Below are 54,170 nucleotides of genomic sequence, written 5' to 3'. Positions count from 1 at the left end.
GGATCTTCAACTTCCAGCCAATCTTTAACATTGGCTAATGGAGATTCGCCTGTTCCAGAAGGTTTAATGCGGTCTGTCTTAGGTAAAAGTAAAGGTAGTTCTTCTTCAGCAATCGCTGTGCTTGTACCATCTTCCCAATGTATAACTGGAATAGGCTCTCCCCAATATCTTTGTCTAGAGAAGACCCAGTCTCTTAAGCGGAAGTTAACTTTTCTTTGTCCTTTAGCATTAGCTTCTAACCACTCAATCATTTTTTGATTGGCTGCTTCTATGTTCAAACCATCTAAAAATTCAGAATTAATATGCATTCCATCTTCTACATATGCCTCATTTTGAATTCCTTCTTCGGATTTAATCACTTCATATCTTGGTAAATCATATTTTTGTGAGAACTCATAGTCTCTTTGATCATGAGCTGGGACCGCCATGACCGCACCTGTTCCATAAGAAGCCAATACATAGTCTGCAATCCAAATAGGTATCTCTTTAGCTGTTACAGGATGGATGGCGTATGAGCCAGTGAATACACCCGTTTTATCTTTAGCAAGTTCAGTACGGTCTAAATCCGTTTTAATCGAAGCAGCAGCAATATAGCTTTCTATTTCTGTCTTTTGTTCTGGACTCGTTAAGTCTTTAACGAGCTCGTGCTCTGGTGCTAAAACGATATAAGACAAACCAAACAAAGTGTCTGGACGGGTAGTATAAGTTGTAATGATTGAAGGACTATCTTTTACTTCAAAATCAATTAAAGCTCCCTCAGAGCGGCCTATCCAATTGCGTTGCATCTCTTTAACTGAATCCGGCCAATCCAAATCTTCTAAATCATCAAGTAAACGCTGGGCATAGGCTGTAATTTTTAATACCCATTGCTTCATTGGACGACGGACTACAGGGTAACCGCCACGTTCTGACACACCATCTACAATTTCTTCGTTAGCTAATACTGTTCCTAAAGCTTCACACCAATTAACGGTAACATCCGCTTGATAAGCCAATCCTTTTTCATAAAGTTTGGTAAAAATCCATTGAGTCCATTTGTAATAGGATGGATCGGTAGTAGCAAATTCTCGCTCCCAGTCATAAGAGAAGCCTAGAGATTTGATTTGACGTTTAAAGTTGGCGATGTTTTTTGCTGTAAAATCTGCTGGATCGTTACCAGTATCTAAGGCATATTGTTCAGCTGGTAAACCAAAAGCATCCCACCCCATTGGATGAAGAACATCATAACCTTGTGCTCTTTTCATTCTGGCCATAATATCAGTAGCAGTGTAACCTTCTGGATGACCTACGTGTAGTCCTTGACCTGAAGGGTATGGAAACATGTCTAATACATAATATTTTTCTCGGTCTGCTCTATCCTTAGTTTTAAAAGTTTCATTTTTATCCCAATAATCTTGCCACTTTTTCTCAATTACTCGATGCTGATATGTCATATTCTTTTCCTCCAATTATCTAATCTTTTATACAAAAAAGCCCTATGAAATCATCTCAAAGACAACTTCATAGGGCGCAATCGCGCGGTACCACCTATTATTTCATTAGCTGAGAGCTAATGCTCTATGCTTTAACGCAGCAAACGTCTCAAGTTAACACTTTACGCTTAGCTCGAGCATTAAAAGGAAGAGTTCAAAAGCTTTTCAACACTTACTTTCACCAAATGTAAGTTCTCTTTAGATGATCCACAATTTACTAGGTCCTACATTTTTAAATTTTTAAAAATTAATAATTTGTCCGATATAAATGGTTGTTCCACCATTTTTTTCAATCAGATCATTAACATCTAAGCCATTACGACGTGCAATCGCATATAAAGTATCATTAGCCTTTACAACATAAGAACCCGTTGAAACTACTTCATTAGTGCTTTCGTTTGATTCTTCATTAATTGTTTGACTTAAGTTAACCGTTTCAGACTTTAATGGAGTAGAAACAGTTGCTGAAGATTCAATTGAAACGTCATCTTGCTTAATAACTTCTACTTTAGTTTCTAACTTCGTTGCTTGACGAGCTAGGGCTTGACTTGATGAAGTTTTAGTGGAAATATTTAATTTTTGGCCTGGAATAATTAGACTGTTAACTTGTAGATTGTTTGCTTCTAATAAGTTAGCTAATGTTATTCCATGGCGATTTGCAATGGCCCATAAAGAGTCACCTGCTTTTACTATATAATCCCCACTTGTATTTTGTTTAATTTCTTGAGTTTTATCTGTAACTACTAGATTTTCTTTTGGCGTAGATACTGGCTTTTTATTAACAAGATGAGAAGACGCTTCACCCATATTGCTTCCAGGAATTATCAATTTTTGATTGGGATGGATAACAGTATTTAAGTGAATGCCGTTAGCTAATAATAAGTCGTTAATACGCACACCATGCTTTTTCGCAATAGCATATAAAGAATCGCCCGCTTTAATAGTGTAAAGCCCTTTAGTTGTTGAGCTTACAGTGTTCTTATCAACAGGTTCATTCGTATTTTCAACCGGCTTGCTTGCAGAAGGCTTGCTGATAGATAATTTATTTACTTGACTAGTAACTTGAGTTTGACCAGGTATCCTTAAAACTTGATTGGGATGGATAACTGATTGAATCGTCATTCCATTAACTTTTATTAAGTCATCAACATTTACGCCTAATTTCTTGGCTATTTTATAAAATCCGTCACCCGGCTGGACTTTATAGCTTCCATTGGTTGAAACGATTTCACTTGAAACAGTTTCGTCTACAATGCTTGTTTCTGGTGATGTAGTAGGTTTAATTGTAGTGGACTGATTGGGGCCATCAAATTGATCCAATTGATATTGGCTAATTATTTGGTTTAATTTTCCGCCATAGCGTGTATCTGTTGCATAACGTCCAGTTAAATGTTCTGTTGCCTCTTGATACGAAGTTGTATTGGATTTTAAAGCTCCTTGATAATAGCTTTTTCTCCAAGCAGATCCTTCACCAGTTAATACTCTAGCATAATCCAATAATGAATCAGCATAAGAATCATACTTTCTAAAGTTATCTTTAATTTGATAATAAGATCCTGTCCCATCATCTTCTAGAGTATCCATTTCCACTTTTTTATCCTTTTTTCCTGCCTTGACTCCAAACAGATTATAGTTAGGTGCTTGAGCAAGTGTTGAACTTCCCCAGCCGGACTCTAACGCTGCTTGGGCTATCATAACAGAAGCATATAAATCATTTTTAGCAGCAATTTCTTTCGCAGATTGCCCGATACTATTGATAAATTCTTGTGGAGAGAATTTCTTTTGAGATTTCTGAGCATGAACAATGGCATTTTCAGATTGAACTTGTGTTAACACACTTGTTGACAGTAACATTACACCAACATTAATATTGGTGAAAATTTTCTTAAATAGTTTGCGTCTTTGGATTTTTTCTTGCTGACGCATTCTCCGATTTCGCTGTTGAATCATCCTTCAGCCTCCAAATTAAATAAATTTCCATACGGATACATACTGTATTATATGCCATCTCTAATAAAAAATGTTCCTTTATCGTTACTTTTATTGGATTTTTAACATAAGTAACATAAATGAAATATATCAATATTGGTTTGACTACTTTTAATTGAATACATTAGCGAGTATAGTATGAATAAATGGCCACAATATAGAGGAGCGATTTTTTTGAAGTCCTATTTAAAACATATACTCATCCTTTCATTTGTTCTTCTGTCAGGATGTTCTTTCTTAAATGAAAAAAAACTTGAAAATCACTGTTGGCAAGTTACTTTAAATGATTCACTTATTTATCAAGTGGATTTTCAAGATGAGCTTGTTCACTTTCAACTGAATGAAGATAATTTCCTAGAACAAGCCGAACAAGAGTTGGATTTATCTCTACAAGAAACAAGGGATTTGCTGATTGATAAAAAAGAGGAGTTAAATTTTACAGCGCGTTATTATTTAGAAGGAAACTATTTAAATCTTATTCAATCAGCGCACCAAGCAAAGCAATATGAAATAAAGTTTAAGGGTACGACTACCATACTCACTTCCTCAGATGGCAGTCAACTTATATTAGAAAGAGTGGAATAATGAAGAATGCCTTACAGTCTAGTCATGATGCTTTAGGAAAATTAATTGAAAGATTCCCTGCTGGAAATTATATTGACGCTACTCTCGGAAAAGGAAATGACAGTTTTTTTATATTAAGCCACCCGGCTTTTTCTGGAAAACTTTTTGCTTTCGATATTCAAGTTCAAGCACTGGAAATAGCTCAACAAAAGCTAAAAATCTTTTCATCCGATTCTTTCCAACTTTTTAACAATGGACACCAGCATTTTGATCAAGTTCTCAGTTTTTCAACCTTAGCTAAAGTTCATGGAGCTATTTTTAATTTAGGCTATTTACCTGGAGCCAGCCATCAAATCACTACTAAAGCTTCCACAACCTTAAAAGCACTCAATCAAATTGCTCAGCGCTTAGTTTCAAAAGGGAAAATATTTATTGTTGTTTATTCAGGACATAAAGAGGGAGCGATTGAAAAAGAAGAATTAATAAAACAATTAACGCTATGGTCGCAAGATCAGTTTACAATCTCTATTCTTGATTTTTTAAATCAAAGGAATCACCCTCCTCTTTTAATTACTATCGAAAAGAAATAAAGAAGCAATCATGAATGACTGCTTCTTTGTTTTATCTTTATTAGTTTAATTTCAATTTAAGCTTATAATCTATCTGCTCTTAATGGCTTCAATAAACCGTTCGATACTCTCTTTGACTATTTCCTTAGGTAGGGCTAAATGAATACGAATAAAACCTTCACCACAAGAGCCAAACATCACACCATTATTGATATAAACATGATGTGCTTCTAACAGCTTAATAATTTCCTCACATTCCATATTTAATGGAGTCAAATCCAACCATAATAAATAGGAAGCCTCCATTGGTGTTACTACAATTTCAGGCAGCTGATCTTCAATCATCGCTTTTGCCATTTGATAATTTTCTTCGATTAATTCTACTAATGCTTCTTTCCAATCTAAACAATCATTATAGGCATGTTTACAGGCATAAAGACCTAAGACTGGAACAGAAAGCAAATTCATTTTTTCAGCTGTTTCGATATATCGTTGACGCCATTCAGGATTCACGATAAAGATATTTGATGTCTGTAAACCCGCTAAGTTAAACGTTTTAGAAGGTGCAGTAGCCACGACTACACGCTGTGCAATATCGTCAGATAAATTAGCAAAGACGTTATGTTTGAAATTTTTGTGGGCTAGATCAAAATGAATTTCGTCTGAAAATAGATATAGGTCATTTTCCTTACAAATTTTAGCAACTTTTTCCAGTTCTTCTTTCTTCCATACACGCCCGACTGGATTGTGAGGGCTACAGAAAATCATTGCTTTAGCCTCTTTTGCTGCTGCTTCTAATGCTTCAAAATCTATGGTATAGTATCCTTCATTATTAATTAACTCAACATTAATCTTCTTACGCTCATTATTTTCAATAGCTGCCGTAAAAGGTCCATAAACAGGCTCTAAAATAATGATACCATCGCCTTTTTGTGTAAAAGCATTAACGAAAACATTAATTGCTGGAACAACTCCAGGTGCGGTAACCATCCACTCTTCTTTAACATCCCATTGGTGCTGGTCTTTCATCCATTTCTTAACGGCTTCATAATAGGCTTGATTCGGTACGGTGTAGCCTAAGACAAGTTCGTCCAAATCTTTTTTTAAGCCTTCAATGATACCGGGTGCCATTGGGAAGTCTAAATCTGCTACTGAAAGCGGAGCGATCCCCTCAGGAATATTCTTATTAGACTCTCTCATTAATAACCATTTTTTAGAACCTTGCTGTGTGCGATCGACACACGTTTTAAAATCATAAGCCATGTGATTGCCTCCTAGATATACTAAATTTCAATCTCTGTACTCCTATCTTACACAAATTAAACGCTTTCTTCAACGGCTTCTTAAATTATAAGAGAAATATTAAAGAAATTTAATTTAAAATAAAAACTAGCCCATTTTAGCATGGACTAGTTTTTTTAATGATTATTAGAACAGTAATTTATCTGCTCCCCCAACAGTATTACCTAAGGCTTCAATCGCTAAGACATTTAAATAATGCCATGGACGGTCATAGTTAGGTTGGAAGAAGAAGTCTAACAACGCTAGTTGCTCAAGCGTATATTTGGCATTAATGACTGTTGAAAGCACATTAATTGAATCGGCTACATCAAATTTAGAAACTAGCTGTCCACCTAAAATGATATGGCTATCTTCATCATAGAAAATCATCATATGAACAGTGCCTGGTTTACGCATGAAATCAGGATAAACTTTTTCTTCTACATATTTCCAAGCTACTTTACCTTCATATAAATCTTTATTGACCATTGATAAGCCAGTTGAAGCAATCGTATAGTCAAAATATCTCAAGGCAGAAGTTCCAGATACACTAGGCATCTTGAATTGAGTTCCTGAGGCGTTAAGAGCGGCTACGATTCCTTGTCTTCTCGCTAAGGTAGCAAGACCAATATTTGTCTTATCAGCCGTTGGTGCAAAAGGAATATAAGTTGCATCTCCACCAGCGTATACGTCTTTTGCGGATGTTTCTAGGTATTCGTTTGTTTGAATAAAGCCATGATCATCTATTTCCAGAGTGCCTTTCAACCAGTCAGTTGCTGGCTTAACACCTACAGCTACTACAACTGTATCAGCAGGATATTCACCCTTATCGGTCACAACAGCTTTGACTTTATTGCCTTCTCCTAATAGTTTTTTAACAGCTTCTCCACCCTTAAAGTGTAAGCCTTTATCAGCACCGTGCGCTTCTAGTAATTTTGAAATGTTCTCATCTAAATAAGCAGGCAAAATACGATCTTCCATATCAATAACTGTAACATCTATACCCGCTTCTGCATATGCCGTTGCCACTTCCACTCCGATATAACCAGAACCAATCACTACTAAGTGGTTAGTTTCTTTCATACGATCGTATACTACTTGCGTATCTTCTGGTCCTCTAAAAGTGTGAACATTTTCTAAATCATATCCTTCAAACTGAGGAAGTGGTGCAAACCCACCTGGACTCAATAGTAACTTATCATAAGACTCTTGATGCTCTCCTTCTTCTGTCTTAACCGTTACTGTTTTTTCTTCTGGGTTGACTCCTATTACTTGGCTGGCAGGATGCATGATAATACCTTGTTCACTATAGGAGGCGTTATTGGCAAAATGTAACTCTGACAACTCTTTAGATATACCTTCCAGGTATGATTGAGAACCTCACCCCATGAAGGATGACTCTTCTCCCGCCTCAAATAAATGAATTTCAGCGTCTGGGTCACGCTTTAATAAAGTCTGAACCGACTCATAACCAAAGTGTGATGTTCCAACTACAACATACTTCATTCTAATCCCTCCGAATTGTTATTTATAATTATTCTAACTAAGCATATATTACTAAAAATAATAGATAAGTACAACCTAATAGCTTACATTAGTAAAGACTTTAGTTCTTCAACCTTATCTGTACGTTCCCAAGTGAATCCAACTTCTTCTCTGCCAAAATGGCCATAGGCTGCTGTTTTGGCGAAAACTGGCTTCCTCAAATCCAACATATCAATAATTCCCTTAGGTGTAAGTTTAAAAACCTGACGAATGGCCCGAACAATTTCAGCATCTGAATGATCGGAGCTTTCAAAGGTATTCACACTAACAGATACTGGTTGAGCCACTCCAATCGCATAAGCAATTTGAATTTCTATTTTTTTTGCAATTCCTGCAGCCACTATATTCTTAGCAATATAGCGTGCAGCATAGGAGGCTGATCGGTCCACTTTGGTTGCGTCCTTTCCTGAAAATGCGCCTCCTCCATGACGAGCATACCCTCCATATGTATCCACTATAATTTTGCGTCCGGTGAGGCCTGCATCTCCTTTTGGACCGCCTATAATGAAACGTCCTGTGGGGTTAATATAAATCTTAGTTTCTTCATCCAATAATTCGTTTGGAATAGTTGGTTTAATAACAAGGTCTAAAATAGCTCCTCTAAGCTCTTCTAATGACACTTCCTCGCTATGCTGAGTTGAAACGACTATTGCCTCTAATCTAACGGGTTGATCTTGTTCGTCGTATTCTACAGTTACCTGAGCCTTACCGTCCGGTCTTAAATAGTCCAACTGGCCAGATTTTCTTACTTCAGTCAGTCTACGTGTTAATTTGTGCGCCAAAGAAATCGGTAAAGGCATCAATTCTGGCGTCTCATCACAAGCATAACCAAACATCAATCCCTGGTCACCCGCTCCTATTTCTTGTACATTTTCTTGGTTTTCTCTTGTTTCAATAGCTGAATCAACCCCCATAGCTATATCAGCTGATTGTTCATCTAAAGAAACAATAATGGCTAAGTTTTCGGCGTCGAAACCAAATTTGCCACGATTATAACCAATTTCATCAACCTTCTGTCTAACAATTTTTTGAATATCCACATAGGCACTCGTAGTAACTTCTCCTAACACCATAACTAAGCCAGTGTTAACAGCTGTTTCACAGGCTACTCTGGCCATCGGATCCTGTTTCAAGATGGCATCCAAAATTGAATCAGAAATTTGATCTGCAATCTTGTCTGGATGTCCCTCTGTAACTGACTCTGATGTAAATAATCTTTTCTCTAAAGCTTTCATTTATCTTCCCCCATTTTTTATATTGGTTACAAGGCAAATTCACAATCGATGAATCGTGAACCCTATCGGGAACTTTTGGTTGTAACGTTGTAAATTATATCATTCAAAACATACACAAGTAAACATGCGTTTATATCAAGCTTTATTTAAGTTCTCTTTCGCTTAAAAACATACAAAAATATACACTACTATATACTTTTGACCCCTTTTTTGCCCCTTTTTTTAAAGGGGTTTTATTCTTCATAATCAACCCTAATCAAATCGTCCATTTCAATGAAGAAATATGCCTCTTCGGCCTTTACACCTATCTTATCAAAATCTAAAACATCAATGATTCCCTCAATAAAAGTAGTTTTCTTTTTGGAATCTATGTAGGTAAATCTAACTTCTAGTTTTTGAATGTAAGCTTGGTTTAATAACATCAACTTTTCTTGCGGGTTTTGTCTTTTATAAACACGTTCGTGAACATCGTAATTATTTTTTAAGGCTGCGGTATGTTCTGAAAGGAAAAATCCCATCCATTTAGCCATCTTGCGGTCTTGATATTCTCGCGCTGATTTCGATTTTAAATAAGAACGGTCTACACTCATATCATCACTTCTTTTTTGTTTAGATTATACGAACAAGCGTTCTTATTGTAAAGAATTTTAAATTAAAAAAGGATAACTATAAATAGTTACCCTATAATTTATTTAATGTATTAAATGTTTTTTCACATGTTTTAATTATTCTATCAACGGGATCTCTGCTGAATAAATTACTATTACCATCTTCATAATCAGCTTTTTTTCTATATTCTTTTAATTTTCTCATGGTTCTCATTATTTCGTTTTTATCGGGTAAATCTTCATATTTATTTAAGCAATCAATAATTTCAGTGTGACTACCTAATCCACCTTTTACCGTTTCAAAACCCTTCAAATTATTTAACTGCCTTATTTTATTAAGACAAGCATAATATCCAGAATGTACAGCGATACGGTTTAGCCCTTCAATTTTACTTGGGGTTAATTGTTCTCCTTCAATGTCTTTATCTAGTTGATTAACTATTTTGCAGATTTCTAAGTTTGTTTCCCATATATACATTTACTCACCTACAGTAAATATAAGTTTTGAGTTCGTTCTATTCGCATGATCATTTAGTTCTTCTTCGATATCAAAAAGTTGATCAAATGAAAATTTATCAGAGTAAAAAGATACGTATGTGTAATTTGCATCATCCGCATATTTATTTAGTTTTATTGAAAAACCTTGCTTATCTACTACTTCTTTAATCAAATCATGAATTTTTGCTTTTTCGATTTCAACAAGATTAATGTCAGTATTGTTAAACGTTATATTTTCATTCACTTGCAATGTAACTTGTGGAGTGATTTGATTTATATAAGAAGGAGCAAACGGTAGAGTAGTTACAGCTACAGCACTTGCAGCTTGTTTCAATTTCATGTTAACCCTCCTAATCTAAATCAATATTTTTATTAAAAATCTCGAAACTATACGATGCAACCTTTTTCTCATTTATATATAGTTCGCATATGTGTGTACCATCATTTTTAATGATCACATCATCTGCATTAATGTTTAACTGCAAAACTCCTCGTTCGCCAATATTCGATGAGTTTAATGGACCGCTCGCTGATAAAATCTCTTTCTCTTTCTTATCAGTTATTGTGACTCTTGCCTCATAACTGCTCTCGATTTCAGATACAACTATTAATGAACAAACAGTAAAAGAAACAGTAGTAGGAAGAAAAGGTACTTGCATTTCAGCTATAGGGTTAATTAAATGTATACTTCCATCTTCTTCGTGAAATTGTTTTCTTGCAACTATAACTGTGCTGTTAACTATCATAATTAACCTCCTTCTCTAATTCATATTACCATAAATATTAGCCTTCTAGTTACGGAAATGCAACAGTTATTTTATGAAAACTATAAATAGCTTCTATACATAAAAATAACCCCACCTCCAATTAAGGAAGTGGGGAGTTTTTCTTTTGAGAATCTTTTGAATTTAATTTATTAGAGTCTTGAAAGCCACATAAAGTCCTATAACCGTTATGATGAAACCTATCAAACCTTTAAGCTTTTTTGATTTCATACAATACACCGTCTAGATAGAATTGACCGTCTTTTACTTCATAAAATTCTTTATCAACGTTCTTATCGATTTCAGCTTCAACACGGTCATCTTTATTGATTTCAGTATCTTCCACTTTGACCCAATCAGATTTAGCTTCTTTAATATGTTCTTCAAGAATCCAAGAATTAAAATCCTCAAGTAGATAAGCTACTTTTGAATGAGACACGTCTTTAATGTCCTTGACTTGCTTAATCTTGGCTTGCTTCCCAGTGACATCAATAGATGGTTTCATTTCCACCTCTTTTTGTGGATCGTACCATTTGCCGCCATTTTCAATGGTTACCATGTCACCTACTTTTAACTCTTTAAATGGCAATTTAGGGCTTGTATATCCCTTGACTTCAAAGGTTTCTAATCCTTTTGGATTATATCTAGAAGTTCCTCGTAAGGTATTAATGTGGTTAACAATCATCGACAAGTAAATTCCCCACGTAATACCTTCTTTACCTGCTCTAATTTGTGCTGGGCAGTTCTTTTTATTAGGGGCATAATCATAATGTTGTTTAATCATCAATAAGGGATCCCAATTCTTTAAATAGCAGTAGATAGCTGATAACTTAGCCATGTTGTCCATCGCTTTTTTATAATTTCCTCCACGGTTGATACACCCTTCAAAGGCAATAGTTCTCATATTTCCAGGACCCTTGCCGTCTGAGGCGTGCCAACATGAAACATCGTCTTCAAACGATTGGATAGCTTCTTTGTCGTCCACTTGCCAATGCCACGAAGCACCGTATACTCTTGATTGTAAGTTAGCGTGCATTTGAGCAGTAGCCCGAGGGTCAACATTGCCAGTGTTGTGAGTTGTTATACCATATTTATTATCATTCATTCGTCCAAAACAGTTTACTCTAGGTTTAACTGGGGCTAGTTGTTTCTTGATTTTAAGCCCTAGAATATCGGCACATTGTTGAAAAGTTAGCATCTTTTTATCCTCCTTATCATACTGCTTCAAATCATATTCATTGATTAAATTAATTAGTTTTGCTCCATAAGTTGAATCTGTCGCATACGTACCCGTTAAAGCTCTTGCCTGCTGTTCGGGTGTCTTGGCACTTAAAACATCTTTGTATGCGACGTTTTTGCGATAGTCTGTAGATGTAAAGAAACTTGCATGATCCTTTACTGACAACTCCCAAGAAGCATACTTCCTAAAATCCCCCGGAACTTTAATTAGTTTTCCAGTAACTTCTTCTTTGGTAATCTTTGTGTATAATTCTCCTGCCCAAGGATACGAAGCTTTAATTCCAAACAAGTTTTTACCATGAATGGCTAAATCAGATTGGCCAAAGTTAGACTCCAAGCAAGCTTGAGCTATTCGAACCGAATTAAAAACAGGACTGGAATATTTTCAACCAGTCCTGCGATTTGCTCGATAAAATCTTTTCTATTCATTTGAGATCCCCTTAAATAAACTATTGACAAACTTGTTAGACCATTCGTAAATACCAGTTGACATGATCGCTGCTGCTAACCCAATGAAGGTGTATAACGTCCAATCTTGCCCTAAAATCCATGCAAAGATTATTGCCATTGTTTGACCGATTAATAAAGTGATCACACGTATAAGATTAGAACTCAAACGAGAATTCACATCAAAAGCTTTAATCAATTCTGTTAACGTTGCGATAATTACCGAGCAAATTAAAAGGACAGCAATTGCTGCCCCGTCTAAATTTGATAATGATTGTGAGATTTGATCCATTGTTAGTTCCTCCTATTAGAAATAATTTTGATACGTTCATCATGTTTTATAATGTCATCTTCATTTTTTCCGATACGGACTTCATGTTCTTTCAACTTTGCATGAATATTTAGGCGGTCTTTTTCCGACTGATCCATTCGCGAGTTCCAAATTTTCAGTTCGTATTTAATGTCTTTTAGTGTGTCATTTATGAGATTAACACCCTTATACGCACCAACAAACATTCCTGTAAGAACTGAAATAAGAAACCACCATTCTTTTATGAAATAAGCCATTTCCTTAACCCACATATGTTACTCCTCTCGATTTATTCTATTCACTTAATCACAACCACTAATTTTATCTACTATTCTACTTCTTCCTCTGTTGTTTCAGCATTTTCAAGGTCTTCGATTGGGACTTTATCCTTTATATTCAAAACTTCTTTGTAAAGTGATGGAGTGTCTTCTGGAAACCAATCGGATTGGGAAATGTGATTTTGCAATACTTCATACAATTTACCGTCAAACTTAAAGACATCCCCCTGATCATACTTTTTGCCAATTTCAAAGCCATCATAAGAATTAAAAATAATCTCTTTTTGTTCTTCGTTTAAATCTTTTGCAAAGACCACTGTCTTCATTATTACCTCAGACACAGATTTTACCTTATCCAAATAAGTTTTAATATCTTCTATCTCTTTTGTCTGATTTTTAATTTTCGTGTTCAAGTTTTCTATATCGTTTTCAGCCTTTTTTTCTTTGAAATTTTCTTCAAAGAAAACATCTAAGACACGTTTGACAACTTCATTGTCTTCTGAGTTCATGAAGTTCCCTTCAAGTTCTTTAGTAATTGTATCTATTCCCTTTGAATGTTTACATGTAATAGTCGCTATTGTTTTCTCGATTTCTTGCATATTGTCACTCTTAAAAACGGGATATTTAACCGATACTTCAAACATTACTTAACCTCCTTTTTATTTTTTGTTGCTGCTTCATTCAACTCTTCAGCTTCTTTATTTTGATAATTTTCTAAATTAAGACGTAAGACTTCATTATTCACTTTTAATATAGCGATTTGCCTTGTAAGATCTTCGATTACGTTGCTCACTGCTACATCTTTTATTGTTATTGTTTGTTCACTCATATTAAAATCCCTTCCATATTATTAATTTACTACATAAGCGATATCGTCATTTACCCAAAACTCTGAATAACTTGTTTCTACGCTACCGTCATTGTACACTCTGTGGCACCTATAAGGTGCTGGGGTGTTCCAGGTAGCTTTATATAAGACTTTGTAGGTGAGGTTTCTATAGGCTGGATCAACCGTCAATCTATATCCGTCTTGATTATAAATCGTTGATGAATTTAACTTAATCTTGGCACCTACATAAATTTTGCTGCCAGATCCCGTTTCACCACCTGTGTCACTGCTGCCTGGATTGACCGTTCCACCTGTATTTGCACCACTATCAATATTTCTTATAGAGCTTTGTAATGTTTTAACAGTTCTTTCAAGATTGGCCAGTCTTGACGCTAGATTTTGTAGATTGGTATTTATACAAATCCATTTATTAGTGGCAGGCTCATAAATATAGAAATATCCTTTATCAGACCCATTGCTATATTTCCATCTGATAGCACCACCACTCATGACGTCCTCAATAACAGTGTCGTTATAATAATTGTCCAGACGAAATCCTTGCGGCCTGTCTCCGTGCAATATAGGCCGATACAATCTCACATCACCTAAAGAGCCGTGAACGGCTAAAGATTGTAAATAACTGTTATCAGCACCTGTTGAATAACCAAGAATAAGATTTGCTCCACTTTTTCCTGCTAATGCAAAATCTCCACCTGCTGAATAAGACAAAGCCCCTATCCATTTATTAACATTATTTCGATTGCCATAAACACGAATGCCGTCGGCAACAAATTCTGTTGAAATTTCATTTGACCCGATTGTTTTTAATACCTTCATGCCATTTGAATCAATTTTCGTCATGCTATGCTTACCATTGAACATAGCTTGTATAAGGTTGGCTTCTTGGCCTGTTATATTCTTAGCATTAATATTGATAATATTAGCCGTTAAAGCGTCTATAGTGCCTATTTTAGCCGTATTAATGGCCGCGTCAGCAATCATAGCTGACTTAATCGTGGCATTTTGAATATAAGTTGTATCAGGGGTGATTCGGAGAATATTCTTGCCAGACGAGTTCTTAGAACTAAAAATAGTTGAACCTGCCTGAACATTGATTTCATTTATAATATCTTCTTTGCTAACCGTAACATTATAAATATCTTCACTCATTTGCTGAACCGTTTTTGAAGTTTCGCCTTGAATTAAATTAATTATTTTTCCTGCCGTTGTTAAGGTGCTTGTTTTCAAAGAACCGTCAGCATTGAGAAATTCAGTTAGAATACCATTCGCATTAATTTGAAATTTTCCATAGCCATTTGCTGGGTCTTGCATAGCTAAAGATATGTTATTTAAATTATCAAAAATAGTTCTCAGCCTTGAAGCTTCTGAGGTGTTCTTTTCATAAGGTTTGTTAGGATCTCCAGTCCATAACATTGTTTGTTCTAAATAATAATCTCCTATGTGACCATAGGCAGCGCCATCTAAAACATCTTCATGTATAAGTTCTATCGACTGGTCTGCTGAAGTTGGGGAGAAATCAAAACTTAATAGCTTTTTTCCATCTTCTAAATCTTTAATTTTAGGAGAGATTACTTTATTTTTTGATTTTATTTGGAACATAATTCACCTCCTAAATTCTATACTTAACTTCAATGTCTGCGAAGTGGGAGTCTACTCCGTTAAACAAGCCATCATTTCTTGCTGCTGATAGTGAGTTATAATTGACTAATAAGTCTTGATTATTTATTGAATATATCTCTTTGTGCATTATCCATTTGCCATTATTTGGTATATATGTTTTGCCATCAAATCTTACAGATATTATATCTTTCCCTATTAAGAAATCACTCTCAACATTTATAGTTATTGGTGAGTACCCTTGCCACTGGTGTTGTTTAGTTTTATAAATGAATTTGTTGTTGAAAGTTATGGTTGCTTCTCTTGGTTTGGTTCCAACCAAAGTTATTTGGTCTCTTTTTGATTTTGTGATAGTCCCAGAGGTGTCAACATTTCTGTAGTTGGTTGTTTTGCTGCCGTTCAAATATTCAACTTCACGATAATAAGAGCGAACTCCAGTTATTCCTGATTGCGAAATTCTGGTTTCCCCGATATACATTGTATTTGTGTTTCGATTAATATTTGAATAAGGAATGGGCTCAGTCTTATATACTTCGCGTTTCCATTCAACGGTGGCCGTACCTTGAATATAGATTTCGTTGACTGGTTGTTTTGTTATAACTTCATAATCTTTAACTATTGTTCCTGTTGGCCGATTATCTTTAACATAAACTTCTTTGATCGAATAAATGATTTTGCTTCCTTTTTCGCCATTAGTCCTAACAAAAGATTCGCTAGCTCTTTTATTTCTATCATTGACGGTTTCTCGAACAAAAGGCAAAGATTTAATGGTCGAAGTTTCAACCCATTTTGTTTCTTCTCTACTAAGTGGAATTGACAATTCTACACTTTGATTATTAGGGTTCAATGAATATTTTTTAGAAGCATTTATCAATCTATTTCCTTTGGCTGTCATCACAATCTCATTATCTTGATAAGGTTGTTGAAATTCATAAGGTAAATAATGAACTTTGCCATCTGGTAAGGTCACATAAGATTTTGATCTTTCAACCAATGTTTCTATATCTTCCATAACTGGTTGCCATTTCCCAGTTGAGTCAGATATATATATATTTGATATTAAAACCTCTACATCATTTGTTAAACCTCTATTTGGCTGTATATAAAGCCGATTGGAAGTGCCTTTATTTCCAAATGTTATATACGCATCTACTTTGTGCCTGTTACCATCATTAAGTATCTCTTCAACACCTGGTTGGCTATATGAATATGATTTTAATTGGCCATCAATATATATCTTACTATTTGAAAAACATTTATCTAAATGTCCACCTATATTTTTAAGATTTCCAGAAAGCTTCTGCACATTAAACCTTAAATAATATCTAGTGTTTTCTTTCATATTTTCAAAATTTAATTTTAAGCCGTCATATGCCTTGTCACTAGATGCGACATAAGCTAAACTTTTGCCAAAACTAGAAACGCTTTTATTGAATATCGATTCGATTGGCACTATATCTAGAAGATTTCTATTACTTTCATCAACAATTTGTTCTGATGGGTGTTTAGAATACGGTGTGGCTTCTTTTCCTCTTTCTAGTTTGATCCACTCCAAAGTTGAATCTACAACTACTGTGTTCGGAATTGGATATACCCTAATATGAGTATTATCCGCGATATATTTAACACCGCCGTAGCTGGTTTCTTCTTTCCAAGGAAAGGTCTTAGTTACAATTCCTTCCTCGTTAAATTCTGATTTCTTAATAAAAGCCATACTAACAGATCCTCCAGAATTATATAAAGAGACCCCAGTTTTACCGTCTCCAAGTCTCATTTTTAAAGTGACAGTAACTAATTCTCCGGCCTTAGGTGGGTCTGTAATTGGGAAAAGTTTTGTTGGATAATTCGGGTTAGTAGTAGGTCTAAACGAGTTTAATAGCATGTTCTCACCATCATTCACTTTTACAGTCCCTTTTCTAGTTCTTAGTTGGACTTTTAAAAGGTCGCTTTTTTTAAACACTCCCCAATATTTCATATTGTTTTTCCAATCTTCATTGCTAATATTTCTAAAACGATATATTGAGACCCCTCTATAATCTTTTATTGTGTAATCGTTTTGGGTTCTAAACTCCCCGATCCAAAAATCACCACCAATAGGGTCTAAGGTTGAAGTTACCCATCTACTTTTGCCGCTATATCTCATCAATAAAGCCAAGAGGTTGTTAAAATTACCTTGAACAATAGATATGTATGTTTCACCTTCTACTATATCTTCTTTCAGCCTTCCTTCTCTGATAAGGTATTCTCCATTGATAATATTCAAGTCTGGTTCTTCTAAAAGATTAAAATCTTCTAGTTTCTTAGTAACGTTCTCATACCAATCAGAAGTTATGCTTAACTCATACTCTGGGAATAAACCGTGGTACAAGGTGTCAATTGTAAAATCATCAGTCACATTGTTTTTGATATGACTAGGATACCTTTCATTCTTGGGAACCAGACTAAAATTTACTGGTTTTATTGTCATTCTATCACCTCAAATTCTACTCTCACTTGACTGCTCACTCTTGGTACATATTTAGCAATTGTTCTGAAATGATAATCTTGAGTGACATCAAAACCAGAACCGTTGTGAGTTAGTTCCTTTGTTCTATCTTCAAGTAAGAAAGCCCAGTCATCACCGTTTATGTCTGTATCCAGTCGATTGTCTGAGAAAATCATCTCTTGGTCATTACCAGAAATGTCAACCAATATTTCGGCTTGTTCCGATAACCCTTTCAACTTCAATTCAATGTTTTCCAGAGCTTTTAAATCATACATAGCTGACCAAGCATAATCCCTAGGATTGCCAGATTTTGCAGAAGTTGTCTTATTATAAGCTATCCCTATGAATTTCTTTCCAGTAGGGTCATCACTCATACCCTTACCACTAGCTGTATCAGCATACTTGATCCAGGTGTATAACGTTTGACCGTCTGAACCTTTATACTTAGACCAAATATAATCACTTAGGTTTTCTGATTGTTCTTTTTTATTGTCAACATATCGCCCGATTAAATCGGTTTTAAAATTGCTAATAAACGAAAAACTTTCTGGTATTACATGAAGTAAATTAGCTGTATCAATTTGAATCTTTATGGTTTTATTAAGCTCAGAGCGAAATTGTATCTGAAAGAAATTATGTAAATCTCGAGCGACACCTATTGTGTTTAATTCGAATACTTCTTCTGGATTTAAAATCCTAGTCTTAAAATTCTTATTCAATTTACCACCAAGACCATTAAATAAAACTTGAAATTGTTCTTTCCCAACATTTTTAATTTTTAAATTAATTTTATAATGCTTACCTGCGGTTTCACGAAAAGACATATATGCTGATAGCTGATTTTTACCTGAATTTGTAACTGTGATTATATTGTCTTGAATTAACGGGTGAGTTTGATATCCTATTAAACTCGATATGAACCTTTCTCTACTCAACAATCCGTCGTCTCCAGTTTCCATATAGGCATAATGCGTATATGAACTTTGTCCATCTTCACCTTTAATCTTTGACCACTTATAGTCACTGTAGTTTGATGATTGAGTGGGTGTGTCTTTGTTTTCAGCAATCCCGATATATTGAGTGCTCGCTTTAGGATAGTCGGACATTCCTCTTGTCGGAGTATCAGCGTATTTTATCCAGGTGTATGTTGGTTGCCCATTTTTCCCAGGTGGTCCTTTTACACCATCGCGACCTTCAAGAGATTCTAACCATTCTTCCTCACTTCCTTGAAAGCCATGTTTGACAGCTATTTCATAAGCTGAATCACCTGGAGTCAGTTCGATATTAATCAAATCTTGCTTAGCTTTTTGTAATTGATCATTGAATTTTTTAGATTGTTGGTCGAGTTGTTGGAATTTGTTGTCAATTTCAGCTTTTAGATTGTTGCTGATAATTTCTTTCCATGCCTCACCATTCCATAGAAGCGCGATGAATTCACCCGGATAACGCGGATCTGGTTTAAACCAAAGGTCGTTTACTCTCGGATTTTCTGGTTCTTGATCGTCTAGATAAACTGATAGACCACTATCTTTCACAATCTGTTTGACGTCGTTAATAAATTGCGGAATAATTGAATCTTGAACATTAGAAATGATCTTAGCCGTTGATTGTCGAGTACTCTCGCCGATTCCGTCCCCTATTTGCATATCCACGGCAACGTTCGCTTTACGATCCCACTTAATCACGACTACTCGGGCTTCATAATCTAAGTTCTTGTCGTGTCTTACTACTCGAACGGTATCACCAATGTCTGTATTTGTTAAATACCTAGACGTCGTTTGAAAAAGAACTTTTGGTCTAGACTCATATTGTAAAGCCTCAAAAGTTCTTCTTAGTAGCTCTCCCGGGTCATCTGTTTTCGATTCAAATACCCCAAACTTAGGTATATTCCCTTCGGCGGTTTTAATACCGAACTTACTGGTCGCTTCGGGAAGTTGAACCCATTTTTGACCTAACGGCTTGTCTACTGGATCCCCTTTTGATACTGACCATTCAACATTTTCAAAAGTAATTCGTCTTCCGTAGCCTGCTGTCTCATTGACCGTTCCATCGACTCCTACATCACCTGCATCGGATACTTGAATTGAATTCCCACGCCCGTAAAGAGCAGTCACTATACCGATAGATTCTTCTTCTTTTAAAATGCGTAATGCGTTATGTCCATAAACCACACGCTTACCTATTGATTTACCGACTTTAGTCTTGAAATCAATATACTTTTTACCTAACTTATTACCATTAATTTCGACAAAGAATTGAGCTTCCAGTCCTGTTTGTGCCAAAACCTCTAACATACAATCAAACACCGTTTTATAATAAAAATTGGTGGTCACAGTAGCATTACCCATGTATGCCCCAACAGACCAATCGGTCTTCTCAAATATTCGGTTAAGTAGTTGTCTTCCGTCGGTCTTGTTGGGTCGAATATCTTCGATAATCGCTTTACTAAGATCTTCAATCCCCTTATTTATTCCAACAAGAGCGTGTAGTTGGTGCTCTAAAGACTTCTTAGCAACAAAATAAAAATGAAATTTATAGCGGTCCTCTCTACTAGGCACCGCTATATACTCCACTTCTTGCATTAATTGGTCGTCTTGAGCTTTTATTTCAACGTCTAAACGATCATAAACAAATGAGTCTTTTGTCAACTCAAAAGTTTGATAGCTTGTCTTTATGAGCTTGTCGGGAATGATTTTGATTAATTCCTCTTGATTATTAAATAGATAGATCATAAGGCCTCATTCCTCCAAGTCACTTTTGTTATTGTTACACCTTTACCTGTTATGATGTCCCCCTTCTTGATATAGAAAAACTCCAAATCCGAATGAAGCGCTAAATCAGAATTGATTGATCGTCCCTCGTAATTGATAGAAACCTCATCGCCGCTAAAGTCTATCGTTATATCTTTACCGGCATCATACGCTCCATCTAACACGATTCGTTGACCGCCATTAATAATTTCAACGTGGTTAGTCGTTTTTGTCACGTTAGCAATTATTGTTTTTGGTGTAGTCTGTTTATATACTTCTTCGGTGATAGTATTAGTGTTTTCTGAAATAGTAACCCTTCGTTTTCTAGGCTTAGGACATAGAAAGAAAATAGACCCTACTAGTGTAAGGTCTGTTTCTTCAGGAAGAGAGGCTTTAGTGTAAATAGCTTTGTAGTACCATTCTTTTTCGTCATCAAAAATTAAAGAGAGATCTTCTTGTCTGAGTAAATCATTCAATTTAGTGAGTGACTCTCTCAATTCTTCATTGCTATGTGCAGCTAATATAAAACCTATCTCGATGATTCTTTCTCGGTCTTGATAATAATTCACCCACACTCCGTCATACAACGGGATTGGTTGCGTATCGACTTCTCGGTCAACTAAGCCCCTACCTGCCGTATAGATTTGACGGTAACCCGGAATAATATCATCTATGTATTGGCCATTAATAGCTAGGTTATCTGAAGGGGATTCGAGTGATCCCACTTCAGATGGTCCAATAAATTGATACAACATAAAATCCCCTCCTAATAACTTAATCTTAATTCAGCTTGTTGTGTTTTAGTAATATCATTTACGTGCGTTGTCCATTCATGCCCACCCATAACTAAAGTAATACGAGTTGGGGCGGTGTTTGTAGTCAAGCCACTCGAATCGACGTCTGCGAAGCGACGATTTGAAATAGCTGTTTGTGCTACTTTGGCTACACGAGGTGCTTCCATAACGGCTGCGTTAGCTAACTTAGTAGCCATCTGTTTAACAGCTTTGAGCTTATTCTCCATACCAACGATTTGACCTTCGCCAGTAAATTCACCAATCTCTTCAGTTACCTTTGAAGGAGAATGAATTCTAAGAGCTGATCGCATCGCAGCGGCCGCTGAGTTTGCAATCGATCGGGCTAACCCTATGATCGATCCTGCCATAGAAGATAGCCCGCCATAGAAACCTGCCCCCATGTTATAACCCGCAGATCGTGCTTGACCTGCCGCCGCATTCATAGCTGATACTGCACTTGACATTGAGCTTCGGACCCTTGAAACGACATTAGACATTCCACTTGAAACCACCGATTGCATTGAACTCATCATAGAGCTAGCATTTGCTTTCATAGCGTTAAAGCCATTCTGCATAGCACTCTTCATTGAGTTCATCTTCGATTTTACATCAGAACTCATTGATTCAAAATTGCTAGTAACATCAGATTTCATTGTTCTTGAAGAGCTATTAGCATCTTGGGCAATTAATATATAGACAATTTTAATTTGGGCTTTCATAAGGTTCATAGCACTAATAGAAGCGTCACGCAAAGCTTCGTAATGAGCTTTAGCATTCTCTACTTCTTGCGACCTAGCGTTTACGTCAGTAGCTGTTTGCCCTGCTGCGTCACTTGCAGGGGTAAGACCTTGCATGGCAGAAGTAGCCCCATTTGCAAAGTTTTGATAAGGTGTTACAGCGTTTTCTACTTGCTGCGAGTTAGCAACCGCCGTTTGTGCCGTTTGCGCTGTTAACGAATCAACAGTCACACCGTATTCAGCTAATGAGGCCTGTGTCCAAGAAGGTAATTGGTTATACCAATCCACCATAGACATAACCTCGCCTGTATTAGCAAAGGCCTTGTTTGCTGTTTCTGCTGTCATTAAATTAACCACAGCATCATATTCACCTAAATAAGCTTGTGCCCCAGAACTTAATTGACTATAGAAGTCTGCAAACGTTCCTACTTGAGAGGTATTTGCTTGAACCGCCGACGTTGCTTGAGAAGCAAGGCTCGGTACCGTCGTAGCCATAAGGCTCATAGCATTGGTTGCACCATTCTTAAAGTCCTCAAACGGGTTAGCCGCTAAATTAAGTGCGTTAGCACTATCTATAACACCAGTTGATGCTTGCATAGCAAGGTTAGGAACTTGTAAAGCCATGTTTGACATAGCAGTAGTCGCATCATTGCCAAATTGATGAAAGTTTTGTCCAGCTAAAGCAACCTGTTGAGAACTTTGTACAACTCCATTTGCCGTTGTTAGAGCCATTCCCGGAACGGTAGTTGAAAGACCTTGCATTGATCCTTGGATATTAGCAACCATTTGGTTATAGGGTATTACACCCTGTGTTCCTATAGGTTGAAAGGCTGTTGTCACCCCTTGGGTGGTTGTATTAGCTGCTGCAACCGTTCCACCCTTAATGTTTTGCATCGATGAAATGATATTTGTATCTAAATTGTTAAAGATTTCCTCGACATTAAATTCCATTGCTTGAAATTCGCCTGGCACAGAGTTAGCCGCTTGAGCTGCATTAGATTGCATACCCGCGGTAATCTCTTGCATAGAAGATTCAAGCGAAGCGGACATCGAATCCATTATTGAAGTTGACTCATCTGCCATCCCTTTAAACTCAGTAGTGACCGCGTTAGAGGCTTCTTTTGCTCCTCCTCCGAGCCACTTCGGCATATTATTACCCCACCAGTCGCCTATTTTCCCTCCAAGATCCATGATTCCATCGAAAATCGCTTTTCCAATTGAGGCCATAAGGTCGATAACTGCGCTATTAATAGCTGGTATAGCTGATATCAACCCTTTAATTAGCTCAAACACAATCTTAGCCCCAGCAATCATAATTTCTGGCAAGTTTGAAATAATTCCTCTTACAAGAGAGCTTATAATCTCTCCCGCTGATGAAATGATATTAGGAATGGCGGCGGCTATTGCTTGAATTAAAGCAGATACAATCTGAACTCCCCCAGCAATTACTTGAGGTAGGTTTGACATTAAAGCCTGAACGAAACTAGTAATTAATTGAACCCCAAGAGTTAGTATGTTTGGCAGTGCAGAAGTTATCCCTTGAATAAGAGATAAGATAATTTGAATACCCGTTTGAATAACGACAGGTAAAGCTGTATTCAAGCCATTTTGAAAAGTGGACACCATCTGTTGTGCTGACGCTAACAGTTGAGGGCCTGCCTGAATCAACCCTTGTACTAAAGCCAAAACAAACTGCATACCTGCTACCATTAATTGAGGTACAGCAGATATTAAAGAGGTTACAAGAGAAGTAACAACGTTAATTGCTGCACTGATAATTTGAGGTAAGCCTGCTTGCACTCCTTGAACGAGCGCTACAATGATTTCTACACCTTTTTGAATAATAGTTGGTATATTGGCTGCTAAAGCGTTAGCTAAACCAGTAATAATATTTATACCAGTTGCCATTAGTTGAGGCAAAGCACTAATTATTCCGTTCGCTAGATTACTAATAATGGTTGGGCCTTGAGTTGTAGCAAGGTTTATCATTCCCATGATTTCGTCATAAAAGGCTGTTCCTAAAAGACCGACGGCTGCGGCAAAAACACCGATCGCAGCAACAGGTCCTACTATAGCAAGTCCTAATTGTGCCAGTCCTGCTATGGCGCTACTCGTTCCAGCTGTAGCGGAAAGACCAATATTTGTGAAGCTCGCCATTAGCGTGCCTAGTTTAGGGAATAAACCGTTGAAAAAGGCTGTAAAAGTGGTCCCCAACGTTCCCATAACTCCTTGAATTACCCCTAAACTGCTGATTGCACCCATGGTAGAGGTTGCTAATCCAATAAACCCGGTACCAACACTAGCTATAGCACCTGCAAAGCTCATCATTCCACCGGCTACCGTCGCAGCCATTGACACAAAGCCGCCCATGATCGTTAAAACCGGACCGACAGCTGCGGCCATTCCTGCCCATTTTAGGATTTGCATCTGTTGTGCATCTGATAGCTCAGAAAAGGCATCAATAACATCAGCGACCCTTGTTACTATTTCAGCCAAAGGACCTTGAATCAAGTCATAAAGTTCGAGTTGAGCCGATTCAATGGACCCTCCGAGTGTTTCCCAAGCTCCCGGCAAACCTTCCATCAAGGTGTCTGCCATCTTTTGAGCCGCTCCGTCCGATTGAATTAGGGATTGGGTTAAGCTATCAAATTCACCCGGCGCACTATTAATCAAAGCGAGCATACCAGACATAGCGTTTTGTCCAAATAGTGTGGTTATTGCTTGTTGTTTCTGTTGGTCTGTCATGTCTGCCATTTCCGAGCGTAATTCCGGAATGATTTGATTTAACGGTTTCATTTTTCCTGAAGCGTCAAACGCAGACCAACCCCAGTCTTCCATAAGGAGTCGAGCCTTTTTAGTTGGGGCAGATAAACGCGTTAAAGCCCCTCTCAAGGTTGTACCTGCCTGAGAACCTTTGATACCTGCGTTAGACATAATACCAATCGCTGCGGCTGTTTCTTCAAGCGAAATACCTAAAGAGCCTGCTACTGGTCCTGCATATTTCATAGCTTCGCCCATATCTGAGATTTCTGCGTTGGTGGCAGCAGCAGCTTGAGCAAACACATCAGCTACGTGCCCAGTCTGTGTCATATCCAGGTTGAACTGGTTAAGAGCTGTAGCTGCAACCTCAGCAGCAAGTGCCATATTTCCACCCGAAGCAGCAGCTAAGTCAATAACCCCCGGCATGGAGTCGAAAATCTCTTTTGTACCGAAACCGGCTGAACCCATCATCTCCATAGCTGAAGCAACGTCAGTCGCTCCGAAGATTGAGTCGGCTCCCAGTTTGATTGCTTGTTTCCTTAAATCTTCAAAAGAGACTCCCGTCTCTTCAGAAACGGCTTTTACAGCATTAAAGGTTGAATCGAACTCTTGCCCAGTAGTAAAAATACTTTTGCCCATTGCTGCCAACGGTGCGGTAATGCCTGCGGTCATATAAGCACCCGTTTTCATCATGGTTTTACCCATTTCTCCTACTGAACCAACCGTATCATTTGCGAGTGTTTTGACTTGTTTGCTAGCTTGGGCGATTCCCGCAGTGAAACCACTATCTACTAGCGATAGGACGGCTTCAACAGAATAAGATTCTGCCATTAAGTTTCCTCCTTCCTTAAGTTTTCTAATTCTTTTTTGCGTCGTGCAATTTCTTTAAGTTCAGAGAAAACTTGGCGTTTTTTAAGAGTTTTTTCATCTTCACCGAGAAGTTCTTTAAAGGTTGAATACCTAAACTTACCGTCATCGTCAGTGACGTTAACCACTCTTTCTTGAATCCATATTTCATAAAGTCTTTGTTCATCTGACTTCTTCTTTCGTTGGTTGAAAGCCCCCAACTCAAAATTAAAATCTTCAAGAGACATCGCCCTTGCTTCGTCTAGAGTTTTTCCTAAACATGATCCGGCTAGTTCGATAGCCTCTCGATAGATATTTCTTACTTCTCTTCTTGAGTCTCCTCTTTCTTGAGTTTCGCTTGAGCTTCCTTCGCTTTCTTGAAAATACGTGCCGCCCCAGGTGCTTTCTTCAAGTATTCTAAAAAATCTGAGAACAATTTCTCCTCAGACTTGTCATCTTCAGTTTGTTCGTCGATATAATCTTCAATGTCTTCTCTCGAAGGTTTGTTATGATTATCGGCTGTTGCGAATTGGATAATATAGGCGATGGTTAACGGGTTGTTATTAGACAACTCGATCATTGCTTGATGAATACCAAAGTCCATTGACATACCGTTATCCATCTCTAATCGATATTTCTCATTCAAACGTTCCAAGAAACCTAATCCGAAAGTCATTAAGTAGGTAGTATCGTTGATCTTAATTGGTTGAGTTCTTTTTGCCATTTTTGTTTTCTCTCCTTTAAATTGAACTTAAAAAAATAGAGCGGGATAGTACCCGCTCATAAGTATTATGTTATGCGCCTGCTGAAGGGATCTCTCCATCTTCTGCGGTTACTACTTCTCCAGGTTTACGGAATCCGTAAAGAGACTCAATAATTGCTTTCTGTTCGTCTGTTAACTTAGCGCGACCTTTGACAGGGTGACCGTCAATAGACATTGTGGTAGAAATTTCAGCTAGATCTTCTACGTCATTAGGATCTGACCATTCGTTTAAGTTACCGCGAGCGTATTTCATCTCGTAATCGTCTGATTCTTCTTTGTATGAAGCCATGTTAACTTCCCAAACTTCTAATTTCTCGTCCATCAAAACAGACTCGAATAGCATATTGTTGACAGGGTCATTAGAAGCAATTGCCTCGATTTCTAACTCAACAATAAGCCCACCGGTCGCATTCACTGCACCATCTTTTGACGGTTTAGAGTTAGAGTCTCGCTTATATTTCCATTCGTGGACCGTTTGTAATGCTAATTTAGCAGCTTTCTTTTCTTGGGCGTCTGATAATAGACGGAATAGTAAGAATTTATCTTTCCCTCTAATTGCTGTTATTTCTGTTTTTGCCATTTTTTCTCTCCTTTAATAGTGAATAGTGAATTCTAGATCTAATACAACGTGCCAAAGAGTGGATCCTGTTGAATTGTCCGCTAGTGTCCTTTTCCTCGACGCATTAATTTTTGACATTAAAAAAAGCGTCTCTAATTGGACGTTACGAGTCATCGCTCGCATTTTGTCAGCCATTAAAGACACTTCGCTTTTTTGTAATTCTGAACCCCAAAAATGTAACCTCACGCTAATGGCCCCTAACAAAGGACCTTTAGTAGCACGAGGAGAATCGGCTATCTCCCCAAAAGTCATGAATGGGTAATCGGTACCAAGACTTGGAAGGGAGGGATAGACGCTATAACCTAACTGTTTGCCGATACTTCCTAGTTTATTTCGTACTTGATCATCAAGTGTGTTATTTGCCATTATTTAGTCAACCTTTCCAAGTCATCAATGAATTGCAATTTGGTCTGTTCGAAGCCGGGTTTAACATAAGGTTGTTCTTCCATAAAACGTGTTCCATATTCTGGATAAACTGCCCACCCAGTGGTAGGTCCTGCAAAAGCTGTTAAATCTCCATCACGCAATCCACTTCCTAGAGGTATAGAGCGCTTAGTCTCTCCTGTAGAGTAGCCTTTAACGAAGACGGCTTCTTTTGCGATGTTGTTTGTTAACCTTTTTCCGTTTTCTCTTACGATGGTTTTAGCATCATCAAGTGTGACCATTTTTGCAAATTTACCTAAGAGTTGTTCATGACCGCGCCAGTTTAGTTTTACTCTAGATTTACCCATCTTCGTTCACCGAATCCACCGCTACATAAAAAACCTTATGATCTAGTCTGTTACGGACCCACTTGTGGGGAACCCCGTTAATCTCGACTAAATCAAAAGGTTTTCGGTAGGGCTGTAATAAACGAACGATCTTAACTTCCGATTTATAGTCTCCAAAAAGACTAAAACTTCGGTCTAAACCAAGTGTTGAGAGATGACAAGCCTTTGTTTCTCTAATCGGCTCTTGTTCGACATAATCACCTATCTCGAAGTCGTAAGTGGGTACTCCTCCTTTTAAAAAGGTTACTCTTGCGTTTGTTCTCAATAGAACGTCACCTCACCGGGTTTCACATTTAGTCGTTCGCCTACATCCGGATAATAGATGCGTAAATAGGCTTTATACTGCTCAAAGTCTTTAAGGGGAGATTCATATGTGGTTGAATGCCCTTCAATACTCGTACTCTTCATCCCCTCATTGCCTCTGCGGTTATAACGCTTAAGCGATACATCCGTAATAATAAAGTTAAAGACAGGCAGTACCAATTTAGCACCCGTTATCAGTAAAAACTCTTGGGTAGTATCATTGATGATGTCTTGGAGGACTTGATCTTGCAGGTCGTCAACAATATCTAAACGACGCTTTAAGACTTCTAAAAAGTTAGTCCCCATATTTCATCTACTCCTTTGTTTTAGTTGCTTCTTGCTTTGGTTCAGTTTCTTTCTTAGACTCTACGATCTTCTCATAACTAAATTCCTCATAGGCTTTCCAGTTAGAGTTCTTTTTCGCTTGAGCTTTGATGTCTTTTACGATTTGATCTGCTCGAGTTTGAGCCATCTCAACGACTTCGTCTTTTTTGACATCGCGTTTTAGTTTTTCATCATGATAGGGTAAATTAAATTTGATTTTCACTGAATTCTCCTTTCTTAGGCTCCTGGCAAGTCAGGTAATACTGTAGCAGATACCACTTGACCCGCTGTCGGGAATGAAGGTAAAGCGGTAGCTACTGCCTTAGTATAGGTAGCAACTGGGTCGACTGATTCGTCGTAAACCATTGCTAATACGTTCCCAACGTTCGTTAAATCTACAGCAGGGTTTTGACGTAAACGTAATTCTTCAGGTGTAGGCCCGAATACGGTATTTCCTAAAGCCCCGTTTGGTAACAATACGAATGATCCTTCTGGCAAGTAACGCTTCATCGCATACGTTCCGTCGGCTTTTTGCTCACGATACATGCGGTCCTCAGTTCCTAAAACAGGTAAACCGTGAGCCACCATGAAGTCATTAATCTCCGTTAAAGATAGACGTTTGGTTGAGTCACCAAGAATCGCTTTCTTGATGTTAACAGAGTTAGCAATTTTGCGAACAACTTGACGAGTAGTTAAGATACGCCCTGGAGTAATACCGGTTGCCAAAACTAGAGAATCAATCCATTTATCAATATCTCCTAAAATGTCAGCATTCTCTTGTGACCAATCCGCAGTTTGTAATTGATCAGAACGGAAACCATAGTTAACTTCAAATTTAGCGTGGTTCTCATTAGCCGTAACTTTCCCAGTAGCTAAAGCCTCGTACCGCATACGCTCTACGCGAACTTTAACCGAACGCACCATATTATCAATATCGTTATAAATCGTGTCGATAATAGATTTATAAGCAGGAGACGTTTCTTTTATGCTATTTAAACGTAATAGCAATTCTTCGTTCACTTGGATTTTACGCTTGATAAACGCAATCTTCTCACGAACGATTTGACCACCATCACGAGAAGCAATTTCAGATTCAGTATCGAAAGCATGAACTGAAGCTGTTACTGGTGCTTCATTAGAGCCCTTCAAATACTCCATCTCAAGTGACTCTTGTTTCATGGATGGGAATAAAGCTTCCCCTGCTTGAGCGTCATATTCCTTGTTAGCAACATAGTCAATGACGTTCTGATTGTTAAAAATATCTAAAATGTCTGGCATTTACTTTCCTCCTAATAAAATTTAATTTCTTTCATTGCGGCAATTGCTTCAGCAGCTGGCTCTACAGGTAAACGATCTTTTAAGATATAACCTTCGACAATTACTGAACAAGGTTGATCTCCTGCTGATACGTCGACATCGTTATATAAAATACCGATAGCCGTTCCGTCGTTAGCTGGGAAGACGGTTCCTGCTGGAATAACCCCTTTACCTTCTTTATCCATTGCCTTTGTAGCAGTATGTGTAAATGCTACAACGTGAGCAGATTTTAAGAAGTTAACCTTCCCTTGATATTCAACATCTTTAATAAATGGCATTTGTTTTCCTCCTTGTTGATTTAACCCCAGTTAGATACAACTGGTTTTTGTTGTTTTTCATTGCGCTCTTTAGCGATTCTTGCACCTTCCGATAAATTGCTTGACGATGATTGTCCTCCAACCCGAGGATCCTTTTGACGAAGACGAGCTTTATCACGCTCAGCATCACGTTGTTTGATGATTTCTTCAAAGCGATTAATACGTTCGTTAGTTTCTTCGACGTCGCCTTTAACGACGATTAATTCAGCAAGCTCTGTAGGGAACTGCTTATCTGCTAAAACATTTTTAGTGTCTGATAAGAGTTCTTTATAATCGGCTTCTGCTTCTCTTGCAGCTATTTCTACTTCGCGATCTTTTAATTCCTGTTCGCGTTTTTCAGCATCCGACATTTTAGCTAAAGTCTTTTCTTTTGCTAATGCCTCTTTTACTGCTTTATCGATAGCTTCCTTTTGTTTTTTATTAGCCGTTTCGCGTTCACGCTTTAAACGTTCTTCAACAACCGTATTTAGTTCTTCTTGACTAAACTTCTTCTCTCCTTCATCGACGTTTGTTTCATCGTTATTTACTTCCTCTTCTTGATCGTTGCTAGCATTTTGATCAGTAGGTTCAGTAGAGTCAGCAAATAGTTGTAAGTTGAGAGGTAGTCCTCTGAGTTTCTTCTTCACAATCATTTCTCCTTTTTTGAGTCTTGTTTGACTATGGATTTCCATGCGTCTTTTAATGTCATAAGCACGTTTTGGACAAAATAAATAGCCCTATTTCTAGGACTTACCAACTTGCACTTTCCATAATATTGATACATTGTTTATTGATTGTTGTGTTAACTAGTTTCACCGGGTCATTAATAATTGGTAGCGCAACATCTTGAGTTATAGCCGGGGTTAGAACTATCTTCCCAACATTATTTGTCTCAATTTCTATTTCTCTACCATTAGCTATAGCTTCTAAATCATTATTAGATAACCTTATTAATACTCTCCTCATACTTCCTCCTTTTTGTGCGTTCTTTCGATGAATTCTTTCATCTGCTCGTCTCCTAACATCATTGTCTTTTCCCATTGGTTTTGCTGCAAACCTTTTACAATACGTTCTCGTTCTGTGTCATTTGTTAATTCCCCCCACACCCCTTTAATAAATAAAGCCATAAAAGCAACCAATACTATTATTAAAAAAAGTCCTGCTAATTCACTTGCTATGTGCCACACATCGATCACGTCTCCCATTATTAGAATACAATTTTAACTCGAACTCGGTATTTGAGTTTCTCACCGAACGGTTTATTTTTATATATCAATTGAACAGTAATGGGGTTAATATAGTGTTTCAGTTCAAATAGTCTAGCTTTTAGCCAGATACGTGCTTTTCCTAAAAGCGAGCAATCACAATCAGAACCGTCAAATTCAATGTCTATTACTCGTGGTTTTGTCATTTACTAACCTCCTATAACTCAAATTCATTCCTTGGGTTCGAATTCCCCTTTAACTTTTACTGAGACATCAATAGTTGTCTCATTCCACTCTGGGTCATAACCGATATCGAGTGATACACCGATAAGTCTTTCCTTGTCGATTGTTATCTTTTTTAATTCTTCAATTAGTTCTTTCATATTCCCTCCTATATCAAAATCAATTCGACCCGTTTTATGTTGCTTTAAAAAGCCCCTTCTTTAGTCATTACCTTTTTTGACGAACTTATAAGAAGTCACTTGAATCTCACCGTCTTTATGTTTTAGAGCCTTTCCACTTAAGATGTCTTTTGCAATAAATACCAATTTACTCAACGTATTAAGTTCCTTGTATTCAGCAGTAACTTTTCTTACTTTCATAAGATCGCTCCTTTGTTTGCTTCATATTTTTTAAACAGTTCATCTAAAACAGCTTCATCAACGGCGGGCGCTACTGCACAGTGGCAATGAGGGTGAATAGGTGGGGCGTTTTGTCCGATTATCATATCTCTTACTAGAAATGGGTTGTTATCTGCTACATTTTTACAAAGATCGCAAGCGCTTGGTTCTGGAATTAGGTTAAACTTCTCATAGCCATTCTCTTTAAAAACGATTAAAGCACCTTCGGTTTGAACCCTCGCTTGTTCAGTTACAGCTAAGCGATGGGCTTCATAAGTACTCACTTTAAACCTTTTTCTCAGTAATGGTACGAGGTCTCTTGAGCTTTTTCCTCGCATCAAATTGTTAGACATCATCTTTGCTACATCAATTCGCAGTTGGTCTTGTTTTTGCCAAATATTTTCAGACCAAGTAGCACCCTCGTACCTTACATTTAAAACGGCTTTACCTATCCGTCGGATTGTTTCTTGATCAGGTACGCTTTCGCCTAAAATACCACTTTGCTTTATGATTTCATCAACGAATCCATTCTCGATGAACTTCTTCATCAACTTATACTGACCGTCATGCATAGCGACTAATTCTAAGTCAACGTGATAAACTAAAAGTTCAGCCCTGTTCATTCGCATTTTCAAGTTATATAACTTAAGTTCTGCGTTCGCTTCAGGGCTGAAATCTTTCTCTTTTACGTAGCGTTTTGCTTTATCAGCAAAGGCTTCTACATCCATAGCTGCTACACGTTTTTTAGCTTCTTGTTTAGTAATTCCTTCTTTACTGGCGTATCTGTGTAGAAAAGCATCAATTTCTGTTTCAATATTCTTTTGCGCTCCTCTATAAAGCGTGTCTAGCTCTTTGCGAAAAGACTCTTCATCTTTGATGCGATTTATCATTTCTGCGTTAACGCGTTCTCGCCAGTAAAGGTTGTCCGGGAGATTACTCGGTTTGATCTTCGGCATCGCTATTCACCGCCAAGTCTGTCATTCTTTGTTTCTTAGCAAGGTTTTGTATTAAGCCTTCATCGTCAATCTTTTCTTTCTTGAGACGTTCCAATTCTTGAGAGACATTATCTGTGATATTAGTAATCTCTAAAATAGTTTCGTTAGACATCTCTCCTCCTAAAGCGTTGAAGGCTTCTATCGCTTCTTTAAGTGCTTTCGGTAAATTCAATGTGAATCGAATATCTAAATGATCAATGTTAAAATTTAGAATCGATCCATTTTCAACACCTAAGTAGCCTATAAGCTCATATCGGCGTTTCAGTGACTTCTCAAAATGTGCCATCGTGTCAATAATACGTTGGTCTAAACCAAACATTTTCTGTCTGACTGCTTCGCCCGTTTGAACGCCCCCAAACTTTTCATCGCTTAAATTAGGCACGCCTGTTTCAGCGTGAATATCGTCTTTCAAACGCGTCTTAAACGCTTCAGCACCGCCCGAGTCATAAGACTTCTGTAGGAACTTCGCGTCAACATCTCCCACCGGTTTATTATCTTGGTCAGTAGGAGGTTTCAAGTGCATAAGACGGGATTGCAGCATTTTTTGAAGCCAATCTATTTGTTGTTCCGGTGTAGAGTTTCGAGGCATGTGCATTAGACCTTTGATCATCAATATGGCATCTGAAATATCCTGCATATAGTTTGCTGTATCCGATTGTGCCGCGTCGTAAGCATCAATTTTACTGAGATGTGTTTCATAGGCTCCAATTCCTAACTCGTTACCTAAGTATTCAGTGATTTGAATTTGATTGACTGCGTATTCATCGATGTCCTCGTCAAAAAGTTCATTTTGTTTAAGCTCCAACAAGTAAACGTAATTATCATTACCGTACATTTCAACGATTAATGTGTTGTCATCTTCAGAAGTAAATTGCGTTTTTGGGTAGTATCTTACGGCAGCGACGGAATGTTCAGCATGGGTGTTATCATAAATAACAAAAGTCTGTCTCACATCAAACTTACGAATGCGGATCTTGTCTTCTTGATTTTGATAAACATAATCATAAGCTCTGCCTGTTTCTGCAATCGTCTTAATCAGTGATCGGTTAAGCTGATACGTATTGTTCTGTCGATCTACTTCATGTAGAAAGTCATTAATTGTCGCGTTTTCTTCTTCTTCTAATTCCTCGTCATAGTATTCGACAATTATTTCTTTACCAGCAATATACCCTTGAATAAACGTCGCTACTAAATCACCAAAGTTATGAACGAGGCGATTATCTGCCATTTCTTTATTTTTCACTCGGTTATACTCTAAAATCGTGTGGTTATCACCTCTTGCATAGTCTTGTAATTCGATTAATCGAGGTTGCTGTATTTCACGGTGATGTTTGATGTACTTGATTAGCAATTCATAGTTGTTATCGAGAAGGCTATTCATATCATTGACACGGTACCTTAAACGCGACTCTTCGTGGAATCGCTTTTTAAGTCTTTTTCGCTTCCCAAAAGAATTTATAAATGGTGTTGCGTTATCTTGCATTTAATTACCTCCTTACAAGAAGCCGAAACCTCTTCTTAAAATATCGTATTCTTCTTCGACGTCGCCATCGTCTACAATAAATTGACTCACGTCTTCAGCAACCCCCGTTAATGAGTCGGGTGCATCGTCGTGTTTGTTCTTGCCTTCTTTTTGAAAGGACATTAGTTGTTCATAAAGTTCTGGCCATTTATTATGCCAACCTTCAGGAAAATAAATATGCTCCATACACCATGAAGCATGAGTCAGTATTCTAGCTATTTTATTCTTGGTTTGGTGGAACCAGTTGATTACTGTGTAGTTGCTATTAAATTGTCTATTTAATATGCGTTCGACGCTTCTGGCAAAGCCCCGCCCACCATTATTTGATTCAAACTTTGCAAAGTTCACTTTGTTTTCGTATAACTTAGCTGCTAACGCCGGTTCTGTAATTTCCATTGCGTCTTTTGTAAACAAGACGTCCAAGATATATGCCTCATTATCGAAAGTAACGCCATAGATGTAGGTTGCGAGGAAGTCAGCTCCCGTATCCGCCGTATCCGTGTAGGAGCGAATCTGTTTAAATTCTGGTAGTTCGCCGGTGTAGGTTTTGAATCCACTGTATAAAGCTCCTTCCACATCTATTGGGCTTTGTTGATAGTTTGCTGCGGCTATTTCAGGACTCATTGACTTTGTTTTTCTGTTGAACTCTCGGGCTGATAACACTTCTTCACAAAGCATCGTGCCATCATCTTGTTTCGCTTTTAGATTGATGTGCTTGATCTTGTATTCTCTACTTAAATCCGTTAATACACGACCTGCTAAGTCTTTAGAGTGCCACCTCGTCATGATGATAAGTAACTTACCACCTTCTTCTAAACGGGATAACATTGTATCGGTGAACCAACTCCAATGCTTTTCGAGAACATTTGCGTTGTTTGCTTCTTCAGCACTCTTAATAAGGTCATCAATAATAATAAAATCGGCTCCGAATCCGGTTGCTGTTCCTGTAGGCGAAGTAGCTAAGTAGTTTACGGTTGGACTTCCTTCTAAACTCCACATGTTCATTGCCCCATCACCAAACTTTATCTTAGTACCGGGGAAAATATCGCTATAAACGATAATATCTTCTTGAGCTTTCACTTCTGAGATAGCGTTACGCACCTGTTTAGAAAAGTTTGTTGATAGAGTTTCGTTATATGACCCTGTCATAACGCGTTTAGTGTGATCCAAACCTAGTAACCATTGTGTGAATTTTGTAGATGTCAGTGATTTACCATGTCTTGGTGGAACGTTGACCACTAAAATATCATTATCGTCTGTTAAGAACTCCTGCATGTCATCACATAAGTCGATTAAATATTGCCGTGACGGTTTATAAAACTTAGGAGTTGTTAGTTGACAGTAATCAAAAAAGCTCTTGCGAGCTAGAGCTTTTCGAACCTCTTGAACATCAATCCTCACCATATTTAGCCGCCAACTTTCTCAACTCATCGACACTTAATTCGTCGTACGGGTTAGAAGTCTTAACATTCATTCCTCCGCTTACTTCAGTCTCACGTTTGTCTCGCCACTCTTTAGGTTTTCGGTTCTTCAACCAAAATATCTGTGCGGTGGTATTAGGTGGTGCATACTTTTTAACTTCTACAACCTCGCCTTTGTTTGTTACCATTTCCTCGGTGTATTTATAGCCGAGTGCGTTTTTAAGTAAGGCATTCTCTACTTGCCTATCTACTACGGCTTTACCCTTTTTTAAGGACTCAAATATTGAAGGGTATTTCTTTTTCCAGTTATTAAGTGTTTGCTCACTCACGCCTATATTGTGAGATATTTGTCTGTCCGTGAGGCCGTCTCTTGCCCAACCTTCGATCTCTAATAAGCCTTCTTCTGTTATCCAATACTCGTATTTAGCCACGGCCTCACTCCTTTCAGTGCATAATAAAAAGACCTCTTTTGAGGTCTATAGCTTTCATACTTTATAAATCATATACAGACTTTGGATCTTTTAAAAGATTTTCGATTGCCTCATTCACGGTGTCGCCTTTCGCCATGTTACTTATATCTTCTCTTGAATTTACAGTGCCATAGCAAACGCCCCAATTTGAAGTGAATTTCATTAATGTAAAATGACCATCAAATTTTTCATTGGCGACTTCAATCATCTTATAAAAGTTTCGAACATCTAAAGCTTCTTCTTTCATAAATATAACTCTCTCCCTTTTTGATATAAATATACCAAAAACCGCCCTCGTCGCATAGGGCGGAAAAGAAAGGAGGTGATTTTGGTTGTACGAGTGAGCGGAACAATCACAATCCGCAATGCAACTGGTAAGGATTTGCACCTTACATAACACATTACTGTTCAAGGGTTGCCCACGTAATATGTCTTATCCCTTTTAAGCGTCTACCTATTCCGCCACAGTTGCTAAAAGTCTTTTTTGTCTATATTTTTAGAACACAATACATAGACTTTAATTATATACTCACCTTGCGGCGACCAGTCTGTCAGTTTTCCACACGCCCGAAGCGAACTGCATCAACTGGGATTGTTTTTGAGCTATTGCTCATTATAACAATATCATCTATTCCAAGTGACATTCCATGACATCTTGAAAATCTTTTAATGCTTGACCGTGCAATCTATAAATATGCCTTACTTCATAGTCCATTAGCTTTGCTACATTCTCCCAATCGTAACCTATGGTGTAGCGGTATCTTAATAATGTTTGACTTGTCTTATTTTCGACTTTATCAATGAGTTCTGATATTTTAATTTTTAAAGCCGTTAGTTCGTCTGATTTATCAGCTATTTTGATAGCATAATCGGACAGTTGTGCAAACACATCATCTGGTCTACCTCCTCGTGAGGATTGGACTTTCATATCAGTTATGCTTGCCCTTCTAAGAGTTAAATTAAATATTGTCTCTCTTTCCATGGACAAAGCTTTTATCTCGTCATCAATCCAAAACAACTGCGACAAATAATCTTTTGCCCTCATTCGTCACCTCCGAATATTTTCTGTAGTCGTTCTTTGCTAATGATAAAATTGTGTTTATCTAGAACTAAAAAAATAATGTCGAGAGCTTCTTCTACTGTAAATACTGCCTTCTTGAAGATATAAGCTACTTTTTCATAAACAGACAAAGAGTTAAAATATTCTTTTTCTTTACGCTTTAGTGATACTTCCATTTTATGTTTTGCTCTCGCTACTGCTCTGTGCCTATCATTCGCCATTTTAAAACACCTCGAACAGATCCATGCTTGGTGTTACTTCTTCAATGGCAACTACTGAATGATATTTTACTTTTGCTTCAGTTTCTGCTTCTTGAATCGTATAAGCATCAAAATAAACATATCTTTGATTTCCGTGAACATCTTTTACTAAAATCTTAAATTGCTTCATGCTTCCCTCCTTGAAACTGGTCAGGGTGTCTTAAGATATAAGTATTCCCACTCGCTTCAATAACGGTTGCTTTCCCATTCTTCATCTTCTTGATCGTTACAATCGGACGGTAGCGGTCGCCTGCCTTACGTTTTTTCAACGATTTCACTCCCCACTAAAATACTTAACAACCTATCAATATCTGCTGGTTTATGCCCGTCATATTCTGGCGCATATTCCAATTCTTTTACATTAAACATATCCCAATCTTTTAAATGATAGTGATAAGTATATTGACCTTCTGGAGTATTAATTCCAACATTAAAACTATCTTCAAACATTGTTCCGTCACTATGTTTTTTAGCTTTCCATGCAATCTCTTTGTTTTGATTGCAGATAATAGCAAACAACATCATGCGATGATAGTAAAGCTCATCAAAAGTATGCCATTTGTCTGAAATTCCTTTTGTGCTTAGTCCTTGCTCTTTTCCTAACAGAATTAAATTGTTTATTGATTCGGTGAATTCTTTTTCTTTCAATCAAACTCGTCCTTTCTGTATATTGATGATAAGATTAGCACTGTTAAAAGCACTGGAATGATTAGGTGCATTTAGTCACCTCTTTATTTTGTTTTCTCCTTTTGATTTCTTGGTCAGTGATATATTTTGCATAATTTACCGATTTGGATAACATGTTTAATTCTCTCTCTGATAAATTCTCAGTCGATAAATCAAATAAATCAGCACATAAGTTTTTAAACTTTAATTGATTCATATTCATTTAGTCAACCTCCAACAAATCGCTAATCTTAGTCGGTTCCTCATCTTCCCATTTGATGAAAGGGAATAAATTATCATTTAATTCGATACGTTCACCATTATCGCTGGTAGACCAATATGCATCATATGCTTTGTGTGGTTTATCATAATAAGCATATAACCACCCTGCTTTATTTCTTGCCAAATAATATATATCACATACATTTTCCAAGACATTCTTTTCAACATCTGATAATTTTATTTCTCGCTCTTCAATCGGTGTCGAAGCGTATTCTACGCATAGTTTTAAAAGGTTTTCTTTATCTGATTCGCTCATTTCATAAAAATTTTCATATCTTGTATCGAGCGCATAGGTTTCACTAGTTCTTACACTACAATAATATGCACTACCTATTTTAATGTATATACCCTTATCCACTACTCCGATTTCCCAATCTTCATTAATCTCTTTAACTTTTTTAATAAATTCTTTTGTTAACATTTAATCAGCCTCCTTCTTTTCCAGTTCAAGTAACCTATCTCTTAGCATTAATAAAAAATCTTCAACATCTGGGTCTAAGGCATCATCGACAAACTGTTCAATTTCTTTTATTAATTCTTTCATTTACTTGTCCTCCAATAACTCTTTTATTTTTTTAACGTGACTGGTCCTAAAATATGTATTACTCTTTATAGGCCTAAAACAACAATAATATTTTGGATATTCACTCTTTTTTAATACACCACGAATGACATCGCCATCAAAAAATGATAATTCGACATTCTTACCTAAATAGGTTTCAAGTTTTTCTCTTTTCATTTTTAGTCCTCCAATAGTTCTGGGTTTTCATAGATATTTCCGATGACTTGAATTTCGGTTTGAGAATTATTAGAATTCGTTTCGCTAACGAAATACTGCAAGGGATCTCCGTTAATGTGATATAAGCCCTCTAAAACATCGTATAAAACCACACCCTGTGTTGAGTCGGTTTTGATTATGTCGCCGACAAAGATGTCGGTACCATTTTTGTCCTTAAGAAATGTTGATTGCATAAGAACAACTTCATCAGGTCTGCATTTAACAGCATGAACTGTTCTTAATCTCCCATTAAACTCGTCATTAGCGACACTAGATACGTATACTTCGTTTTCCATCTCATTAAATCCATAACAACCTCGCATTTTGTTTGTCGCTTTATCCCACGCTCTAAATTTTGGTAGCATTTATTTATCCTCCTCTTTTATTGTTTAAAATAAACTACTTTGCAAAGGCACATTAGATAACATCTCTTCTTTTGCCTTTTTATAAAAATCTTTTTTTATTTCAAAACCGTAAGAATGTCGACCTAGCTCCAAACTGGCTCTCAACGTTGACCCGCTCCCTGCGCAAGGATCAATAACGATATCCCCTTCATCTGTAAAAATTTCAATTAGACGTTTCAATAATTGAACGGGCTTTTGCGTTGGATGAACTTTGGGAATTGTTTTTCGACTGTCATTTTCCCAATTAAACCAGTTTTTTATCATTTTCCCGTTATTTCTAAATTTAGGTAGTTTATCTCGGTATAATACAACGGCATATTCAGTCGCTCCTACAATTTTCATGTTAGATTTCAAAACTTGCGAAGAACTTTTTTTACAAAAAATAATCGGATAATTGTTTTTAAAGCCGTATTTCTTACCATAATCTATTACCATTTGTATTTGTTGAAAGGCACAAAAAACGATCATTGCTGGCGCTTGATTTCTCTCTTTTGGCTCTTTCTTTAATAACTTTGAACAAAAGTGCATATATTCAGAAATTCTGAAATCGCTGTCTGTATCAAAAAATTGTTTTCCAGCTTTTTCTGACTCACCTTTCTTATTATCTCCGTCCACATACCATTCCAAACTACTTGCATACGCATTATTTCCTAAGTTGTAAGGAATGTCTGCAATAACAAGCTGGGCTTTTGGAATTCCATATCTTTTATAATTTTGAAAATGATCGTTGTAAAGCTCGCACTTAACTTTATTCACTCGCCTTCTCCTTTCCTCTTTCAAACAAGTTCTCTATCTTTCCTTGGCTATGGAAATTCTAAAATGGTAAATCATCTTCATTGATTTCTGACTTTCCCATGCCTATATTACTGAAATCTTGCGCCTGTGAGCCGTTTTGTTGTGTAAACGGTTGATTATATTGGTTGCTAGGAGAAAAGGTCTCCTGTGGCACGTTTTGCCGATTTGAAGGGTATGTCTGCTGGCTGTTGTTGTCTATTGGTCTTTGCTCTGTGACTTCTTTAGGTTCCAACAAATGGAAGTTCCTAACATTAACTTCTGTGATATAAACTTTATTCCCTTGGTCGTCATCATAATTTCTAGTTTGGATAGCTCCTTCTAAACCAATTAGTGACCCTTTGCGTGTAAAATTAGCTAAGTTCTCTGCAGCTTTACGCCAAATGACACATCTTATAAAATCTGCTTCACGCTCGCCTTGTTGATTAGTAAAACTTCTATTCACTGCTAGAGTAAAACTTCCAACTGGTGTGCCAGATGAAGTATATCTAAGGTCTACTTCTTTAGTTAGACGACCTATTAATTGGACGGTGTTCATTATTTTCCCCCTATTTTTCACTGATTTTTGCCAATGTTTCCTCGGTTAGTAAAATTGATTTGTTTATCTCTTTATTGTCTGTAAGCTTGTTTCTGCTGTTAATCTTCGATAATGATTTTCGTGAAATACACATAAGATTATCGAGTGAGATATTACTTTTGTCTTGATCAATAAAGATTATTACACTCCCTTTGGGAACTGGCCCATGTTCCTTTTCCCATAACCAAATATGTTTCCCTATCCAGTTATTATTCTTATGGCCATCCCTTATTTTTATTTCAGTGTATCCATCTTTATTTACTCGTTCTGTTCCAATTGGTTTTCGATTGTGGGGAACTATTCATTTTTTGAAATAAGTATGTTCGCTTTTAGGGTTTGGACCCACCTTTTTCCCTTTATTTGCTGGCACGTGACCTTTAACAAAATGACCAGCAAGGCCACTTCTTATTTTTAGTCGTTTCTTTTCATTTCTTATTTGATTTACACTTAAATTCATGTTGAAATGACTATTAAACATTTCGGTCAACTCTTTATTGCCGACCCCTTTAACGTTATCTTTTAACCACTTTTTATGATCGTCGTAGAAAATCTTATTTTTGGGATTCATAGGCTAACATCTTTGGAACAGTAACTCGCCCACTATACTCTGCTTGTAATTTCGCAGCATCTAATGCTAGCTTTGAGTTTTCAATGATTGACTTTGACACATCTGTCATCGCTTTCGCTCGGCTAATTTCTTTATCTAATTGCTCCTCTGTTAAATCTTCATCGTTCAGCCGTTCTAACATTTCAAATAAATGATTGTTTAAATCTTGATTAGTATTTCTTACCATTTATTTCCCTCCTAAAAATATTCATGTGTGAATTTGCCCGTCTTGTAATCATATTTAGCTATCGTTAAAGGGATCTGATACTTGTTCATTAATAACTGCATACATTTAAAATCCTCCCATCAAGATTTCAAAGTTTCTTTCAGTCTTTTCTTCATTTCTTCTTGCTTTTCTTTACTAACAACTTCTGATTTCACTTCTTGCTTATTCGTCATAAAGCTTGGCACTGGTTCAGTTTTTATGTGCTGATTACGGGTCTTATTCGGACTATTCATCTGTAAGACAAGCTTGTCATAATGTTTCCGTACTTTAGCTGGACTTAGAATAGTATTTTGCCAAAAGTCGTTATTCTGACACCAAATAACAACATTCTTCACTTGACTTAAATCTCTATTATCTAATTCGACTAATTTTCTGAAATCATCTGCCCAGTTTTGTAAATTAGGTTCTTTATGTTCAGGATTCCTTTTTTTGATAAGAGATAATAAAAATTTGGAAAGTAAGAAATAGTTAGAGTCCTCAGCATATCGAGACTTCGATTGCTGAGACTTATTACTCTTTTTCTTTATATCTATATCTATCTCTTTCTCTATCTCTTTCTCTGTGTCACTTTTCTGAACAACAATGTCACTTTTCTGAACGTTGTTGTCACAATGTGACGGTTCGGGAAGCTCAGTCAGATTTTCTTTTGCTCTGAGTTTTCTCATTCGCTTAGCAGAATCAGTCTCGCTTCCAATCATTTCATTTATTTGTTTAAGATAGAGTTCTCCCGTCTCTAACATTTCCACAAGACCAATTTGTTCAAATGTTTTCATTGCGACTGCTACTGTATCTAATGACGTGCCAGTTAGTTTTGCTAGTGCTTTTACATCGTATGGAATTAATTTCTCTCCTACATAGCGAACCAACTTACCATTATCTTTTAAAGACTCTAAGCATAGTTTTAAATAAAAAATCACATAATCTTTTCCGTTTTCTTGATCTTCTATCCATTGAATTGTATCTTCCTTAAAGAAGTTTTCATTTAGTTTAAGCCAGTAATACCGTTTGTTTTCACTCATTACATCACCCCTAATTCTTTTAGATCTTCCCTGGATAATTTAATTGGAACCACATTCCATTCTGCGCAAAACCAATCTAACCCTTTGTTATGTATTAGTTGATGGTGTTCCCTGCAGAGAGGTAAAAATGTTGACTCCAAATGATTATGTTTACTTCGGTTATTGCCCATACCAATTAGATTTGTTGCATGATGTATTTCTGCGTATTTATGACAAGCAACACACATTCTTTTCATAGTCATCTTGTAAACATACTTAGTAATATCGCTCGGTACGTACCCAACTGGATGCTGAAATGGTATTTGTTTATCAATGCAGTAATGAATTATCATATCTAACCATTCTGCTACTTCTTCTTTTTTCATTTTATTTCTAGCAATCGAAGGCTCTTTATCTGTGTCTTTTTCAATCATATACAAAGCTTTCATGTTAAGATTGATTCGACCCTTACGTTCTCCTGTATAATCATGTATGTCTCCGATTAATGCCCAATAGTGCTTCCTTTGCTGGTCTGTGCTACTCCCTTTAATCCAAGGTTCAAAATATCCAAATATGCGACCGTTCCATATGTTTTCTGTAAATTTATTAAAGTCAATTGAATCATGTGTTTTTAGTAAAATTTCATGGTCATTAAAGTTTTTAACCTCACAGCGCATAATATCCCCTCTTTAATTTTTTTCAGGATAATAGCGTTCAACTTTCATACCTGTACTAACAAGATATTCATTTAAATTGTTAAACTGTTTTATTGTCCCTCTAATTTTGATAATATCTTCTACAATTTTTTCTTGAGGTTCTTCATCTTTGATGTTTTTTATTTCTAAATCTTGGTTGTGGAGATTTGTGTTTATGTTTTCTTCCTGGATCTTATTTTCTTTTTGAGCAACAAGATTTTTCTTGTCTTCTCCTGCTTTAAAAATCCTTTGCAGTATTTCTTGAGAGTCGATTCCCCTGTCAAACATAGCTATCCAACCAGCGGTATCTTCTAACCCACTAGCTAGTACAGCTTGTTCAATGACTTTCAATTCCTGTTTTCTCTTTTCAATTTTTTCTTTTATATCTTTTACTTGTTGTTTGATTTCTTCTGCTATTTGTTCTTCAGAAAAAGTTCTGTTCGTCCACTTTGGATTGTGCTCTATTTCAAACCCCTCTCCGTGATTAGAAATCAAAACTTGAATTAAATCTTCTTTTTCCTGTCGTTCACACGCTTCAAAATCTTTGATATTATTTTCCAATTCTTCCCAAGCTTCGTTATAAATTGAAGAGATACTTTTCATATCTTTTTCAAAAACTTCTAACTCTTTCAGCTTGTCATTCTTTACTTTTTTTCTAGCAGTTTCTACTTCTTCTCTAAGTTTTTTAACTTCTGCTCTTTGTTTTTTAGCTGTTTGATAGGTCTCTTCACTAGCAACAACTATGCCTTTATATTTGTTAGCAGTTTTTTCTGCATATTCCTTGATTTGATTTAAATTTTTAATTTCGTATGAATCAGGTTTAAACTCCACAATTTGCATCAATTCTTTCATTTTAATTCCCTCCCCAATTAATAACTTCTTGTTCTTCTTTTTGCTTTTTCGCGTCTGACTTTGCTTTCGCTTCCAACTTTATTAACCATGGGACAACCTGGTTCCACATGTCAGGAGTGATTTCTTCTGTACTTTTAACTTTTAAATACTCAACTATCCACTCATCTAATTGTTGACGCGAAACTTTCTTAATATTTTGAATAGATGTTCTTAATTGATCAGCACGTTTAATCGTTTCTTCTAAAATCGGTTTTTGTGCTTTGTTAAATCTTTCTTTTTCTTTTTTGTTATGACCGATACTTTGGCTCGCTTCGTTTCCATCATCATCAACATCACTTGCTATTCCAAAGGCGCTTGATAATGAATAGCGCCTAGCGTAAGTAATAGCTGAACCCATGCCTTGTGCGGTCGGTTTGTCTGCTTTTAAATAAAGTGGATCAAACTCAATAAATTCTCCGCTCGAATGGGTGATTATAGTCGTAACTCCTGCCTGTCCCTGCTCATTAGTGATTGTAGATTGAACATAGGCTAATCCGTGATTGTGCGCTACATTGTCTATTGACTGAACCACATTTTCCAAAGGAACATATTTAGATTTAAAAAATGGGTTATCTGCGTCTTTTAAAGGTTGCTTGAATTCTTTTTTAAATTCTGACAAAGCCTTAAAGATGTTTTTTGTTGATTCGCTAAACCTCACTAACAATTCACTCCTTTGCGCAATTCATATCTATCAAATTGTCTAAAATACTCTGCTATTTCAGTCGGTTCATCATAAATAAGATCCCCATCAAACTCAATTACTGAATCACCTTCATAAAGTGCTTCGCCCTTCCAATCTTTAGCAACTGGCAAATCTTCATCTGGTTCCAATGGAACCCCTAAACTGTCTCGTGAGCCTTTTAAAAATCGTTGATTCATGGTATAATCCTCCTAGATTTATGTGTTAGTCCGCATTGCCGTGCGGACTTTTTTTATGTTGTTTTTCATTAGTACCATCCCAACTCTTCAAAAAGTAATGAAACAAACGGCCATGCAATAATGGAGAAAAACAGAAAATTAAGAACGAAGTAAAGAATATTATCTTGTCTTTTCTTCATTTCTTGCAGTTTTTCTCTTTTAAGTCTTTCACAGTTTTCTTCTAGTTTGATGTTCATTTAACTTTCCTTTTCCCTAAATTCATTTACATCCACTCCTAATGCATCTGCTAATTTAAAAGCAGTTTCTAATCGTATAGTTTTCTTTGTCTTTCCATTCACTATGTTGTGGACTAGTGAGTAGGTTAATCCTGATTTTTTTGCTATTTCATAGATACTTCTTCCATCATCAATGATTATTTTTTTTATTTTATTTAACATGTTTACCCCCATATCTTGTGTATTGTTTTTATCTAAGCACTACATCTTGTTGATCGTGTATCTTGCTTGTGATATATTTAAATTGTATTGCCCCACATTTTAGTGATAAATGGTGCGTATCGGGTGAATTCAGTGAAACCCTAAGTCTAATTCACTGAGCCAAGCCTTAATTGGAAGGTGCAACGCATAGGTCTTGAAATAATAGGCCCACGAGTGCCCGACATCTCATTGAGATGAAGATATATGCTGAACTCATAGGAAACTATGAGAAGTACCAGATAAAAAGCTGGTGCGATAACAGATTTGAAAGAATCGGTATTTACTGCAACATTGAAAGATGGAGAAATTTCTACAATTCAGACTGGAGTGAATGATTTATTGAAGAACTCGACAGAACTTGCTAAAACATTCGCTAAGTCTAACTTGGGAACAGAAGCTCTTTCTCATATAACGCCAGATGTAATCAACGCTACCAAGTCGTTTGCTAATGGTATAAGTAGTATTTCTGATTTAGGTAATACAAAAAATTAGAAAGCGAGGTAAGAAAATGGATTTGAAAATTGATGGTACTTTAACGCCCGACTTGTCTAGTCCTAACAAAAATTTTGTTGATATTAAAGAATCTTAATTTTTTTGTCCTTTATTTTAATTCCGTTTTTATTCACTACAATGTTGCTGAATTGGTTTCCCACTCGCCCTACCACTACACCGACTATCAATCCTGTAGTGACTAGGGCGACGTTTTTAATTATGTTTTTCATTTGCGTTCCTCCTTACTTAAATTTTTCTGCATCCATTTTTCTAAGGAATTCAATAAATCTAGAGATAATTACTATCGTCGTCTTTTGCGTCGGTTTAATCACCCCGTCTGAAAATTCTGGATCTTCATACATTTCTGAAACGTATCTAGCAGCTTGTTGTTTTCCAAGTCCTAGAATGACTTCAGGTAGTTTTTGTGTGGTTGTGGCAAACGCAACATCTGTCGGTATTGGTGTCAGTTCCATGATTATCCTCCCTCCTTTTAGACCTCACTTTGTCGCAGATTGAACAGTAAAACGTCTTTGTCTTTTCTGTTTGATTCGTGATTACCATTTCTTTATGACATGCTGGGCACTTCATTAATTGACACCCTCTACTTCCATAATTTTTAAAATGCCAGGTGTCGGGTTCAGCTCGCTACCACTAAACGATTGATAAGATAAACTGTCTAAGTAGATCATCAAATCTTCAAAACTTTCTCTTTTAACAGCTGTGTATCGAACAACATTCATCACATTTTTAATACGAGAATGAATTCTTCGTATGAATAAACCTTTCCACCCTTTGAATAAGTTGTCGCTATAATTTAGTCTTGTCTTTGCTAAGTGTTCTTTAGCAAATTGGTTCGCTAACGTGTGAACTTTTGATTGAATTTGTTTTTGTTCTTCATAATTAATCGTGATTTCTTTAGTGACGCGTTCAACTAAATTGGTCATTCGTTTTTCAGAATCTTCAACGTCTTTCTTCATTTGTTTCATTTCACGAACTAGTTTTAGTTGTGTTTGAATTGTATGCTCTAATTGTTCTAAACCTTGTGGATCTAACGTTGCTAAATCAGTCATTTATAATCTCTCCTTCTAAAATAATTTTTTGAGACAATAGGTCATTTATATCTCGAGTAAAACGATTTAAATTATTCAACAATTGGTTTAATTCTTGTTGAACGAGTGGGTCACTCTGCGCCAGCGAACTCAAATCGCTGTAAACAAGAGCACTTGCTTTGCTTAAAAAGCTATTGCTTTCTTTCAGTAACTTGTGCAAGTCGTTATACTCACTAATCTTCTTTTGCGTTTGATTCAATTGACCTTGTGAAGCTTGAATCGCTTCGTTGAGTTCGTCATACTTAATTGATTTTTTATTGACTTCCTCTTGTTCTCTCAACAACTTCTGATGTTCTTCTATCAGTCGTTGGTTAGTTATTTGCAACTGACTAACCTTTGATTTGATTTCATGGTAGTCGTTGGGGAAAACTTCCTTTTCAACCACCTTAGTTACCGTTTGTGGTTCTTGATTTGAAAGTTCGTTGATGATCTCATCTTTTTGTTTGAGTTGTTTTTTTAATGACTGCAATTCTCGAACGGTCGGCTGTTCGCCTTGCTCAATTTTTTGCATTTGTTCTTGTTTTTGTTCTTCTGGAAGTGTGGCGATTAGATACATGTTTTCTAAACCTAAATTGGGAGTTGACTTCCAATTTGGGAAATTTTCATAAACAGCAATATATTTATTAACCTGTTTACTTGATATTGAAAGTTTAGTTTCACACCAGTTCATGAAGTTGCCGTGAGTTAAGTCATTCTCTTTAATGTGCTTTAATCTTTTACCAATTTCCCAAAAAGATTTTTTCCCTAATTCAAAGAATGAAAAAATTTCTTCTTCTACAACTTTTAAATCGTTTGATAATGATAGTTCGTTCAATTGCATGCTCCTTTCTTAAAATAAATTTTGGTATAATCTCTTAAAGGAGATGATTTTTTGCCAAATATTCAGATAATTAATTTAGAAAACGCTTTTGATTTCATTGATTCTCTAACTTTTTCAGACTGGATTTCCTTTATAGCTTTATTAGTCTCTCTTTATTCGGTTTTTTACATTCGCAAAGAAAATTCATATAGAATTCAAATTACAGATTTATTTATTGATGAAGATGATAAATATAACCCTCCGATGTTACAGTTTTCGCTTTTTAACGATTCAAAAAATAGTGTTACAATTAAAAACTTAGAGATAAAAAATGTCGATGGTTCCTCTATCAATTTTTTGCCTGACTATATTCCTAGCGATGATTACTATTCTAATTTCCCAAGAGTAATTTCACCGGGTGAATATCAGCAACCGTTTGAAACAGAGATAATCATTCCTGCTAATAAAGACCAGTACTTTTCGTATTACCTTTCTTCTCCTATTAAAGAAGCGAAAATAACAATAACAACTAAACAAAATTTAAGACACTTTAATAAAAGTCAATCATTTATCGTTAAATTTTCTAAGCTTAAGTAAAATCGTTATATTTAAAATCAAATGAATTATTAAAAGAACATTAGTTAAAGTCATGAGAGTCTCTCCTTTCGTGATATACTCTCCTTAGAGGGAGGTGAAAATTAGTGACCGAATTTGCAAAATATAAGAGAAATTACGCTACCGAACGCGCATATGAACTTACTAAGTTAGCAATTGAAAATAACATGATTACTCCTAGCAGCGACCCTAAGGAAACCGCCTTAAAAGTCTACGAATTCTTTGATAATTTAACCGAAAAGTTAATTATTGATTCTGATAAATAACTTAACTAATTATTTGATCTTTAAACTTGAGATTGAATATTGAACTTATTCTCTATATAAAGTTCAACTTCAACTTCATAATTTTCTAGAGCTTCTAATTCTTTTAGAAGCTCTTTTACTTCTTCAAAATCATTTGCCGTTACTTTAACTTTCAACGATCTATACATTTAAATTCTCCTTTCTAGGATGGCTGTTTGGTTTTCCGAACTTTGACATTAAAAAAATATTGGTCTCTTTCTTCGTCAGGAATTGATAAAGCTTCAGATAAGTCAATAATTTCTTGGCTATCAAAATAACCTTTTCCATTTAACTTTCTACTCAAGGTAGACTCTGACATATCAATTAAAGGTGTAAGATTTTTGTAAGTATTAAACTTTTCTTTAATCCGACCTTTTAATTTTGAATAATCAAAAAGCATAAATTTCCTCCTTTCTGTTCGTTTAACCGAACTTTATAATCTTATTATACGTATTTCCGAACTGATTGCAAGCATATTTTCCAAAATATTTTTATTTTTTGAAAAATACCTATCACTATTGACTTTTTAGTTCGGTTATGCGAAAATTATTTTACATTATAAGGAGGTGAGAAAGTGAAATTTTCTACTAGATTAAAAAATGTTTTAAAAGAAAAAAACATGACCCAATCTGAATTATCTAAAAGAACTGGTATTTCGAAATCAGTTATTAGTGAATGGCTTTCTGATAAATATGAACCCAAACAAGATAAAGTATATATTGTTGCAGACGCTCTTTCATTAAGTCCTTCATGGCTGTTTGGTGTTTCTGATAGCAAATCTATTGATCAAAGTATTCTTAATATATACAACCAACTAAACGAAACCAGGCAAAATAAAGTTTATTCTTTTGCTGAACATCAATTGCAAGAACAAAAATCAGAATTAGAATATTATGGTCAAACGGCAGCTGGTGATCCACTAATAGGAGAACAAGTTGCTCCAATAATAAGCGACAGTCTAACAGTAAGATTATTAGTAAACGGAGACTCAATGGAAGACCTTTATCATGACGGAGATATTGTTACTTACAAAAAGCAACCTACTTTAGAAAACGGAGAAATAGGTATATTCGTTTTAAACGGTGGTGTCACTATGAAGAAATTTAAGAAAAATGGAGATATCAGATTACAATCACTCAACGACAAATACGAAGATATTGTTCTTACTGATAAAGATGATTTTACAATTTTAGGGAAAGTGATTAAATAAAAAAACGCCACTCACAAGCGGCGAACTTGTTGAGTGGCTACCCTCAGGGTTTAATATTACAATATAAAAATAACATATTTCAGGAGGAAATGGAATGAAGAAAATTATTTCTGCTATGTTGTCTTCTAGTTTATTGTTGTCCACCGTAAGTGTCTATGCTCAAGGAAATCATCAAGTCGCTATTGGTGGTTCTAATACTGAACCCGATATTGAACATCTCATTTCTTTACTTGGTGAAGATAGCGATGAATTAGTAATAGTAAACGGCAACGACTTAAATGAATATTTAAATGATGGCTCAAATGAATCTACAGGAGTTTTTTCAAGCGTATCAGTTGAATTTTTAGAACAAGATTCTGGTGTAGAGGTTGAAATAGTTACTCCTGAAAACATAACTGAAGTTTCAGCTACTACATATAGAAATGTCGCAATTGCTGCCGGAGCTAAAAATGTTCTTATTCAAGTTGCTGCAGCAAAACCCGTAACCGGTCACGGAGCATTGGCGGGTGTTTACAAAATTTTTGATGATGAAGGGATGGAACTAGCGGCAGATGATATCGAAAATGCTGAAAAACTAGTTGATATAGAGCAACTTTTATCTGACGAGACAAACATGAAAGATAGCGAAATTTCTAAATTTATTGCTGAGTTTCATTTAGCGATTATCGAAAAGATAGATGAAAAAGAAGAACTAGAAAAATCTGACATCTCTGACATCTTAGATGCCAACATTTCTAAATATAACTATGTCTTTACCGATGAATTAATGACTAACCTTACTGAATATGGTATAGCCTTCTCTAAATCTGATAATGCAAGAAATCCTGAAACTAAATCTTCTTTTGAAAAGACTTTAGAAAACATCGAAGAAATTGCAAAAACGTATAAACACGGAAACGTAGAAGTTACTTTTAACGATATATACTTTACGGATGAAAGAGATATGTATTCCGATAAAGATTTCGACAATGTTTTAGTTTTAGATTACGAAGTAGAAAATAAGGGTGACCAAATGAGTATACCGTCAGATCAATTGTTTAAATTGTATGTAGATGACAACTCGGCTGAATCTTATATCCTTCCTAATTATACTTTCGACGATGTTTCTCCAGGCAGAAAAGGAAAGGGAATCGTCGGATTCGCATTTAATGGGAATTATGAAAAATTAGAATTAGAGTTAAAGGATTATAACACCTTCAATGAAAAACCAACCATAATTGAAGTTCCAAAAAGTTTAAAGATTAAATAGAAAACAGCCACAACCCACCATTTTAAGAGTAAATAGTGAAGTATATGGCCTTTTATTTCACTAAGAAAATAGTAAGCGAAAAAAAACAAAAATTACTTCACTATAAAAAAAGTCATCGCCGCCGACCAAAGCTAAACGATGACTATTTGATAAATACGAAAAGCCCTTTTTAAGGGTGTCTTTTCTGTACCCTATTATACCAAATGAAAGGAGAATTGACCATGTGGGTTGAAGATTTACCCAACGGAAAGTATAAATTTGTTGAGTGGTATTCCAACGAAAAAAATGGTAAAAGAAAACGTGTAAGTGTTACTCTAAATTCCAAATCTGCTCAAGCTAAAAATAAAGCTCAACAATTATTGAATAACAAAATAGCTAAAAAGAAAACTTCAATAGAGACAAAAAATCTAAAATTCAAGGATTGTTTTACTGAATTCTTTGAATTCAAAACGAAACGTTGGGCCCCTTCCACAACTGAAAACATGCGGTCAACTTACAATGTCTATATAAAAACTGCTGATCTTTACGATTACTACCTTGATAAAATAACTATTCTTGATATTCAAAAATTACTAGACGATATACAGTACGAACAAAACAAGTGTGCTCAAATCACAAATCGAGTGAAGCTATTAATTAGTGGTTGTTTTAAGTATATGTCTGTTTATCACGATTATACTTACAATTTAGAATTTTCTACTTTAAAAGTTAAACCAATAAAAAAAAGAAAGTCAATACAGTTCATAGATAGCAAAGACTTGCCAGGGGAATTGGCTAAAATACGCCAAGAATTAAACGAAATACAAGGGGATCTTATCGAGGTGATGATTTTAACAGGGATGCGCTTTGGAGAGGTCACAGCGCTCACAATTGACGATTTTAACGGTTCTGAAATAACAATAAATAAATCCATCGATTCCCGTTCGAAAAGAAAAGCAGGAACTACCAAAACTCCACATTCAAACAGAGTAATTCAGACCAACGATCGAATCAATGAGTTAATTAATAAGAATATAAGCTTAAATCGATTGCGCTTTGGCAATGAAGCTCGTTTAATATTTGCTAACAGAAATAATAATCCAATGCTTTTGACACCAATAAATGATAAAATAAAGAAAGTCAACAAAGATTATACTTCACATACTATGAGACATACCCACATATCATTATTAGTTGAAAATAATTTCGATATTAAGTACATCATGGATCGTGTAGGACACGCTGATGTGAAAACGACTTTGGAAATATATACTCACATTACTAAAAAGCAAAAAGAGGAAGCGAAAGCTAAACTGAATAAGTTGGTCACTTTTTAGCCCCTTTTATATAAACCATAATCTCTAAATCCTATTGTATCAAAGGTATAGGAGGTGTGGTTGTAACGTTGTAAATTATACCTTAGAATACTAATAGAAACAATTTCAATTATAAAATCCTCTTGAAAGGAAACTCAATGAACACAATTAATAACATACTTAAACATCCTTTGATGCAGTTAGTAGGCTATCCTTTGTCGTGGATTGGTTTTGGACTAACTACCGCTATTTATTCAGTGAAGCAAGTCGACTGGTTAGATCTTGGGCTTTTAGCACTAGTTGTTATCTTAAGCAATATGACTAACCATTACAATTATTATCATCATATTTTAAAAGATCCCAAGGCTAAATCACCTATTATATACTATCTTTTATTAATAGGCTTGCTGACAGCCGCTTTGTTCTTTATGATAAACCAGCACTACATTATAAATATTTTGTTAATTATATACATTATCATAATAGTGGTTCAGTACCAATTTGTCCCTTTAGTTAAGACCATTTATCATATACTATTAAATAGTTATTTTACTGGCTTTTTACTAAATATTATCGCCTACTATTCACAGGCGAATACTTTAAACAATAAAGCAATGATATCTTTTATACCCCTTATTATATTGATGACAGCATTAGAAATAAATCAGCAGTTTCTTAAAGGAATATATAATTTTAAGATACTTGAAAGAAAAATACCCGTAAAGATTATATACATAGTCTTTTCAATGCTAGTACTAGCGAGTATTACAGGTGTTTACACCTCACTACCCACTCAGTCTTTCTACCTCGTTCAAATTCTATTCTTTGTAGTTACACTTGCTATTTACTTACCAAGCTTAATCCCTGTCAAGAAACATCACCGTATTCAAAACAAGCTGAATTATCAGGGTGCTATAAGTATAATTTTCATTGTTTTTTATAGTCTTAGTTATTTATTTTAGAGTAAAAAAAGAAAACCCCCTTCTATTTTTAAAATGTACTGAACCCATAAATACGTCACTTTAATCAAATAATCTTTAAGCGGCTTGTAACCTGTATCGGATAGGAGACAAGCCGTTTAATTTTAGTTTAATTCTTAATGCTTGTAACATTCAATATATCCTTAAATCGTTTCAGCTCATTCTTCAATACTTTCAACCTTTCTCCATAATAGATTGCTTGTTTTAGAAGTCCTTAAAGACGTCTATCGTGTGGTCCAAGACCTTCGTTTCTCTCTCGATCAATCAGACCCTCTTATGTTTA

The 54,170-nt window shown here is 36.1% G+C and carries 78 protein-coding genes, 2 pseudogenes, 1 riboswitch and 1 other annotated feature (1 of these 82 running past the window's edge); of the genes and pseudogenes, 9 read left to right on the top strand and 71 right to left on the bottom strand.

Features of this window, described 5'->3' with window-relative positions; all coding sequences use genetic code 11:
- Both leuS and ACQV2G_RS01840 read right to left on the bottom strand, forming a co-directional pair.
- Positions 1-1,433: the 5' portion of a leucine--tRNA ligase gene (gene leuS / locus ACQV2G_RS01845; protein WP_428874339.1), read on the bottom strand. The gene continues 988 nt to the left of window position 1, outside the view; 1,433 of the gene's 2,421 nt are visible here — the first part of the coding sequence; it begins with the start codon at positions 1,431-1,433; the stop codon falls past the left edge of the window.
- A 67-nt stretch (positions 1,434-1,500) separates the two neighbouring features.
- Positions 1,501-1,714, bottom strand: a binding site (T-box leader).
- Complete coding sequence (locus ACQV2G_RS01840) at positions 1,713-3,422, bottom strand: LysM peptidoglycan-binding domain-containing protein (RefSeq protein WP_428875978.1); 1,710 nt, start codon at positions 3,420-3,422, stop codon at positions 1,713-1,715. (Overlaps the previous feature by 2 nt.)
- A gap of 213 nt (positions 3,423-3,635) precedes the next feature.
- Between ACQV2G_RS01840 and ACQV2G_RS01835 the strand changes: the two genes are divergently transcribed.
- Together ACQV2G_RS01835 and ACQV2G_RS01830 are read left to right on the top strand one after the other, a co-directional pair.
- Complete coding sequence (locus ACQV2G_RS01835) at positions 3,636-4,046, top strand: hypothetical protein (RefSeq protein ID WP_428875976.1); 411 nt, start codon at positions 3,636-3,638, stop codon at positions 4,044-4,046.
- Positions 4,046-4,615, top strand: a complete 570-nt coding sequence (locus tag ACQV2G_RS01830) for a tRNA (mnm(5)s(2)U34)-methyltransferase (RefSeq protein ID WP_428875974.1) — start codon at positions 4,046-4,048, stop codon at positions 4,613-4,615. The genes ACQV2G_RS01835 and ACQV2G_RS01830 overlap by 1 nt, the downstream gene beginning before the upstream one ends.
- Before the next feature lie 69 nt (positions 4,616-4,684).
- Here ACQV2G_RS01830 and ACQV2G_RS01825 read toward each other — a convergent pair whose 3' ends face one another.
- From ACQV2G_RS01825 to ACQV2G_RS01520, 62 genes and pseudogenes are all read right to left on the bottom strand, one after another.
- On the bottom strand, positions 4,685-5,857 hold the full coding sequence (locus tag ACQV2G_RS01825; RefSeq protein ID WP_428875401.1) for a MalY/PatB family protein: 1,173 nt from the start codon (positions 5,855-5,857) through the stop codon (positions 4,685-4,687).
- 165 nt (positions 5,858-6,022) lie between these two features.
- Positions 6,023-7,219: an FAD-dependent oxidoreductase gene (locus tag ACQV2G_RS01820; RefSeq protein ID WP_428875972.1), complete on the bottom strand. Its 1,197-nt coding sequence runs from the start codon at positions 7,217-7,219 to the stop codon at positions 6,023-6,025.
- A 36-nt stretch (positions 7,220-7,255) separates the two neighbouring features.
- Positions 7,256-7,381, bottom strand: a complete 126-nt coding sequence (locus ACQV2G_RS01815) for an NADH peroxidase (RefSeq protein WP_428874331.1) — start codon at positions 7,379-7,381, stop codon at positions 7,256-7,258.
- An 83-nt stretch (positions 7,382-7,464) separates the two neighbouring features.
- A complete protein-coding gene (metK, locus tag ACQV2G_RS01810; RefSeq protein ID WP_428874329.1) occupies positions 7,465-8,655 on the bottom strand; it encodes a methionine adenosyltransferase in 1,191 nt (396 codons plus the stop codon).
- Positions 8,653-8,745: riboswitch (SMK box riboswitch) on the bottom strand. (Overlaps the previous gene by 3 nt.)
- Positions 8,746-8,888: 143 nt before the next feature.
- The gene (locus ACQV2G_RS01805) at positions 8,889-9,245 is read right to left on the bottom strand and encodes a hypothetical protein (protein ID WP_428875970.1); all 357 of its coding nucleotides are present in this window, start codon (positions 9,243-9,245) and stop codon (positions 8,889-8,891) included.
- A 91-nt stretch (positions 9,246-9,336) separates the two neighbouring features.
- Entirely contained in the window at positions 9,337-9,741 is a 405-nt protein-coding gene (locus tag ACQV2G_RS01800; RefSeq protein WP_428875969.1) for a HEPN domain-containing protein, read from the bottom strand.
- Complete coding sequence (locus ACQV2G_RS01795) at positions 9,742-10,101, bottom strand: hypothetical protein (protein ID WP_428875968.1); 360 nt, start codon at positions 10,099-10,101, stop codon at positions 9,742-9,744.
- A gap of 10 nt (positions 10,102-10,111) precedes the next feature.
- Positions 10,112-10,507, bottom strand: a complete 396-nt coding sequence (locus tag ACQV2G_RS01790; protein ID WP_428875967.1) for a DUF6941 family protein — start codon at positions 10,505-10,507, stop codon at positions 10,112-10,114.
- Between the two features lie 229 nt (positions 10,508-10,736).
- Positions 10,737-11,630 carry a peptidoglycan recognition protein family protein gene (locus ACQV2G_RS01785; RefSeq protein WP_428875993.1) on the bottom strand — a complete coding sequence of 298 codons (894 nt, stop codon included), beginning with the start codon at positions 11,628-11,630 and terminating at the stop codon, positions 10,737-10,739.
- Between the two features lie 132 nt (positions 11,631-11,762).
- Positions 11,763-12,122, bottom strand: a pseudogene (locus tag ACQV2G_RS01780) (glycoside hydrolase family 73 protein); the annotation flags it as partial.
- A 63-nt stretch (positions 12,123-12,185) separates the two neighbouring features.
- Positions 12,186-12,503 (bottom strand): hypothetical protein, encoded by a 318-nt coding sequence (locus ACQV2G_RS01775; RefSeq protein WP_428875965.1) that lies wholly within the window; start codon positions 12,501-12,503, stop codon positions 12,186-12,188.
- A 2-nt stretch (positions 12,504-12,505) separates the two neighbouring features.
- Positions 12,506-12,793: a hypothetical protein gene (locus ACQV2G_RS01770; RefSeq protein WP_428872910.1), complete on the bottom strand. Its 288-nt coding sequence runs from the start codon at positions 12,791-12,793 to the stop codon at positions 12,506-12,508.
- A 56-nt stretch (positions 12,794-12,849) separates the two neighbouring features.
- On the bottom strand, positions 12,850-13,443 hold the full coding sequence (locus ACQV2G_RS01765; RefSeq protein WP_428875963.1) for a carbohydrate-binding protein: 594 nt from the start codon (positions 13,441-13,443) through the stop codon (positions 12,850-12,852).
- The gene (locus tag ACQV2G_RS01760; protein ID WP_428875962.1) at positions 13,443-13,628 is read right to left on the bottom strand and encodes a hypothetical protein; all 186 of its coding nucleotides are present in this window, start codon (positions 13,626-13,628) and stop codon (positions 13,443-13,445) included. The genes ACQV2G_RS01765 and ACQV2G_RS01760 overlap by 1 nt, the downstream gene beginning before the upstream one ends.
- 21 nt (positions 13,629-13,649) lie before the next feature.
- Positions 13,650-15,248 (bottom strand): hypothetical protein, encoded by a 1,599-nt coding sequence (locus tag ACQV2G_RS01755; protein WP_428875961.1) that lies wholly within the window; start codon positions 15,246-15,248, stop codon positions 13,650-13,652.
- 10 nt (positions 15,249-15,258) lie between these two features.
- On the bottom strand, positions 15,259-17,733 hold the full coding sequence (locus tag ACQV2G_RS01750) for a G5 domain-containing protein (protein WP_428875960.1): 2,475 nt from the start codon (positions 17,731-17,733) through the stop codon (positions 15,259-15,261).
- Positions 17,730-20,483 (bottom strand): phage tail spike protein, encoded by a 2,754-nt coding sequence (locus ACQV2G_RS01745; protein WP_428875958.1) that lies wholly within the window; start codon positions 20,481-20,483, stop codon positions 17,730-17,732. The genes ACQV2G_RS01750 and ACQV2G_RS01745 overlap by 4 nt, the downstream gene beginning before the upstream one ends.
- Positions 20,480-21,256: a distal tail protein Dit gene (locus tag ACQV2G_RS01740; protein WP_428875956.1), complete on the bottom strand. Its 777-nt coding sequence runs from the start codon at positions 21,254-21,256 to the stop codon at positions 20,480-20,482. The genes ACQV2G_RS01745 and ACQV2G_RS01740 overlap by 4 nt, the downstream gene beginning before the upstream one ends.
- Positions 21,257-21,267: 11 nt before the next feature.
- Positions 21,268-25,623 (bottom strand): phage tail tape measure protein, encoded by a 4,356-nt coding sequence (locus tag ACQV2G_RS01735; protein ID WP_428875954.1) that lies wholly within the window; start codon positions 25,621-25,623, stop codon positions 21,268-21,270.
- Entirely contained in the window at positions 25,623-25,886 is a 264-nt protein-coding gene (locus tag ACQV2G_RS01730; protein ID WP_428872900.1) for a hypothetical protein, read from the bottom strand. Before ACQV2G_RS01730 ends, ACQV2G_RS01735 begins: the two co-directional genes overlap by 1 nt.
- A gap of 71 nt (positions 25,887-25,957) precedes the next feature.
- Entirely contained in the window at positions 25,958-26,362 is a 405-nt protein-coding gene (locus ACQV2G_RS01725) for a tail assembly chaperone (protein WP_428875953.1), read from the bottom strand.
- Positions 26,363-26,432: 70 nt separating this feature from the next.
- Positions 26,433-26,981, bottom strand: a complete 549-nt coding sequence (locus ACQV2G_RS01720; RefSeq protein ID WP_428872898.1) for a phage major tail protein, TP901-1 family — start codon at positions 26,979-26,981, stop codon at positions 26,433-26,435.
- Between the two features lie 12 nt (positions 26,982-26,993).
- A complete protein-coding gene (locus tag ACQV2G_RS01715; RefSeq protein ID WP_428872896.1) occupies positions 26,994-27,386 on the bottom strand; it encodes a hypothetical protein in 393 nt (130 codons plus the stop codon).
- Entirely contained in the window at positions 27,386-27,751 is a 366-nt protein-coding gene (locus tag ACQV2G_RS01710; protein ID WP_428872894.1) for an HK97-gp10 family putative phage morphogenesis protein, read from the bottom strand. The genes ACQV2G_RS01715 and ACQV2G_RS01710 overlap by 1 nt, the downstream gene beginning before the upstream one ends.
- Positions 27,744-28,055, bottom strand: coding sequence for a hypothetical protein (locus tag ACQV2G_RS01705; RefSeq protein ID WP_428872893.1), 312 nt, complete (start codon positions 28,053-28,055; stop codon positions 27,744-27,746). The genes ACQV2G_RS01710 and ACQV2G_RS01705 overlap by 8 nt, the downstream gene beginning before the upstream one ends.
- Positions 28,052-28,399 (bottom strand): phage head-tail connector protein, encoded by a 348-nt coding sequence (locus ACQV2G_RS01700; protein ID WP_428872891.1) that lies wholly within the window; start codon positions 28,397-28,399, stop codon positions 28,052-28,054. The genes ACQV2G_RS01705 and ACQV2G_RS01700 overlap by 4 nt, the downstream gene beginning before the upstream one ends.
- Before the next feature lie 7 nt (positions 28,400-28,406).
- Positions 28,407-28,640: a hypothetical protein gene (locus ACQV2G_RS01695; RefSeq protein ID WP_428872889.1), complete on the bottom strand. Its 234-nt coding sequence runs from the start codon at positions 28,638-28,640 to the stop codon at positions 28,407-28,409.
- A 14-nt stretch (positions 28,641-28,654) separates the two neighbouring features.
- Entirely contained in the window at positions 28,655-29,695 is a 1,041-nt protein-coding gene (locus ACQV2G_RS01690) for a major capsid protein (RefSeq protein ID WP_428875950.1), read from the bottom strand.
- A gap of 11 nt (positions 29,696-29,706) precedes the next feature.
- Complete coding sequence (locus tag ACQV2G_RS01685; RefSeq protein WP_428872886.1) at positions 29,707-30,012, bottom strand: hypothetical protein; 306 nt, start codon at positions 30,010-30,012, stop codon at positions 29,707-29,709.
- A gap of 20 nt (positions 30,013-30,032) precedes the next feature.
- A complete protein-coding gene (locus tag ACQV2G_RS01680) occupies positions 30,033-30,677 on the bottom strand; it encodes a capsid assembly scaffolding protein Gp46 family protein (protein WP_428875949.1) in 645 nt (214 codons plus the stop codon).
- Between the two features lie 103 nt (positions 30,678-30,780).
- Positions 30,781-30,996 (bottom strand): hypothetical protein, encoded by a 216-nt coding sequence (locus ACQV2G_RS01675; protein WP_428875947.1) that lies wholly within the window; start codon positions 30,994-30,996, stop codon positions 30,781-30,783.
- On the bottom strand, positions 30,993-31,217 hold the full coding sequence (locus ACQV2G_RS01670) for a hypothetical protein (protein WP_428875946.1): 225 nt from the start codon (positions 31,215-31,217) through the stop codon (positions 30,993-30,995). Before ACQV2G_RS01670 ends, ACQV2G_RS01675 begins: the two co-directional genes overlap by 4 nt.
- 20 nt (positions 31,218-31,237) lie before the next feature.
- Complete coding sequence (locus ACQV2G_RS01665) at positions 31,238-31,441, bottom strand: hypothetical protein (protein WP_428875945.1); 204 nt, start codon at positions 31,439-31,441, stop codon at positions 31,238-31,240.
- 24 nt (positions 31,442-31,465) lie between these two features.
- On the bottom strand, positions 31,466-31,618 hold the full coding sequence (locus tag ACQV2G_RS01660; protein WP_428875943.1) for a hypothetical protein: 153 nt from the start codon (positions 31,616-31,618) through the stop codon (positions 31,466-31,468).
- 60 nt (positions 31,619-31,678) lie between these two features.
- On the bottom strand, positions 31,679-31,837 hold the full coding sequence (locus tag ACQV2G_RS01655) for a hypothetical protein (RefSeq protein WP_428875942.1): 159 nt from the start codon (positions 31,835-31,837) through the stop codon (positions 31,679-31,681).
- Positions 31,834-32,811 carry a minor capsid protein gene (locus ACQV2G_RS01650; RefSeq protein ID WP_428875939.1) on the bottom strand — a complete coding sequence of 326 codons (978 nt, stop codon included), beginning with the start codon at positions 32,809-32,811 and terminating at the stop codon, positions 31,834-31,836. The genes ACQV2G_RS01655 and ACQV2G_RS01650 overlap by 4 nt, the downstream gene beginning before the upstream one ends.
- Entirely contained in the window at positions 32,789-34,333 is a 1,545-nt protein-coding gene (locus ACQV2G_RS01645) for a phage portal protein (protein ID WP_428875938.1), read from the bottom strand. Before ACQV2G_RS01645 ends, ACQV2G_RS01650 begins: the two co-directional genes overlap by 23 nt.
- Before the next feature lie 12 nt (positions 34,334-34,345).
- Positions 34,346-35,776, bottom strand: a complete 1,431-nt coding sequence (gene terL, locus ACQV2G_RS01640; RefSeq protein WP_428875937.1) for a phage terminase large subunit — start codon at positions 35,774-35,776, stop codon at positions 34,346-34,348.
- A complete protein-coding gene (locus ACQV2G_RS01635; protein WP_428875936.1) occupies positions 35,763-36,224 on the bottom strand; it encodes a helix-turn-helix domain-containing protein in 462 nt (153 codons plus the stop codon). Before ACQV2G_RS01635 ends, terL begins: the two co-directional genes overlap by 14 nt.
- Positions 36,225-36,285: 61 nt before the next feature.
- Positions 36,286-36,510 (bottom strand): hypothetical protein, encoded by a 225-nt coding sequence (locus tag ACQV2G_RS01630; RefSeq protein WP_428875935.1) that lies wholly within the window; start codon positions 36,508-36,510, stop codon positions 36,286-36,288.
- Positions 36,511-36,891: 381 nt separating this feature from the next.
- Entirely contained in the window at positions 36,892-37,308 is a 417-nt protein-coding gene (locus ACQV2G_RS01625) for a DUF1492 domain-containing protein (protein ID WP_428872873.1), read from the bottom strand.
- Entirely contained in the window at positions 37,305-37,544 is a 240-nt protein-coding gene (locus ACQV2G_RS01620; protein ID WP_428872872.1) for a hypothetical protein, read from the bottom strand. The genes ACQV2G_RS01625 and ACQV2G_RS01620 overlap by 4 nt, the downstream gene beginning before the upstream one ends.
- Before the next feature lies 1 nt (position 37,545).
- Entirely contained in the window at positions 37,546-37,713 is a 168-nt protein-coding gene (locus tag ACQV2G_RS01615; protein ID WP_428875934.1) for a hypothetical protein, read from the bottom strand.
- Positions 37,700-37,852 carry a hypothetical protein gene (locus ACQV2G_RS01610; protein ID WP_428875933.1) on the bottom strand — a complete coding sequence of 51 codons (153 nt, stop codon included), beginning with the start codon at positions 37,850-37,852 and terminating at the stop codon, positions 37,700-37,702. The genes ACQV2G_RS01615 and ACQV2G_RS01610 overlap by 14 nt, the downstream gene beginning before the upstream one ends.
- On the bottom strand, positions 37,839-38,231 hold the full coding sequence (locus tag ACQV2G_RS01605) for a hypothetical protein (protein WP_428875932.1): 393 nt from the start codon (positions 38,229-38,231) through the stop codon (positions 37,839-37,841). The genes ACQV2G_RS01610 and ACQV2G_RS01605 overlap by 14 nt, the downstream gene beginning before the upstream one ends.
- A 61-nt stretch (positions 38,232-38,292) precedes the next feature.
- Complete coding sequence (locus ACQV2G_RS01600) at positions 38,293-38,472, bottom strand: hypothetical protein (protein ID WP_428875931.1); 180 nt, start codon at positions 38,470-38,472, stop codon at positions 38,293-38,295.
- The gene (locus ACQV2G_RS01595; RefSeq protein ID WP_428875930.1) at positions 38,473-38,952 is read right to left on the bottom strand and encodes a hypothetical protein; all 480 of its coding nucleotides are present in this window, start codon (positions 38,950-38,952) and stop codon (positions 38,473-38,475) included.
- A complete protein-coding gene (locus ACQV2G_RS01590) occupies positions 38,953-39,075 on the bottom strand; it encodes a hypothetical protein (RefSeq protein ID WP_428875929.1) in 123 nt (40 codons plus the stop codon). It abuts the gene before it with no gap.
- Positions 39,076-39,270 (bottom strand): hypothetical protein, encoded by a 195-nt coding sequence (locus ACQV2G_RS01585; RefSeq protein ID WP_428875928.1) that lies wholly within the window; start codon positions 39,268-39,270, stop codon positions 39,076-39,078. It lies immediately after the preceding gene.
- Positions 39,271-39,272: 2 nt separating this feature from the next.
- Positions 39,273-39,674, bottom strand: coding sequence for a YopX family protein (locus ACQV2G_RS01580; RefSeq protein WP_428875927.1), 402 nt, complete (start codon positions 39,672-39,674; stop codon positions 39,273-39,275).
- A 24-nt stretch (positions 39,675-39,698) separates the two neighbouring features.
- The gene (locus ACQV2G_RS01575; protein ID WP_428875926.1) at positions 39,699-40,469 is read right to left on the bottom strand and encodes a DNA-methyltransferase; all 771 of its coding nucleotides are present in this window, start codon (positions 40,467-40,469) and stop codon (positions 39,699-39,701) included.
- 58 nt (positions 40,470-40,527) lie between these two features.
- Positions 40,528-41,046 carry a single-stranded DNA-binding protein gene (gene ssb / locus ACQV2G_RS01570; protein WP_428875992.1) on the bottom strand — a complete coding sequence of 173 codons (519 nt, stop codon included), beginning with the start codon at positions 41,044-41,046 and terminating at the stop codon, positions 40,528-40,530.
- Positions 41,047-41,053: 7 nt separating this feature from the next.
- Complete coding sequence (locus tag ACQV2G_RS01565) at positions 41,054-41,272, bottom strand: HNH endonuclease signature motif containing protein (RefSeq protein ID WP_428875990.1); 219 nt, start codon at positions 41,270-41,272, stop codon at positions 41,054-41,056.
- Between the two features lie 111 nt (positions 41,273-41,383).
- Positions 41,384-41,650, bottom strand: coding sequence for a hypothetical protein (locus ACQV2G_RS01560; RefSeq protein ID WP_428875925.1), 267 nt, complete (start codon positions 41,648-41,650; stop codon positions 41,384-41,386).
- Positions 41,634-41,876 carry a hypothetical protein gene (locus ACQV2G_RS01555; RefSeq protein ID WP_428875923.1) on the bottom strand — a complete coding sequence of 81 codons (243 nt, stop codon included), beginning with the start codon at positions 41,874-41,876 and terminating at the stop codon, positions 41,634-41,636. The genes ACQV2G_RS01560 and ACQV2G_RS01555 overlap by 17 nt, the downstream gene beginning before the upstream one ends.
- A gap of 119 nt (positions 41,877-41,995) precedes the next feature.
- A complete protein-coding gene (locus tag ACQV2G_RS01550) occupies positions 41,996-42,934 on the bottom strand; it encodes a phage replisome organizer N-terminal domain-containing protein (RefSeq protein WP_428875922.1) in 939 nt (312 codons plus the stop codon).
- Positions 42,934-43,590 carry a putative HNHc nuclease gene (locus ACQV2G_RS01545; RefSeq protein WP_428875919.1) on the bottom strand — a complete coding sequence of 219 codons (657 nt, stop codon included), beginning with the start codon at positions 43,588-43,590 and terminating at the stop codon, positions 42,934-42,936. Before ACQV2G_RS01545 ends, ACQV2G_RS01550 begins: the two co-directional genes overlap by 1 nt.
- A 12-nt stretch (positions 43,591-43,602) precedes the next feature.
- Entirely contained in the window at positions 43,603-44,460 is an 858-nt protein-coding gene (locus ACQV2G_RS01540) for a DUF1351 domain-containing protein (protein WP_428875918.1), read from the bottom strand.
- Position 44,461: 1 nt separating this feature from the next.
- Complete coding sequence (locus tag ACQV2G_RS01535; RefSeq protein ID WP_428875916.1) at positions 44,462-45,157, bottom strand: ERF family protein; 696 nt, start codon at positions 45,155-45,157, stop codon at positions 44,462-44,464.
- Complete coding sequence (locus ACQV2G_RS01530; RefSeq protein ID WP_428875915.1) at positions 45,157-45,378, bottom strand: hypothetical protein; 222 nt, start codon at positions 45,376-45,378, stop codon at positions 45,157-45,159. Before ACQV2G_RS01530 ends, ACQV2G_RS01535 begins: the two co-directional genes overlap by 1 nt.
- A 68-nt stretch (positions 45,379-45,446) precedes the next feature.
- On the bottom strand, positions 45,447-45,614 hold the full coding sequence (locus ACQV2G_RS01525; RefSeq protein ID WP_428875914.1) for a hypothetical protein: 168 nt from the start codon (positions 45,612-45,614) through the stop codon (positions 45,447-45,449).
- Positions 45,615-45,815 carry a helix-turn-helix domain-containing protein gene (locus ACQV2G_RS01520; RefSeq protein WP_428875912.1) on the bottom strand — a complete coding sequence of 67 codons (201 nt, stop codon included), beginning with the start codon at positions 45,813-45,815 and terminating at the stop codon, positions 45,615-45,617.
- 303 nt (positions 45,816-46,118) lie between these two features.
- Here ACQV2G_RS01520 and ACQV2G_RS01515 point away from each other — a divergent pair, with 303 nt between their 5' ends.
- Entirely contained in the window at positions 46,119-46,346 is a 228-nt protein-coding gene (locus ACQV2G_RS01515) for a hypothetical protein (protein ID WP_428875909.1), read from the top strand.
- A gap of 83 nt (positions 46,347-46,429) precedes the next feature.
- Here ACQV2G_RS01515 and ACQV2G_RS01510 read toward each other — a convergent pair whose 3' ends face one another.
- The 4 genes from ACQV2G_RS01510 to ACQV2G_RS01495 form a co-directional block, all read right to left on the bottom strand.
- Entirely contained in the window at positions 46,430-46,576 is a 147-nt protein-coding gene (locus ACQV2G_RS01510) for a hypothetical protein (protein ID WP_428872850.1), read from the bottom strand.
- A gap of 12 nt (positions 46,577-46,588) precedes the next feature.
- Entirely contained in the window at positions 46,589-46,819 is a 231-nt protein-coding gene (locus tag ACQV2G_RS01505; RefSeq protein WP_428875908.1) for a hypothetical protein, read from the bottom strand.
- Positions 46,820-46,933: 114 nt separating this feature from the next.
- Complete coding sequence (locus tag ACQV2G_RS01500; protein ID WP_428875907.1) at positions 46,934-47,416, bottom strand: ORF6C domain-containing protein; 483 nt, start codon at positions 47,414-47,416, stop codon at positions 46,934-46,936.
- Positions 47,409-48,269, bottom strand: a complete 861-nt coding sequence (locus ACQV2G_RS01495; protein WP_428875906.1) for a DUF3102 domain-containing protein — start codon at positions 48,267-48,269, stop codon at positions 47,409-47,411. Before ACQV2G_RS01495 ends, ACQV2G_RS01500 begins: the two co-directional genes overlap by 8 nt.
- A 57-nt stretch (positions 48,270-48,326) precedes the next feature.
- Between ACQV2G_RS01495 and ACQV2G_RS01490 the strand changes: the two genes are divergently transcribed.
- Both ACQV2G_RS01490 and ACQV2G_RS01485 read left to right on the top strand, forming a co-directional pair.
- Positions 48,327-48,851, top strand: coding sequence for a hypothetical protein (locus tag ACQV2G_RS01490; RefSeq protein ID WP_428872843.1), 525 nt, complete (start codon positions 48,327-48,329; stop codon positions 48,849-48,851).
- A 104-nt stretch (positions 48,852-48,955) separates the two neighbouring features.
- Complete coding sequence (locus tag ACQV2G_RS01485; protein ID WP_428875905.1) at positions 48,956-49,135, top strand: hypothetical protein; 180 nt, start codon at positions 48,956-48,958, stop codon at positions 49,133-49,135.
- Between the two features lie 20 nt (positions 49,136-49,155).
- Here the strand turns inward: ACQV2G_RS01485 and ACQV2G_RS01480 are convergent, their stop codons facing one another.
- Positions 49,156-49,302, bottom strand: a complete 147-nt coding sequence (locus ACQV2G_RS01480; RefSeq protein WP_428872841.1) for a hypothetical protein — start codon at positions 49,300-49,302, stop codon at positions 49,156-49,158.
- Between the two features lie 14 nt (positions 49,303-49,316).
- A complete protein-coding gene (locus ACQV2G_RS01475) occupies positions 49,317-49,553 on the bottom strand; it encodes a DUF739 family protein (protein WP_428875904.1) in 237 nt (78 codons plus the stop codon).
- A 174-nt stretch (positions 49,554-49,727) separates the two neighbouring features.
- Here ACQV2G_RS01475 and ACQV2G_RS01470 point away from each other — a divergent pair, with 174 nt between their 5' ends.
- The 4 genes from ACQV2G_RS01470 (at position 49,728) to ACQV2G_RS01455 (ending at position 53,869) form a co-directional block, all read left to right on the top strand.
- Positions 49,728-50,363 (top strand): helix-turn-helix domain-containing protein, encoded by a 636-nt coding sequence (locus ACQV2G_RS01470; protein WP_428875903.1) that lies wholly within the window; start codon positions 49,728-49,730, stop codon positions 50,361-50,363.
- Positions 50,364-50,457: 94 nt separating this feature from the next.
- Positions 50,458-51,612, top strand: coding sequence for a DUF1002 domain-containing protein (locus tag ACQV2G_RS01465; RefSeq protein WP_428875901.1), 1,155 nt, complete (start codon positions 50,458-50,460; stop codon positions 51,610-51,612).
- A gap of 221 nt (positions 51,613-51,833) precedes the next feature.
- Entirely contained in the window at positions 51,834-52,928 is a 1,095-nt protein-coding gene (locus ACQV2G_RS01460) for a site-specific integrase (RefSeq protein WP_428875899.1), read from the top strand.
- 137 nt (positions 52,929-53,065) lie between these two features.
- Entirely contained in the window at positions 53,066-53,869 is an 804-nt protein-coding gene (locus ACQV2G_RS01455; RefSeq protein WP_428875898.1) for a hypothetical protein, read from the top strand.
- A 75-nt stretch (positions 53,870-53,944) separates the two neighbouring features.
- Here the strand turns inward: ACQV2G_RS01455 and ACQV2G_RS01450 are convergent.
- Positions 53,945-54,027: pseudogene (locus ACQV2G_RS01450) on the bottom strand (IS3 family transposase); the annotation flags it as partial.
- Between the last annotated feature and the right edge of the window lie 143 nt (positions 54,028-54,170).

This window comes from Facklamia sp. P12955, from assembly GCF_050409565.1.
Taxonomy (GTDB): Bacteria; Bacillota; Bacilli; order Lactobacillales; family Aerococcaceae; genus Facklamia.
This window is presented reverse-complemented; position numbering and strand designations above follow the sequence as displayed.

Excerpts from the sequence above, each read along its gene's own strand:
- ACQV2G_RS01710 (WP_428872894.1), bottom strand. The coding sequence starts at position 27,751 with ATGGGTAAATCTAGAGTAAAACTAAACTGGCGCGGTCATGAACAACTC.
- ACQV2G_RS01480 (WP_428872841.1), bottom strand. The coding sequence starts at position 49,302 with ATGTATAGATCGTTGAAAGTTAAAGTAACGGCAAATGATTTTGAAGAA.
- ACQV2G_RS01730 (WP_428872900.1), bottom strand. The coding sequence starts at position 25,886 with ATGTCTCTTGAAGATTTTAATTTTGAGTTGGGGGCTTTCAACCAACGA.
- ACQV2G_RS01700 (WP_428872891.1), bottom strand. The coding sequence starts at position 28,399 with ATGGGGACTAACTTTTTAGAAGTCTTAAAGCGTCGTTTAGATATTGTT.
- terL (WP_428875937.1), bottom strand. The coding sequence starts at position 35,776 with ATGGTGAGGATTGATGTTCAAGAGGTTCGAAAAGCTCTAGCTCGCAAG.
- ACQV2G_RS01545 (WP_428875919.1), bottom strand. The coding sequence starts at position 43,590 with ATGCGCTGTGAGGTTAAAAACTTTAATGACCATGAAATTTTACTAAAA.
- ACQV2G_RS01840 (WP_428875978.1), bottom strand. The coding sequence starts at position 3,422 with ATGATTCAACAGCGAAATCGGAGAATGCGTCAGCAAGAAAAAATCCAA.
- ACQV2G_RS01715 (WP_428872896.1), bottom strand. The coding sequence starts at position 27,386 with ATGGCAAATAACACACTTGATGATCAAGTACGAAATAAACTAGGAAGT.
- ACQV2G_RS01625 (WP_428872873.1), bottom strand. The coding sequence starts at position 37,308 with ATGAGGGCAAAAGATTATTTGTCGCAGTTGTTTTGGATTGATGACGAG.
- ACQV2G_RS01740 (WP_428875956.1), bottom strand. The coding sequence starts at position 21,256 with ATGTTGTATCAATTTATTGGACCATCTGAAGTGGGATCACTCGAATCC.
- ACQV2G_RS01660 (WP_428875943.1), bottom strand. The coding sequence starts at position 31,618 with ATGAAAGAACTAATTGAAGAATTAAAAAAGATAACAATCGACAAGGAA.
- ACQV2G_RS01455 (WP_428875898.1), top strand. The coding sequence starts at position 53,066 with ATGAACACAATTAATAACATACTTAAACATCCTTTGATGCAGTTAGTA.
- ACQV2G_RS01585 (WP_428875928.1), bottom strand. The coding sequence starts at position 39,270 with ATGAAAAGAGAAAAACTTGAAACCTATTTAGGTAAGAATGTCGAATTA.
- ACQV2G_RS01530 (WP_428875915.1), bottom strand. The coding sequence starts at position 45,378 with ATGAATCAACGATTTTTAAAAGGCTCACGAGACAGTTTAGGGGTTCCA.
- ACQV2G_RS01750 (WP_428875960.1), bottom strand. The coding sequence starts at position 17,733 with ATGACAATAAAACCAGTAAATTTTAGTCTGGTTCCCAAGAATGAAAGG.
- ACQV2G_RS01725 (WP_428875953.1), bottom strand. The coding sequence starts at position 26,362 with ATGGCAAAAAGAACTCAACCAATTAAGATCAACGATACTACCTACTTA.
- ACQV2G_RS01690 (WP_428875950.1), bottom strand. The coding sequence starts at position 29,695 with ATGCCAGACATTTTAGATATTTTTAACAATCAGAACGTCATTGACTAT.
- ACQV2G_RS01830 (WP_428875974.1), top strand. The coding sequence starts at position 4,046 with ATGAAGAATGCCTTACAGTCTAGTCATGATGCTTTAGGAAAATTAATT.
- ACQV2G_RS01770 (WP_428872910.1), bottom strand. The coding sequence starts at position 12,793 with ATGTGGGTTAAGGAAATGGCTTATTTCATAAAAGAATGGTGGTTTCTT.
- ACQV2G_RS01685 (WP_428872886.1), bottom strand. The coding sequence starts at position 30,012 with ATGCCATTTATTAAAGATGTTGAATATCAAGGGAAGGTTAACTTCTTA.
- ACQV2G_RS01735 (WP_428875954.1), bottom strand. The coding sequence starts at position 25,623 with ATGGCAGAATCTTATTCTGTTGAAGCCGTCCTATCGCTAGTAGATAGT.
- ACQV2G_RS01720 (WP_428872898.1), bottom strand. The coding sequence starts at position 26,981 with ATGGCAAAAACAGAAATAACAGCAATTAGAGGGAAAGATAAATTCTTA.
- ACQV2G_RS01800 (WP_428875969.1), bottom strand. The coding sequence starts at position 9,741 with ATGTATATATGGGAAACAAACTTAGAAATCTGCAAAATAGTTAATCAA.
- ACQV2G_RS01510 (WP_428872850.1), bottom strand. The coding sequence starts at position 46,576 with ATGAAAAACATAATTAAAAACGTCGCCCTAGTCACTACAGGATTGATA.
- ACQV2G_RS01460 (WP_428875899.1), top strand. The coding sequence starts at position 51,834 with ATGTGGGTTGAAGATTTACCCAACGGAAAGTATAAATTTGTTGAGTGG.
- ACQV2G_RS01815 (WP_428874331.1), bottom strand. The coding sequence starts at position 7,381 with ATGAAGTATGTTGTAGTTGGAACATCACACTTTGGTTATGAGTCGGTT.
- ACQV2G_RS01465 (WP_428875901.1), top strand. The coding sequence starts at position 50,458 with ATGAAGAAAATTATTTCTGCTATGTTGTCTTCTAGTTTATTGTTGTCC.
- ACQV2G_RS01645 (WP_428875938.1), bottom strand. The coding sequence starts at position 34,333 with ATGCAAGATAACGCAACACCATTTATAAATTCTTTTGGGAAGCGAAAA.
- ACQV2G_RS01475 (WP_428875904.1), bottom strand. The coding sequence starts at position 49,553 with ATGCTTTTTGATTATTCAAAATTAAAAGGTCGGATTAAAGAAAAGTTT.
- ACQV2G_RS01555 (WP_428875923.1), bottom strand. The coding sequence starts at position 41,876 with ATGGTAAGAAATACTAATCAAGATTTAAACAATCATTTATTTGAAATG.
- ACQV2G_RS01505 (WP_428875908.1), bottom strand. The coding sequence starts at position 46,819 with ATGGAACTGACACCAATACCGACAGATGTTGCGTTTGCCACAACCACA.
- ACQV2G_RS01785 (WP_428875993.1), bottom strand. The coding sequence starts at position 11,630 with ATGAATGATAATAAATATGGTATAACAACTCACAACACTGGCAATGTT.
- ACQV2G_RS01805 (WP_428875970.1), bottom strand. The coding sequence starts at position 9,245 with ATGAGTGTAGACCGTTCTTATTTAAAATCGAAATCAGCGCGAGAATAT.
- ACQV2G_RS01615 (WP_428875934.1), bottom strand. The coding sequence starts at position 37,713 with ATGAAGCAATTTAAGATTTTAGTAAAAGATGTTCACGGAAATCAAAGA.
- ACQV2G_RS01525 (WP_428875914.1), bottom strand. The coding sequence starts at position 45,614 with ATGAACATCAAACTAGAAGAAAACTGTGAAAGACTTAAAAGAGAAAAA.
- ACQV2G_RS01540 (WP_428875918.1), bottom strand. The coding sequence starts at position 44,460 with ATGAAAGAATTGATGCAAATTGTGGAGTTTAAACCTGATTCATACGAA.
- ACQV2G_RS01825 (WP_428875401.1), bottom strand. The coding sequence starts at position 5,857 with ATGGCTTATGATTTTAAAACGTGTGTCGATCGCACACAGCAAGGTTCT.
- ACQV2G_RS01795 (WP_428875968.1), bottom strand. The coding sequence starts at position 10,101 with ATGAAATTGAAACAAGCTGCAAGTGCTGTAGCTGTAACTACTCTACCG.
- ACQV2G_RS01595 (WP_428875930.1), bottom strand. The coding sequence starts at position 38,952 with ATGTTAACAAAAGAATTTATTAAAAAAGTTAAAGAGATTAATGAAGAT.
- ACQV2G_RS01590 (WP_428875929.1), bottom strand. The coding sequence starts at position 39,075 with ATGAAAGAATTAATAAAAGAAATTGAACAGTTTGTCGATGATGCCTTA.
- ACQV2G_RS01765 (WP_428875963.1), bottom strand. The coding sequence starts at position 13,443 with ATGTTTGAAGTATCGGTTAAATATCCCGTTTTTAAGAGTGACAATATG.
- ACQV2G_RS01630 (WP_428875935.1), bottom strand. The coding sequence starts at position 36,510 with ATGAAAGAAGAAGCTTTAGATGTTCGAAACTTTTATAAGATGATTGAA.
- ACQV2G_RS01520 (WP_428875912.1), bottom strand. The coding sequence starts at position 45,815 with ATGTTAAATAAAATAAAAAAAATAATCATTGATGATGGAAGAAGTATC.
- ACQV2G_RS01580 (WP_428875927.1), bottom strand. The coding sequence starts at position 39,674 with ATGCTACCAAAATTTAGAGCGTGGGATAAAGCGACAAACAAAATGCGA.
- ACQV2G_RS01550 (WP_428875922.1), bottom strand. The coding sequence starts at position 42,934 with ATGAGTGAAAACAAACGGTATTACTGGCTTAAACTAAATGAAAACTTC.
- ACQV2G_RS01620 (WP_428872872.1), bottom strand. The coding sequence starts at position 37,544 with ATGGCGAATGATAGGCACAGAGCAGTAGCGAGAGCAAAACATAAAATG.
- ACQV2G_RS01655 (WP_428875942.1), bottom strand. The coding sequence starts at position 31,837 with ATGAAAGTAAGAAAAGTTACTGCTGAATACAAGGAACTTAATACGTTG.
- ACQV2G_RS01760 (WP_428875962.1), bottom strand. The coding sequence starts at position 13,628 with ATGAGTGAACAAACAATAACAATAAAAGATGTAGCAGTGAGCAACGTA.
- ACQV2G_RS01745 (WP_428875958.1), bottom strand. The coding sequence starts at position 20,483 with ATGATCTATCTATTTAATAATCAAGAGGAATTAATCAAAATCATTCCC.
- ACQV2G_RS01755 (WP_428875961.1), bottom strand. The coding sequence starts at position 15,248 with ATGTTCCAAATAAAATCAAAAAATAAAGTAATCTCTCCTAAAATTAAA.
- ACQV2G_RS01650 (WP_428875939.1), bottom strand. The coding sequence starts at position 32,811 with ATGCCGAAGATCAAACCGAGTAATCTCCCGGACAACCTTTACTGGCGA.
- ACQV2G_RS01560 (WP_428875925.1), bottom strand. The coding sequence starts at position 41,650 with ATGAATCCCAAAAATAAGATTTTCTACGACGATCATAAAAAGTGGTTA.
- ACQV2G_RS01790 (WP_428875967.1), bottom strand. The coding sequence starts at position 10,507 with ATGATAGTTAACAGCACAGTTATAGTTGCAAGAAAACAATTTCACGAA.
- ACQV2G_RS01500 (WP_428875907.1), bottom strand. The coding sequence starts at position 47,416 with ATGACTGATTTAGCAACGTTAGATCCACAAGGTTTAGAACAATTAGAG.
- metK (WP_428874329.1), bottom strand. The coding sequence starts at position 8,655 with ATGAAAGCTTTAGAGAAAAGATTATTTACATCAGAGTCAGTTACAGAG.
- ACQV2G_RS01665 (WP_428875945.1), bottom strand. The coding sequence starts at position 31,441 with ATGACAAAACCACGAGTAATAGACATTGAATTTGACGGTTCTGATTGT.
- ACQV2G_RS01600 (WP_428875931.1), bottom strand. The coding sequence starts at position 38,472 with ATGAATATGAATCAATTAAAGTTTAAAAACTTATGTGCTGATTTATTT.
- ACQV2G_RS01775 (WP_428875965.1), bottom strand. The coding sequence starts at position 12,503 with ATGGATCAAATCTCACAATCATTATCAAATTTAGACGGGGCAGCAATT.
- ACQV2G_RS01675 (WP_428875947.1), bottom strand. The coding sequence starts at position 30,996 with ATGAGGAGAGTATTAATAAGGTTATCTAATAATGATTTAGAAGCTATA.